General features: G+C 70.1%; 51 protein-coding genes (2 of these 51 running past the window's edge). 25 read left to right on the top strand and 26 right to left on the bottom strand.

Annotated elements, in window-relative coordinates; genetic code table 11:
* The 4 genes from AB0J88_RS29720 to AB0J88_RS29705 all read left to right on the top strand — a co-directional run.
* Positions 1-704 carry the 3' portion of an S-adenosylmethionine:tRNA ribosyltransferase-isomerase gene (locus AB0J88_RS29720; protein ID WP_364349688.1) on the top strand. The gene continues 295 nt to the left of window position 1, outside the view, so only the last 704 of its 999 coding nucleotides appear in the window; its start codon lies beyond the left edge, outside the window; it ends in the stop codon at positions 702-704.
* A 36-nt stretch (positions 705-740) separates the two neighbouring features.
* Positions 741-1,910 carry a hypothetical protein gene (locus AB0J88_RS29715; RefSeq protein WP_364349691.1) on the top strand — a complete coding sequence of 390 codons (1,170 nt, stop codon included), beginning with the start codon at positions 741-743 and terminating at the stop codon, positions 1,908-1,910.
* Positions 1,907-3,058: a VOC family protein gene (locus AB0J88_RS29710; protein WP_364349694.1), complete on the top strand. Its 1,152-nt coding sequence runs from the start codon at positions 1,907-1,909 to the stop codon at positions 3,056-3,058. Before AB0J88_RS29715 ends, AB0J88_RS29710 begins: the two co-directional genes overlap by 4 nt.
* Positions 3,059-3,163: 105 nt before the next feature.
* Positions 3,164-3,688 carry a hypothetical protein gene (locus tag AB0J88_RS29705; RefSeq protein ID WP_364349697.1) on the top strand — a complete coding sequence of 175 codons (525 nt, stop codon included), beginning with the start codon at positions 3,164-3,166 and terminating at the stop codon, positions 3,686-3,688.
* A 43-nt stretch (positions 3,689-3,731) separates the two neighbouring features.
* Here AB0J88_RS29705 and AB0J88_RS29700 read toward each other — a convergent pair whose 3' ends face one another.
* The gene (locus AB0J88_RS29700) at positions 3,732-5,657 is read right to left on the bottom strand and encodes a DVUA0089 family protein (protein ID WP_364349700.1); all 1,926 of its coding nucleotides are present in this window, start codon (positions 5,655-5,657) and stop codon (positions 3,732-3,734) included.
* A 524-nt stretch (positions 5,658-6,181) separates the two neighbouring features.
* On the opposite strand from AB0J88_RS29700, the gene AB0J88_RS29695 reads away from it, so the two are divergent.
* Genes AB0J88_RS29695 through AB0J88_RS29685 form a run of 3 tightly spaced genes read left to right on the top strand, consistent with a single transcriptional unit; the run spans position 6,182 to position 9,895 of the window.
* On the top strand, positions 6,182-8,026 hold the full coding sequence (locus tag AB0J88_RS29695) for an SCO2524 family protein (RefSeq protein WP_364349703.1): 1,845 nt from the start codon (positions 6,182-6,184) through the stop codon (positions 8,024-8,026).
* Between the two features lie 4 nt (positions 8,027-8,030).
* Positions 8,031-8,948 carry an SCO2523 family variant P-loop protein gene (locus tag AB0J88_RS29690; protein ID WP_364349706.1) on the top strand — a complete coding sequence of 306 codons (918 nt, stop codon included), beginning with the start codon at positions 8,031-8,033 and terminating at the stop codon, positions 8,946-8,948.
* Complete coding sequence (locus tag AB0J88_RS29685; RefSeq protein WP_364349709.1) at positions 8,945-9,895, top strand: SCO2522 family protein; 951 nt, start codon at positions 8,945-8,947, stop codon at positions 9,893-9,895. Before AB0J88_RS29690 ends, AB0J88_RS29685 begins: the two co-directional genes overlap by 4 nt.
* A 30-nt stretch (positions 9,896-9,925) precedes the next feature.
* Here AB0J88_RS29685 and AB0J88_RS29680 read toward each other — a convergent pair whose 3' ends face one another.
* Positions 9,926-14,263: a HEAT repeat domain-containing protein gene (locus tag AB0J88_RS29680; protein ID WP_364349712.1), complete on the bottom strand. Its 4,338-nt coding sequence runs from the start codon at positions 14,261-14,263 to the stop codon at positions 9,926-9,928.
* 184 nt (positions 14,264-14,447) lie between these two features.
* Here AB0J88_RS29680 and AB0J88_RS29675 point away from each other — a divergent pair, with 184 nt between their 5' ends.
* Positions 14,448-15,380 (top strand): SCO2521 family protein, encoded by a 933-nt coding sequence (locus AB0J88_RS29675; RefSeq protein ID WP_364349715.1) that lies wholly within the window; start codon positions 14,448-14,450, stop codon positions 15,378-15,380.
* On the opposite strand, the gene AB0J88_RS29670 is transcribed toward AB0J88_RS29675, so the two are convergent.
* From AB0J88_RS29670 to AB0J88_RS29660, 3 genes are read right to left on the bottom strand one after another with little or no spacing between them, the layout of a single operon-like run.
* The gene (locus AB0J88_RS29670) at positions 15,381-15,611 is read right to left on the bottom strand and encodes a hypothetical protein (RefSeq protein WP_364349718.1); all 231 of its coding nucleotides are present in this window, start codon (positions 15,609-15,611) and stop codon (positions 15,381-15,383) included.
* 28 nt (positions 15,612-15,639) lie between these two features.
* The gene (mscL, locus tag AB0J88_RS29665) at positions 15,640-16,095 is read right to left on the bottom strand and encodes a large conductance mechanosensitive channel protein MscL (protein WP_364349721.1); all 456 of its coding nucleotides are present in this window, start codon (positions 16,093-16,095) and stop codon (positions 15,640-15,642) included.
* 8 nt (positions 16,096-16,103) lie between these two features.
* A complete protein-coding gene (locus AB0J88_RS29660; RefSeq protein ID WP_364349724.1) occupies positions 16,104-16,772 on the bottom strand; it encodes a FadR/GntR family transcriptional regulator in 669 nt (222 codons plus the stop codon).
* 89 nt (positions 16,773-16,861) lie between these two features.
* Here AB0J88_RS29660 and AB0J88_RS29655 point away from each other — a divergent pair, with 89 nt between their 5' ends.
* Positions 16,862-18,124: an MFS transporter gene (locus AB0J88_RS29655; RefSeq protein WP_364350966.1), complete on the top strand. Its 1,263-nt coding sequence runs from the start codon at positions 16,862-16,864 to the stop codon at positions 18,122-18,124.
* Here the strand turns inward: AB0J88_RS29655 and AB0J88_RS29650 are convergent.
* Together AB0J88_RS29650 and AB0J88_RS29645 are read right to left on the bottom strand one after the other, a co-directional pair.
* Positions 18,121-18,480: an STAS domain-containing protein gene (locus tag AB0J88_RS29650; RefSeq protein WP_364349727.1), complete on the bottom strand. Its 360-nt coding sequence runs from the start codon at positions 18,478-18,480 to the stop codon at positions 18,121-18,123. The genes AB0J88_RS29655 and AB0J88_RS29650 overlap by 4 nt on opposite strands.
* Before the next feature lie 170 nt (positions 18,481-18,650).
* A complete protein-coding gene (locus AB0J88_RS29645; RefSeq protein ID WP_364349729.1) occupies positions 18,651-19,217 on the bottom strand; it encodes an NAD(P)H-dependent oxidoreductase in 567 nt (188 codons plus the stop codon).
* Positions 19,218-19,318: 101 nt separating this feature from the next.
* On the opposite strand from AB0J88_RS29645, the gene AB0J88_RS29640 reads away from it, so the two are divergent.
* The 3 genes from AB0J88_RS29640 to AB0J88_RS29630 are packed head-to-tail and all read left to right on the top strand — an operon-like array spanning position 19,319 to position 20,927.
* Complete coding sequence (locus AB0J88_RS29640) at positions 19,319-19,804, top strand: MarR family transcriptional regulator (RefSeq protein WP_364349732.1); 486 nt, start codon at positions 19,319-19,321, stop codon at positions 19,802-19,804.
* Positions 19,805-19,808: 4 nt separating this feature from the next.
* The gene (locus tag AB0J88_RS29635) at positions 19,809-20,540 is read left to right on the top strand and encodes a dienelactone hydrolase family protein (RefSeq protein WP_364349735.1); all 732 of its coding nucleotides are present in this window, start codon (positions 19,809-19,811) and stop codon (positions 20,538-20,540) included.
* 30 nt (positions 20,541-20,570) lie between these two features.
* Positions 20,571-20,927 carry a VOC family protein gene (locus tag AB0J88_RS29630; RefSeq protein WP_090786554.1) on the top strand — a complete coding sequence of 119 codons (357 nt, stop codon included), beginning with the start codon at positions 20,571-20,573 and terminating at the stop codon, positions 20,925-20,927.
* Positions 20,928-20,936: 9 nt separating this feature from the next.
* Here the strand turns inward: AB0J88_RS29630 and AB0J88_RS29625 are convergent, their stop codons facing one another.
* Positions 20,937-21,866 carry a sigma-70 family RNA polymerase sigma factor gene (locus tag AB0J88_RS29625; RefSeq protein WP_364349738.1) on the bottom strand — a complete coding sequence of 310 codons (930 nt, stop codon included), beginning with the start codon at positions 21,864-21,866 and terminating at the stop codon, positions 20,937-20,939.
* Positions 21,863-23,245, bottom strand: coding sequence for an MFS transporter (locus tag AB0J88_RS29620; RefSeq protein ID WP_364738076.1), 1,383 nt, complete (start codon positions 23,243-23,245; stop codon positions 21,863-21,865). The genes AB0J88_RS29625 and AB0J88_RS29620 overlap by 4 nt, the downstream gene beginning before the upstream one ends.
* 117 nt (positions 23,246-23,362) lie before the next feature.
* Here AB0J88_RS29620 and AB0J88_RS29615 point away from each other — a divergent pair, with 117 nt between their 5' ends.
* A complete protein-coding gene (locus AB0J88_RS29615; RefSeq protein WP_364738065.1) occupies positions 23,363-24,427 on the top strand; it encodes a S66 peptidase family protein in 1,065 nt (354 codons plus the stop codon).
* Between the two features lie 10 nt (positions 24,428-24,437).
* Here the strand turns inward: AB0J88_RS29615 and AB0J88_RS29610 are convergent, their stop codons facing one another.
* From AB0J88_RS29610 to AB0J88_RS29600, 3 genes are all read right to left on the bottom strand, one after another.
* The gene (locus AB0J88_RS29610) at positions 24,438-25,958 is read right to left on the bottom strand and encodes a hypothetical protein (RefSeq protein ID WP_364349747.1); all 1,521 of its coding nucleotides are present in this window, start codon (positions 25,956-25,958) and stop codon (positions 24,438-24,440) included.
* A gap of 1 nt (position 25,959) precedes the next feature.
* The gene (locus tag AB0J88_RS29605) at positions 25,960-27,978 is read right to left on the bottom strand and encodes a hypothetical protein (protein WP_364349750.1); all 2,019 of its coding nucleotides are present in this window, start codon (positions 27,976-27,978) and stop codon (positions 25,960-25,962) included.
* Between the two features lie 64 nt (positions 27,979-28,042).
* On the bottom strand, positions 28,043-29,143 hold the full coding sequence (locus tag AB0J88_RS29600; RefSeq protein ID WP_364349753.1) for an FAD-dependent oxidoreductase: 1,101 nt from the start codon (positions 29,141-29,143) through the stop codon (positions 28,043-28,045).
* A 75-nt stretch (positions 29,144-29,218) separates the two neighbouring features.
* Here AB0J88_RS29600 and AB0J88_RS29595 point away from each other — a divergent pair, with 75 nt between their 5' ends.
* On the top strand, positions 29,219-29,827 hold the full coding sequence (locus AB0J88_RS29595) for a TetR family transcriptional regulator (protein ID WP_364349756.1): 609 nt from the start codon (positions 29,219-29,221) through the stop codon (positions 29,825-29,827).
* Here AB0J88_RS29595 and AB0J88_RS29590 read toward each other — a convergent pair whose 3' ends face one another.
* Together AB0J88_RS29590 and AB0J88_RS29585 are read right to left on the bottom strand one after the other, a co-directional pair.
* On the bottom strand, positions 29,828-31,258 hold the full coding sequence (locus AB0J88_RS29590) for a DEAD/DEAH box helicase (protein WP_364349759.1): 1,431 nt from the start codon (positions 31,256-31,258) through the stop codon (positions 29,828-29,830). It abuts the gene before it with no gap.
* 169 nt (positions 31,259-31,427) lie between these two features.
* Complete coding sequence (locus AB0J88_RS29585; RefSeq protein ID WP_364349762.1) at positions 31,428-32,207, bottom strand: SAM-dependent methyltransferase; 780 nt, start codon at positions 32,205-32,207, stop codon at positions 31,428-31,430.
* Positions 32,208-32,564: 357 nt separating this feature from the next.
* On the opposite strand from AB0J88_RS29585, the gene AB0J88_RS29580 reads away from it, so the two are divergent.
* Both AB0J88_RS29580 and AB0J88_RS29575 read left to right on the top strand, forming a co-directional pair.
* Positions 32,565-33,566, top strand: a complete 1,002-nt coding sequence (locus tag AB0J88_RS29580) for an SEC-C domain-containing protein (RefSeq protein ID WP_364349765.1) — start codon at positions 32,565-32,567, stop codon at positions 33,564-33,566.
* A gap of 132 nt (positions 33,567-33,698) precedes the next feature.
* Entirely contained in the window at positions 33,699-34,496 is a 798-nt protein-coding gene (locus AB0J88_RS29575; protein WP_364349768.1) for a phosphotransferase, read from the top strand.
* On the opposite strand, the gene AB0J88_RS29570 is transcribed toward AB0J88_RS29575, so the two are convergent.
* The 8 genes from AB0J88_RS29570 to AB0J88_RS29535 form a co-directional block, all read right to left on the bottom strand.
* On the bottom strand, positions 34,456-35,271 hold the full coding sequence (locus tag AB0J88_RS29570; RefSeq protein ID WP_364349771.1) for a class I SAM-dependent methyltransferase: 816 nt from the start codon (positions 35,269-35,271) through the stop codon (positions 34,456-34,458). The two genes, AB0J88_RS29575 and AB0J88_RS29570, sit on opposite strands and share 41 nt — an antisense overlap.
* 41 nt (positions 35,272-35,312) lie before the next feature.
* Positions 35,313-37,403 (bottom strand): diguanylate cyclase, encoded by a 2,091-nt coding sequence (locus AB0J88_RS29565; RefSeq protein WP_364349774.1) that lies wholly within the window; start codon positions 37,401-37,403, stop codon positions 35,313-35,315.
* Positions 37,404-37,564: 161 nt separating this feature from the next.
* A complete protein-coding gene (locus AB0J88_RS29560; protein WP_364349777.1) occupies positions 37,565-38,014 on the bottom strand; it encodes a DUF1203 domain-containing protein in 450 nt (149 codons plus the stop codon).
* A 138-nt stretch (positions 38,015-38,152) separates the two neighbouring features.
* A complete protein-coding gene (locus AB0J88_RS29555; protein WP_364349779.1) occupies positions 38,153-39,016 on the bottom strand; it encodes an alpha/beta hydrolase in 864 nt (287 codons plus the stop codon).
* A gap of 3 nt (positions 39,017-39,019) precedes the next feature.
* Positions 39,020-42,637, bottom strand: coding sequence for a methionine synthase (gene metH, locus AB0J88_RS29550; protein WP_364349781.1), 3,618 nt, complete (start codon positions 42,635-42,637; stop codon positions 39,020-39,022).
* Between the two features lie 123 nt (positions 42,638-42,760).
* The gene (locus AB0J88_RS29545; RefSeq protein WP_364349784.1) at positions 42,761-43,582 is read right to left on the bottom strand and encodes an ABC transporter permease; all 822 of its coding nucleotides are present in this window, start codon (positions 43,580-43,582) and stop codon (positions 42,761-42,763) included.
* On the bottom strand, positions 43,542-44,348 hold the full coding sequence (locus tag AB0J88_RS29540) for an ATP-binding cassette domain-containing protein (protein ID WP_364349787.1): 807 nt from the start codon (positions 44,346-44,348) through the stop codon (positions 43,542-43,544). The genes AB0J88_RS29545 and AB0J88_RS29540 overlap by 41 nt, the downstream gene beginning before the upstream one ends.
* On the bottom strand, positions 44,345-44,824 hold the full coding sequence (locus tag AB0J88_RS29535; RefSeq protein ID WP_364349790.1) for a MarR family winged helix-turn-helix transcriptional regulator: 480 nt from the start codon (positions 44,822-44,824) through the stop codon (positions 44,345-44,347). Before AB0J88_RS29535 ends, AB0J88_RS29540 begins: the two co-directional genes overlap by 4 nt.
* 120 nt (positions 44,825-44,944) lie before the next feature.
* Between AB0J88_RS29535 and AB0J88_RS29530 the strand changes: the two genes are divergently transcribed.
* From AB0J88_RS29530 to AB0J88_RS29515, 4 genes are all read left to right on the top strand, one after another.
* Positions 44,945-45,301: an STAS domain-containing protein gene (locus tag AB0J88_RS29530; protein ID WP_364349793.1), complete on the top strand. Its 357-nt coding sequence runs from the start codon at positions 44,945-44,947 to the stop codon at positions 45,299-45,301.
* Between the two features lie 422 nt (positions 45,302-45,723).
* Complete coding sequence (locus AB0J88_RS29525; RefSeq protein ID WP_364349796.1) at positions 45,724-46,020, top strand: lipopolysaccharide assembly protein LapA domain-containing protein; 297 nt, start codon at positions 45,724-45,726, stop codon at positions 46,018-46,020.
* 21 nt (positions 46,021-46,041) lie between these two features.
* The gene (locus tag AB0J88_RS29520) at positions 46,042-46,479 is read left to right on the top strand and encodes an organic hydroperoxide resistance protein (RefSeq protein WP_364349799.1); all 438 of its coding nucleotides are present in this window, start codon (positions 46,042-46,044) and stop codon (positions 46,477-46,479) included.
* Positions 46,480-46,566: 87 nt separating this feature from the next.
* Positions 46,567-47,061, top strand: coding sequence for a carbonic anhydrase (locus tag AB0J88_RS29515; protein ID WP_364349801.1), 495 nt, complete (start codon positions 46,567-46,569; stop codon positions 47,059-47,061).
* A gap of 13 nt (positions 47,062-47,074) precedes the next feature.
* Here the strand turns inward: AB0J88_RS29515 and AB0J88_RS29510 are convergent, their stop codons facing one another.
* Together AB0J88_RS29510 and AB0J88_RS29505 are read right to left on the bottom strand one after the other, a co-directional pair.
* Positions 47,075-47,908, bottom strand: a complete 834-nt coding sequence (locus AB0J88_RS29510) for an LLM class flavin-dependent oxidoreductase (RefSeq protein WP_364349804.1) — start codon at positions 47,906-47,908, stop codon at positions 47,075-47,077.
* Between the two features lie 17 nt (positions 47,909-47,925).
* On the bottom strand, positions 47,926-48,417 hold the full coding sequence (locus AB0J88_RS29505; RefSeq protein ID WP_364349807.1) for a GNAT family N-acetyltransferase: 492 nt from the start codon (positions 48,415-48,417) through the stop codon (positions 47,926-47,928).
* 22 nt (positions 48,418-48,439) lie between these two features.
* Here AB0J88_RS29505 and AB0J88_RS29500 point away from each other — a divergent pair, with 22 nt between their 5' ends.
* From AB0J88_RS29500 to AB0J88_RS29485, 4 genes are all read left to right on the top strand, one after another.
* Entirely contained in the window at positions 48,440-49,549 is a 1,110-nt protein-coding gene (locus tag AB0J88_RS29500; RefSeq protein WP_364349810.1) for a helix-turn-helix transcriptional regulator, read from the top strand.
* Complete coding sequence (locus AB0J88_RS29495) at positions 49,537-50,682, top strand: hypothetical protein (RefSeq protein ID WP_364349813.1); 1,146 nt, start codon at positions 49,537-49,539, stop codon at positions 50,680-50,682. Before AB0J88_RS29500 ends, AB0J88_RS29495 begins: the two co-directional genes overlap by 13 nt.
* 35 nt (positions 50,683-50,717) lie before the next feature.
* Positions 50,718-51,509 (top strand): PIG-L family deacetylase, encoded by a 792-nt coding sequence (locus AB0J88_RS29490; RefSeq protein ID WP_364349816.1) that lies wholly within the window; start codon positions 50,718-50,720, stop codon positions 51,507-51,509.
* A 94-nt stretch (positions 51,510-51,603) separates the two neighbouring features.
* Positions 51,604-53,364, top strand: a complete 1,761-nt coding sequence (locus AB0J88_RS29485) for an adenylyl cyclase (protein WP_364349819.1) — start codon at positions 51,604-51,606, stop codon at positions 53,362-53,364.
* Between the two features lie 280 nt (positions 53,365-53,644).
* Here the strand turns inward: AB0J88_RS29485 and AB0J88_RS29480 are convergent, their stop codons facing one another.
* Positions 53,645-55,111: an MFS transporter gene (locus tag AB0J88_RS29480; protein WP_364349822.1), complete on the bottom strand. Its 1,467-nt coding sequence runs from the start codon at positions 55,109-55,111 to the stop codon at positions 53,645-53,647.
* 111 nt (positions 55,112-55,222) lie between these two features.
* Between AB0J88_RS29480 and AB0J88_RS29475 the strand changes: the two genes are divergently transcribed.
* Positions 55,223-55,840, top strand: a complete 618-nt coding sequence (locus AB0J88_RS29475) for a helix-turn-helix domain-containing protein (RefSeq protein WP_364349825.1) — start codon at positions 55,223-55,225, stop codon at positions 55,838-55,840.
* Between the two features lie 497 nt (positions 55,841-56,337).
* Here the strand turns inward: AB0J88_RS29475 and AB0J88_RS29470 are convergent, their stop codons facing one another.
* Positions 56,338-56,709, bottom strand: partial view of a low temperature requirement protein A gene (locus AB0J88_RS29470; protein WP_364349828.1) — the final stretch only. Its footprint extends 774 nt past the window's final position; only the last 372 of its 1,146 coding nucleotides appear in the window; its start codon lies off the right edge, out of view — the gene reads right to left on this strand; it ends in the stop codon at positions 56,338-56,340.

Raw genomic sequence — 56,709 nt, 5'->3', positions numbered from 1 at the left:
TGGCCTCGACCGCTGCCGCCGGGCAACGGATCGACCTGCGTGGCGGAGGGTCGGTGACGCTGCTGTCGCCGTACTCCCGTGGCCGGCTCTGGGTTGCCGCTCCGTCCTTCGCCGACGTCCAGGCTTACCTGACTTCGTACGGTTCGCCGATCCGGTACGACTACGTGCCGAAGTCCTGGCCCTTGTCGGCTTATCAGACGGTGTTCGCCACCCAGCCCGGCAGCGCGGAGATGCCCAGTGCCGGCCGCCCTTTCACCGACCGGGTGGTCACCCGGCTGGTCGCCGCCGGCGTGCAGGTGGTGCCGATCGTGTTGCACACCGGAGTGGCGTCGGCGGAGGCGCACGAGCGGCCGTACCCGGAATGGTTCTCGGTGCCCGCCACCACCGCGCGGGTGCTCGCGGGCGCCCGACGGGTAATCGCGGTCGGCACGACGGTGGTCCGAGCGCTGGAGAGCACGGGAGGCGCGGCCGGATCGGGTTGGACCGACCTGGTGGTGACGCCGGAGCGGGGCGTGCGGGTCGTGGACGGCTTGCTGACGGGGTTCCACGAACCGCGCGCCTCGCATCTCGACCTGCTCGCCGCCGTCGCGGGTCCGGACCTGGTCGCCCGGTCCTACCAGGAGGCGCTGGCGGCCGGCTACCGCTGGCACGAGTTCGGTGACGTCAACTTGCTGCTGTCGGAGCGGGCTTCCGCAGCGGTATAGTCCCGCCGATCGAGCGCGTGCGGTGGAGGATGACGGATGTCCCAAGGTCAGCAGCTATATGACACGCCGACGTTCGACACGTCGATGCGCGGCTACGAGAAGAAACAGGTCGACCGGCATATCGCCGACCTCGCCGAGCGGGTCTCCCAGCTCAGCGCGGAGCGCGACCAGGCGCACAACCACATCCGGGGCCTGAGCTCCAACCTGGAGCAGATGCATGGCGAGCTGACCGAGCTCCGGGACCGGCCGCCACGGCTCGACCGGGCGTCGTTCCGCCACCTGGGTTCGATGGTCGACGAGATCCTGGCCCTGTCGGAGAAGCAGGGCCAGGCCATCGTCGAGGCGGCGGGCCAGCACGCCGCCGAGATCCAGGCGGCGGCCGAAAAGGTGGTCGAGGCGGCGCACCAGGAGGCCGAGCGCCTGCGGGCGGCGGGTCAGGAAGCGCGCGAGGCGTCCGAGCAGGAGGCGAAGCGCCTGCACGAGGCCAGCGAGGCAGCGATCGAGCGCGCCGAGGGCGAGGCCCGGGCGCGCATCGAGTCGGCCCACGAGCAGACCAAGCAGGAACTGGCCCGGTGGCGCGCGGACGTCGAGCGCGAGATCAACGAACACCGGACGGCCGCGCAGGAGGCCGACGAGGCCCGGGCGGCCGAGGCCGAGCAGCAGATGCAGGCCTACCACCAGCAGCTCACGATGGTGCAGAAGGAGATCGAGGCGCGCCAGCAGGCGCTGGCCCAGCTCCGCAACGCGCAGGAACAGGCCCAGCAGCAGCTCAGCCAGCTCCGCCAGGACGGCGCGGCGGTCGAGAACGACCTGGCTCAGGTGACTCACCGACTCCAGGGCACGCGCCAGGAGCTGAGCGCGGAGCTGTCCCGCCTCGACACCGCTAGGCGCAGCGCGGAGCAGGTGGAGCAGCAGACGCTCGAGGCCCGGGTACGGATGCAGCGCGAGGCCAAGCGGATGGCCGACCGGGCAGCGGCGGCGGTCATGGCCGCGGCGGCGATCAGCGAGCAGACGGGCGAGTTCAAGATGGTGGTCGCGGCGCGACCGGACCAGGAACAGCCCGCCCTGCCTGCCGCGCCCGCTCACGAGGAGAACGGCGTGGTGCTCGAGCACCAGCCGGAGCCGGAGCCCGTCGCCGCCGAGGCGCCGGTCGAGGAATCACGCTCCCTCTTCGAGCCGCGGCAGCACGTCGACAGCGGGGCATGACCGAGATCGGCACGGACTGGCGCGTCGTCGACGGGGTCGCGACGGCATGGTTCGACGCGCCTTCGCTGATCGAGGGGGCCGCGCTGGCCGGCCGCGTCGTGGGGCTGTCGGCCGAGATCGTGGTCGACCTGCGCCCGACGGGCGTGCGGGTGTGCCTCGACTCACACGAACACGCCGATGCGGTGTCGGCGACCGCGCGGGATCTCGGGCTGACCCCGAACCCTGCCGTCCCGCAGCGGCTGAGCGTCGTGTTCGAGTCGGCGAACCCGGCCGCGGTGAGCGGGTTCTGGCAGCGCGTGCTCGACTACGCGCCCGGGGAAGACGGCGGTTTGGCGGATCCGTTGCGGCGCGACCCCGCGATCCGGATCCACCGGTCGGCCGACTCCCGGCCGTTGCGAAACCGCGTCCACCTCGACGTGGTGCGCCCGGCCGCGGCGGTCGAGCAGGCCGGGCTCGGTGCGGGATCGGGACCCTACGGTGTCTGCCATTCCGACCCCGACGGCAACGAGGTCGATCTGGTGCCGGGCGACGCGCTGACAGCCGACTGGCAGGCGGTGTTCAGCGCGATGGCGTGCTACCGGGTCACCTCGCCGAAGCAGCAGCGTGACCTGGCCACCGCGACGGCGGCGCTGGCGCGCGAGGCGGGCTTCCCGTTGCTGGTCGACCTGCGTCCCGGGCTCGTGATCATCGACAGCGGCAAGGACCAGCACGAGGCTCACGGCCTGGACCTCGACTTCACCGACCTCGCCGAGAGCATTCAGACCGCCGCGCGCGAACTCGGGGCAACCGCTGATCCGGGGCTACCGCGTTTTGCTCAGCTCTTCCTCGACGTCGCCGACGTCGCCGCCGTCCGGGCGTTCTGGGTGGCCGCGCTCGGCTACGTCCACGACCGCCGAGCCGACGTGAGCGACATCCACGATCCGCGGCGGCTGAACCCGGTGCTGGTTTTCCAGGAGCTCGACGCCACGGAGACGGACCGGCGCAGCCAGCGCAACCGCATCCACTTCGAGCTCGCGGTGCCGTCAGACATCGCGCGGTCGCGCGTCGACACGACCCTGTCAGCCGGCGGCCGGATCCTCGACGAGTCCGAAGGTCGCTGGCGGATCGCCGACCCCGAAGGCAACGAGCTGGTCGTCACCGCCGGGTGACGTGCTGACAGATAAGGCGATGCTCTTCGTGGCCACCGCCAACGCGATGTTCCTCTGACACCAAACCCGCGCGCGGGCCGTGGCGCCGCTGTTAGCGTCGGTCTGATGGCGATCTCCGAGAGCCGCTACCAGGCCGACCGCTACCGCATCCCCGTCGAGGCGTCGTTCGAGGACTTCCGGCGGCGGTACGAGACGGCCGTGCCGGCGCTCGACTACGCCGCGCTCAACGAGCTCATCGCCCGCGAGGCGGACTGGTCCGAGGTCACCGCCCAGGTCGACGCCGCGGCGCCGTGGGGCTTTCTGCGCTACTGGTCCAGCGACGACGGCCCGCTGATGCGGCTCGCGCACGACCCGGGTCAGTGCGTGGTCTATCTGATGGGCAACCACGTGTTCGCCGAGCGGATGTACCGCTACGACCAGGCCGCGATGTTGTACGCGCCGCTGCGTTTGATGATCGCCAGCCGGGCCGGCGAGACGCACTTCGTCATCGAGCGGCCCAGCGCGACCTTCTCGTCGTTCGGTGCCGTGGGTGCCGACGACATCGCCGAGGTCGGCATCGAGCTCGACCACAAGCTGGCCGCGCTGCTGGAGCACCTGGACGCGCCCGTACCCCCGGCTTTGCGGCATTGAGCGACGGAGGGAGCCGGCGAACCGGCTCCCTCCGCGCGGTGGGTCAGCGGGTCAGGACCGTCGCGAGCCGGCCCTGGGTGTCCTCGGTGCCGGTGAAGCCTTCGCTCGGGTTGAACTCGTCCTCACCGAAGTCGACGTCCGGGTCGTCGGCGGTGCCGCCGATGCCGTCGGGGCCGACGCCGTAGAGCAGCGGGAAGTTGCCGCCCTGGTCCATCAGGTTGAGGGTGTCGTTGAACTGGTCGACGTGCCAGTTGCCGAAGAAGTGACCGGCCTCGTGGGACACCACGTTGCCGACCGCCTGGGCGATGAACGCGCGCTTGTCGCTCGCCGGCGTGAGGTAGAAGTTGAGCGACGCGTCGTCGTCGGCCGGGCCACTCAGCACGTCGAGCAGGATGAGCGCCGACTCCTGCGTGTCGAAGTTGCCGGGGTCGATCGACTGCGCGATGCCGATCGTGTTGACCCCGGACTCGGCGATGGTGCCGCCGACGATCAGCCGGCTGACGTTGACCTCGCCGAACGGGTCGGCGTCGTCACGGCTGTTGAGGATCTTGAGGCGGAACTTGTCGTTGAGCCCGCTCGCGACGAGGTCCCGCTTGAGGTTCTCGGTCACCTCGGCCACGATCCCGTTGATCAGTGCGTTCTCGTCGGCGGTGGTCAGGCCCCACCGGCCGAGGAAGGCACGGAACGGGCTGAGCGTCACGACGCCAGGGCCGCCGAAGATCGCGGTGTTGAGCCGCTGGCCGTTGAAGTCGATGAAGATCGTCTGGGTGATCTTGTCGCCTTCGAGGTTCGGCCGGTACGCCTCGACGGTGATGTCGTAGTTCCCGCTGCCGTCGCTGACCGACACGTAGTGCAGACCGTCCTCGTCGGCGACGTGCTCGCTGACCGCGTTGCCGCCGCCGGGCAGCGGGCTGTTCGGCGGGTAGATGAAGGTGGCGTCCTGGTCGGAGCCGTGCACCTCGCGCCCGGCCGTGTCCCACACGGTGATCCGGGCGGCCGAACCGGTGACCGACGTGCCCAGCACGTCGCCCTTGCGCAACTGCACCGCGTAGAAGTCGACGTCGGCCGCAGCCACGTCGAGCAGCAGGTTGTACGCGCCCTCGCTGCCTGCGCCGTCGCCGCTGGCCGGGTCGAACGGGTCGGCGGGCAGGACGTTGTAGCCGGTCACGGCGAGGAAGTAGTCGCCGGCCTCGGTGAAGGTGTAGCGCAGCAGGCTGTCGAGGCCGCCGGAGTCGTCGTTGAACGCGATTTCCTCGCCGGCGGCGTCGTAGAGCGCCAGCATGGGGTCGAGCAGGCCGACAGGCGTGTCCATGTCGGCGGTCATCGTCTCGCCGACCTGGGTGATGGTCAGCTTGTAGAAGTCGAAGTCGCCGGTGTCACCCGCCGCCGAGCCGTGCGGGCCGTCGCCGATCGTGCCACTCGTGGTGATGCCGTTGCGAACGCCCTGGATGCCGGTGTCGCGGGCCAGCGGGATCGCGCCGTCGTCCTCGGTGTTGGGGGTCAGGGCGGTGCGGGAGACCGTCTCGTTGTCGAGCGAGCCGAGGATGCGGGCTCGCGGATTCTGCTTGCCCTTGGTCCCGAAGCCCGGCACAGGCTGGGCGATGGCCGGCGAGTCGTTGCCGCCCTGGGTGCCGTCAGGCTCGTCCTCGTCGACCAGCACCGGCGAGGCGGCCACGGCCTGGCGCAGCGCGCGCTTCTGCTCGCGAGCGGCGCCCTGCTTTTCGGCGACCTGCTTCCACGCGGCGTAGTCGATCGTCGTCGGATCGGGTACGAGCGCCAGATACGGATTGACGCCCGTCGGTGCCTTCCCGGCCGGCGCCTTGTCGGCGACCTGTCCACCCGCGGCGAGCAGGGCGCGGTCCGCGCCACTCGGCCCCGAGTCGTTCTTGAGTTCGGCCGTCGCGATGGATGCTGGCAGCATCGCTGCTACCAGTGCCGTCCCGGCCAACAGCGCGATGGTTCGACGCATGAAGCCCTCCCCCTTGCGGCCAGGCCTCTGTGCCCGGCCCATCGATGGCTATCGAGACGCTATCCAGGGGTCAAGGTCGTGAACAGATCGAAGTCGATGTCAGGTGCATAGACGCATCACGATAGCCATTGAAACCGGGACATTTATCACGATCAACTGATGGAACTGTCAGGCATCTGTCGAGAGGGTTGCCAAACCGTACGTTCGGCTGCCTCGACCCGGCCGTACGGCCGGTCTGCCCATTGTGGATCTTGAAGGCTCGTCCGGCCACAGTAGATGATCATGGAAGCGCGTTCCGACCAGGCATCGCGTCACCGCGCCGATCCGTCGGCGTTTACGCAGGTGAAGACCGCCAGCTCGGAACACGGGCCACGGGCCTTTCGGCGGCCTTGACCCGTGGTCCATCATTGAGTGAAGCGGACGAATGAGGTGCTGACGAGCCATCTCGTGGCACGTCCACAGTGTTCTCCCGGGTTGCTAGCTAACGTCAGTGGAGTCAGGCGGCGGATGGTGGTGCGCGACAGATGAGGATGCAGCCTCGTCAACAGCTGCTGGAGATCTGGAACGCGACAGTGCGTTCGTCCTGGTCAGAGCGGGAAAAGAAATGGAAGTTCGGCGGGCGCGACGCCCCCAACTCGATCGGTGACGCCGAGCAGCTGCTCTGCATCCTGACCCCGGCGACCAAGGTCGAGTCCTTCAAACTGGACCGTCCGGACGAGACAGCCGAAGACATGATCCGGGCCCTGCGCCCGCTCGGCAACGCGACCGAGATCCCCAAGACCCTGATCGGGATCCTCCGCGAATACTTCGACCGCTACAGCGACCCCGACGGCACGCCGCTGTTCTCGGGCTCGTCCTACTTCAGCTCCACCGGGCCGGCTACGCCCTCGAAAGAGCAGCTCAGGCTCGACATCGTCGACTCGTTCGCCATGTCGGTCACGCTGTCTTTGTCGGTCCTCGGTTTCCTCAAGGTCCTCCGGTCCGTCGCCAACCGCGAGGAGAACCGCAAGGAGATCGAGTCGCTGGAGCAGCAGGCCAGCACCCGGTTGAGTGCCGCCATGGTCGGGCTGCTGCGCAGCTTCACGGTCAACGTCTTCGACGTCGACTCGGCGTACGGCCAAGCGCTCACCACCATGATCAACCAGGAGAACCTGCCACAGCGCCAGGTGGTCAGCGCGGTCCGCCGCGACCTCCGGGAAACCATCGCCAGCTTCCGCGAGGTCCTGATCGGTTCCGGTCAGGTCGGCGACATCGACAGCCCGGACAGGCTGTTCGAGGTCGGTTGGTCCTGGGGGATCGTCAGTGGCGCACCGCCGATCGAGACCGACGAGCCGGTGGGCCAGCAGCCCAAGGGTGTCGCCCAGGACGCGCCCTACCTCTACTTCACCGTCATCGCCGTCGACGCCATCGAGGACCTCTTCTCCGAGCGGACCCGCGTTCTCGGTCTGCTCAACGAGGAGCAGCAGCGGCTCTCGCGTGCACTCCAGCTCCGGTGGGAACTGACCCGGTCCTACTGGTCGACGATGGCGACGTTCGGGCAGGCCCAGCGCTGGCCGGTCGAGGACATCCCGTGGCGCACCACTGACGAGGACGCGTCCGACTACTACACGCTGCTGGTCACCTCGCTCGCCGTCAAAGGCCTGGTACAGGAACGCGGCACCGACATCGAGCTCGGCCGGGTCGGCACCGTGCTGGAGGAGTTGGCCAACCGCGCGCGGATCACGCGCCGTCCGTTCGACACCGACCCCGCGCTGAGCCTGCACGCGCCGGGCGTGCTCGTGCCGCTCGTCGGCAGCGAGGACGCGGGCGAGTCCCGGTTGCTGTGGACGGTCTCCGAGTTCGCCGCCCTGCTGTTCCAGCGCACGACCGTGATCGGCGGGCTGATCAACGACGCCGAGGGCCGCAGCCGGATGCTCGACCTGGCCGACCGCACCTGGGAGCACCTCAACAAGCGCCGGCTCGACAAGGGGCCGGGCCGCAACCTGTGGGACCAGCCCACCTCGGTGTTCGGCCAGCTGACCACCCGCTACGACAAGCCGTCCTGGTACTACACCCAGCGGGTGGTGCAGGGCCTGGTGACCACGGCCAACATGCTCAACCGGCCGCCACTGCGCAGTCCGCGGCTCGGCAACTACGCGTTCGACCTGCTGACCGAGGCCGAGCACCTGTACGACATGGAACTGCTCTCGGGTGCCGGCGACGCCGGTCCGAGAATGCGAGAAACACTCAAGGTCGCGTCGATCCACCTGTCCCGGGCCCGCGAGATCTTGCCGGAGCGCCCCGGCACCGCCGCCGTCCTAGCGGCGCAGGTGCTCATCGCGCTGGACGAACTGGCCGCCGCGAGGCGTGACGTGACCGAGGCGGGCTAACCAAATGTTGATCTTCGCGACCTCCGACAAGGGCGGCACCGGTCGCTCCGTCACCAGCAGCAACATCCTCTATCGGAGTGCGTTGCAGGGCAGTGACGTCTGCTATCTCGACTTCGACTTCGGCTCCCCGACCTCCGGGGCCATCTTCAACATCCCGACGGCACTGCACGGCACCACCCAGGGCGGTCTGCACTCCTACCTGCACGGCATGGTCGCCGACCCGCAGCGGTTGGAGATCTGGCAGGAGTCCGACCGGTCCAGCCTGCGCAGCCGTCCGCCGGGCGCGGGCCGGCTGGTGCTGCTGCCCGGCGACAGCGGCGGCGGCGAGTTCCCGATCACGAAGGAGAACACCGAGCGCTGCGCCCGGCTCTTCCTGCACCTCGAGGAGGAGTTCGACCTCTGCCTGGTCGACCTCAGCGCCGGCCGTTCGTACGCGACCGAGATGGTGCTCGCGGCGACCGCCACCGAGGCGCTCCGCAACATCCGCACACGGTGGCTGGTCTTCCACCGCTGGACTCGGCAGCACGTGCTCGCCGCCTCCGGCCTGGTCTACGGCGAGCGGGGCATCCTGCACACCGGTGAGAACCACGGCCACGACCGCGACGAACTGGCCAACTCGTTGCGCTTCGTGCGCACCGCGGTGGTCAACCCGGACTCGCCGGAGCTCGAGGGGCTGCGGCCCGCCCAGATCGCCTGGTTGCGCGACGTCGACCGGGATCTGTCCGAACTGGCCAGCAGCCGCAAGGTCGGTCGCACACTGCTCCTCGGGTCGATCCCGCTCGACCCTGTCCTGCAATGGCGTGAACAGCTTATTTCGGATAACGACGTGTGGTCGCGGCGCATCGCGAACCGTGAGACGCTGGAACAGTTCGACTCGTTGGCTAAAAAGATTGTCGACGATGCGGCCTGGGAGACGCTGTGACCGGAGTGGCATTCGAAGAGGCGGTCGCTCAGCGGAGCGTCGAACGCGTTCCGCTCTCGCACCTTTCCATCGAGCTGGGCCACCTCTACATGGAAGAGTTCGCCGGCGGCATGGACTCGCTGCGCCGGCACTTTCGCCGCATCGCGCCGTGGGCACAGTCCGCCGCGCGCACCGTGGCGACCAAGCCGGGTGGCAACCGCCCGCGCGTCAGCACCTGCTTCCTCGTCGACGACTACTTCTCGCGGTTCAGCACGCCGCGTGAAGTGATCCCGATGCTGGTCGCCGCCGCCGAAGAGAGCGGCCTGGTGATCGACTACCTGGCGCGCGAGTCCGGCTGCGCGGTCGCCGACGAGGTGCCGCTGGCCAAGCTCGTCGAGCAGGCCCTGGTCACCGACCCGGTGCCGGGCAGCAACGGCATCCGGCCACCGACCACCGAGACCGGCTGGCTGTGCAACGGCCAGCGCTCGCCGAACACGGTCGCGATACCGGCGATGGCCGACAAGGGCTGGCTGCCGCCGATGCAGAACGCGGCCAACCGGCACTCGATCTTCGTCGACGTCGAGCTGTGGGACCTGGAGAACGGCACGCGACGCTGGTCGTGCCCGTTCCTCGCGGCCGTCTGGCAGCTCATCCGGCTCGGTCTGCTGCGCCACAACGGCGAGGTGGTCACCACGCCGTGGCAGGTCGAGGAGCTCCCCGACGACTGGGACAAGCTGCCCGCGGTCGTGCAGCTCAACCCGCGCGCGGCGGCGTTCAGCGCCTACCGCACGTTCTCCGTGCTGGGCTCGCGCTTCCTCCAGGTCGAGCTCGCGGTGCGCACGATCCTGGGCCAGGTCTCGATCGACCCGACTGTCCTCGACCAGGTGTTCGCCCGCATGCGCGGCGAGAACATGGAGCTGCCCAAAGAGCTGGTCGACCGCATCGACTACGTCTTCATCGGCGAGTGAAACCGCTAGTGTGAGCAGCACCAACGCCTCCTAATCGCCGATGTCGGGCAGGTGTTCGGGGTCGGCGCCGGGCAGCCAGCTCAGTGCCTGCCCCGCGAGCCGGCGGAAGTTGCGGTCGTCGTCGGTGCTGGCGAGCGTCACGAGCAGCCGCCGGATCTCGGTGTCGCTGCCGAACCGCTCGCACAGCGCCCGCACCGACGCCTCGCGGATCGACCAGTCACCGTCGCGCACCATGTCGACCAGGATCTGGCGCACCTCTTCGTGCGCGTAGAGCCGCTCGCCCAAAACCCGCAGCGCCTCGCGGCGTACCCGTAGGTCGCTGTCCCGGCGGACGGCGTCGATCAGCAGCTCGCGGATCGCCGGGTCGCCGCCGAACGACTCGCCGAGCGCCCGCAACGCCGCGGCGCGCACCGTCTCGTCGTCGCCGGTCGCCCGCAGCGCCAGCAGGTCGCGGTGCTCGTCGTCGATGCCCGCGGCGACCAGCGCGACGGCGGCCTCGGTGACCACCAGCGCGTCGGGGTCGCGGCGGACCCGGTCGAGCAGGATCTCCCGCACCTCCGGCTCGGCCGCATAGGGCTGGAGCGCGTGCGCGGCCGCCTCGCGGACCCGCGGGTTGGCGTCCGACTGGACCCGCGCCGTGATCAGTGCGCGCGTGCCGTCGTCGGCCATCTTGGCGGCCGCCGCGAAGACCTGGCCGTCGGGGTCCTCCCGGGTGCGCTCGAGCAGCAGCGCGATGACGTCGGGGTCGGCGGCGGCGTGCCGCGCCAGCGCCCGGACGGCGGCACCCCGCACCTCGGCGTGCGCGTCCTGCCGCGCCCGGTCGAGCAGCTCCCGCCGGACCTGGGTGTCGCCGCCACAGCGCTCGGCCAGGGCCTCGACGGCGGCGCGCCGTACGGTCGCGTCAGGGTCCGCGCCGACCAGCCGGGACAGCACGGAGCAGACCGTCGCGTCGAGCCCGATCTTCTTCACCAGCGCCTCGGTGGCGGCCAGCCGGACAGCGGCGTCGGTGTCCGAGTGCGCGATCTTGGCCAGGGCGATGGTCGCCGGCGCGAACCCGGGCAGCGCCGCGGTCAGCGCCCGGATGGAGACCAGCCGCACCTCGGCCGAACGGTCCCGGCGGGCGCACTCGACCAGCGCGCTGTGCACCTCGGCGTCGGCACGGAAGTGCTCCCGGAGGATCTGCACGGCGGCCCGGCGGACGATCTCGTCGGGATCGCGGCCGGTGCGCTCGATCAGGAGGCTCTTCACCGTCTCGGCCGCGTCGAAGCGCTCGACCAGCGTCTTCGCCGCACTGCTGAGCACGCCGGCGTCGCGGTCGTCGTGCAGCAGCGCGGTCAGCAGGCTCTGGACGGGCTGACCAGAGCCGAGCCGATCGGCGAGTACGCGCACCGAGGCGCGGCGGACCACCCCGTCGGGCTCGGCGCGGATCCGCTCGATCAGCACCTCGCGCAGGTGCTCGTAGCCGAGGCCCCAGTCGTTGAGCGCCCGCGCGGCGACGGCCACCACCTCGGCGTCGCGGTCGGTGCGCACCCGGTCGACCAGCGCCGAGCGGACCGTGTCGTCGTACGGCAGCCGCTCCATCATCTGCACGGCGGTGCGGCGCACACCCGCGTTGCCGTCGCGGCGGGTGCGGTCAAGTAGTAGGCGGCGGACGGCCGACTCGTCACGGAACCGCTCGCCCAGCGCCCGCACGGCGGCCAACCGGACCGCGGCGTAGCCGTCGACGGTGGCCCGCTCCAGCAGCACGTCGCGCACCCGGGCGTCGGTGCCGAACCGCTCGCCGAGCGCCTCGACGGCGGCCAGCCGCACGCCGGCGTAGGCGTCGTCACGAGCGCGGCGGATCAGCTCCTCGCCGGCCCGGGTCAGGGCCAGCTGGTAGGCGGTGCGGTTGGCCGCGGTGCCGGCCACCTGCGCGAGCTCGGCGAGGCCGGCGACGGCCGCGTACGACGCCCACCGGTCGTCGATCGCGCTGAGCACCGTGCTGAACAGGTCTTCGATGTGCTCCGACGGTGGCGCCAGGATCGCCGCGAGCTGAGCGGCGTAGGCCGACACGGAGCTCCAGATCAGCCGCACGCCGCGGCGCCTGTACCAGGTTAGGTAGATCTGGCCGCCGGGCCAGGTGGCGCCGATCGTTCGGGCCGCCGGCAGGATCTCGGTCTCGATCAGTGCCATCGTGTCGCGGTCGTCGATCGAGACGCAGTGCTCGATCAGCAGGATGATCCGGCGCAGCAGGTCCTGGGCGGGAACGGACACGGTCGTGTGCGGGTTGCGCACCTCTGCCAGGCACTGCGCGGCCAGCGCCAGGTTCCACGGCGGCTGGGCGAAGGCACCGGCCGGCCACGGGTGGTTGACGTTGGTCGCCAGCAACGAGATCAACTGCGCCGTGTGTCGCTCGTGGAGGGCGCCGGCGACCAGCCGGAGCACCTCGCGCCAGGACGGGTCGGCCCAGTGCTCGACGAACAGGTCCTTGAGCCGGCTGAACGGCCACTGCTGGTCGTGCTTGAACTTGCCGACGACCGCCTCGGCGCAGAAGAACTCGAGGAACGTGCGGTGCACGAAGCCGTAGAGGTGCGGGCCGTAGCGGCTCAGGATGAAGTTCCGCTCGCGGAACTGGTTGATCATCGAGCGGGCGATCGCGCGCGCCTCGGCCGGGTCCTTCTGGTAACGCTCGGCCAGGTATTCCTCGAAGACCTCGCTCAGGTCCTCGGCGCCGACATAGTTGGCCGCCAGACCCCGCTCACCGCTCTGCACCTTGTAAGCCAGGCGGCGCAGCAGCTCCTTCTTGTCCTCGGCGTCGATGAAGCCCGGGCTTTCGTATTGGTCCTGGAGGTGGCGGTTGATGTCCCAGTGCTCGACCAGCACGGTGGCCGCGTGGTCGAACAGCTTCCACCGCTCGCGGGGCAGCGCCTGGTGCTTGCCGATGATCGCCAGGATGGTCAGCAGCATCGGGTTGCCGGCCAGCTCGCGGATCGACGGTGAGTGCCGCATCGCCGCGAGCAGCCTGGCTCGCCGGGCCGACGAGTCGCCGGGGCGGTCGTGCATCGCCAGGTCGTACCAGCTGGCCAGGAACTCGGTGATCTGGTTGTCGTCGAGATCCTGCAGGGTGAAGTGGGCGAAGCCGAGCTCGCTCAGCACGCGCCGGGCGTACCCGATGATGCGCGAGGTGACGATCACCCGCACGTGTGGGAACTCGCCGGCGAAGGCGGCGATCTGGTTGGCCACCGCTTCCCGGCGCCGCTTGTCGAAGATCTCGTCGAGCCCGTCGAAGATGACCACGGCCGGGCCACCGCCGGTCAGGTAGCGCAGCAACGCCGCGCGTTCCAGGCCCAGACCGTCGAGGCCGGCGCGGTGGTCGAGGTAGTCGACGAAGTTGCTGCACTTGCCCTCGGCGAACAGCGCGACGTAGGAGCGCAGCTCGATGAACAGCGGCAGGTGCCCGTCGAGCGGGCCGAGCCGGTCTTCGACGGGTGTGCCGTTCTGGGACAGCGCGAGGGCGATGTAGCGGGCCGCCGTCGACTTGCCCGAGCCGGGGTCGCCGAGCAGCACGATCGCCTGGTTGTCGGGCGCGGCGACGATGTCGAACAGCCGGCGCAGCGGCTTGGCCCGGTAGGCCTTGTGCAGCAGCGCGAGCTCGTCGGGGTCGACCTCGTCGGGCACGTCCTCGGTCTCGAGGTGGCCTTCGTATTGCATGCGCTGCCACCACTCGCGCGGCAGTTCGACCGGCGGCGGGTCCTCGCGCACCGACTGCTCGATGAACACCGAGGTCAGCCGCATCTGGAGGTATTCGTCGCGCTGGGGCGGCGTCAGCGCGTCCAGGTCGAGGCCGCCGTACTGCTGATGGAGGCGGTCGTAGTAGCGCTTGAGCGTGTCGGCGCTCAGCGACTGGAGCGGGCCGGTCGGGCGGCCGATGTCGGCCAGGCAGTTGGCGACGGCGGCGGTGACCAGCGCGGCCAGGTCGCCCGGGCCGGTGAACGTGCTGCACATGTGCCGCACCACGAGCTCGCTGCGCAGGGCCTCGATCTGCTCGGCCTCGCTGCCCCGGTCGATGTGGACCCGTGGCCACGGTGCTTCCTCGTCGAGCAGGAAGATCAGGCAGGGCTTGCCCATCGCCTCGGCCTGGCGGTATTCGAGCTCGGTGATCGACCGGTCGTAGCCCGGTGGCACGAAGCCGTAGCGCCAGGCGAAGATGCCGACATAAAGGTCGCACTCGGCGACGTCTTCGAGGCAGCGCTCGACCGGACGTCGATCTTCGGCCACATAGGACTCCATGGCCACGTCTTCGACCCGCAACCTGCGGAGTGCCAGCTTGACAGCGGACCGGCACTCTTCGAGATCACGGAACGTTGCTGAGACGTAGACCTTGGTCAACGCGGCTCCTCGATTACGCGAGCGACACGCGCCGTTACCGTACCAACATCTGGCAACCTTCGGGTTCCCGGGCATCGGGACCGATCAAAGTATCGTCTGGGTGGCATTCCGCGCGGCACCCTTGCCTAGCGGGCTGACCATGGGATGTGATTCAGCCGCTATCGTTCGGCGCACGGAGATGGACATGCTCACGTTTGGCGAGGTCCACACCGGACTTCTGCAGAACTCGACCTCGCTGCCCTGGGACGCCACGGCCGAGGTGCTCAACCTGCTGGTCGGTGAGCAGGTGCGCCGCTCGGAGCGGCCGATGGCGTACGCCGTCTCACCGAACCTGTTGACCAGTGTGGACTGCCGGCTACCGGCGGGCTCGGGCAAGGTCATCCGCGGCGTCGGCACAGTGGTCTCGCGCGCGACGATCACCGGTGGGCACGTGGCGCAGGGCTCCGGTCACGCGGTCGTGGTCAAGAGCACCGCCAACCGACGGCTCTCCTGGTCGCACTACCTGACCAGGCCGGGCACGATCGAGGCGATCGGCAAGTCCCAAGGCGACGACATCGCCCGCGGCTTCGCCGGCACCGGCCAGCCCATGGGCACCCTCGACCTGGGTGCGATCAGCGGGCGGACGCTCGACGCGGTGCAGCGCTCGACCCGGCTCGACCGGCACCCGCCGTTTCGCACGCAGCGCACCCACATGCGCTGGATGGTGACACCGACCGACGAGCCCGGGGCGGAGGCGACCGGCACCTTCCGGGTCGCGACGCCGACGCTGCGGGTGCTCGAGCTCGTGGTGCCCCGCGAGCACATCGGCGCGATCGTCGACCTCTGCGAAGACCTCGCGCTGCACGACTGGCTGCTCACCACGCTGCTGGCCCTGATGGAGTCGAGCCTCACCGGGCCGGGCACCCGGGCGCAGCGGATCGCTCGGCTGCGCCCGGCGATCGACACCCTGCTGCACCTGTGGATGCCGGCGGCCCGGGTCGACGAGGCGGTGCTGCCGGTCTGGCACTCACTGGAACGCCGGCCCGGCTTCACCCGCCAATGGGAGGCCTCCGTCAGCCGGATCCGCGACCAGATGACGCTCGGCACCCTCGCCCTGCTCGAGTCAGCAACGGCCTAGCTACTCCGGTCGGCGGGCAGACAGCTCGCGCCACTCGAACGGGCCGACGAGGAGGGCGTGGACGCGGTCGTACGCGTCCTCCTCGCTGCCGAACTCGTAGAAGTGGGACACGCCTTCGGCACCGCCCGCCCGCTGCTCGACGTGCCATGTATCGCCGTCGATCCGAAGGTAGACGTCACGCCGTGCGGCGCGTCCCCACTTCCCGTTCCACCAGTGTTTTCGCTGCTCCATGGTGGGAGAGTATCGAACATACGTTCGACTATCGCGGGGTAGGGGGATTCTCTCGCCCGAGGGTCTGGTCGAGGGCCGAGCGGTACTGGCCGGGCACGCGTCCGCCGGCGACCAGGGCGTCACGGATCTCGGTGAGCAGCTTGACCTCTTCGCTGGGCGCGGAGGGCGGGGGCTCCTCACCGCGACGGCGACGCTCGGCCAGCCGGTTCATGGGGTAGATCACGAGGAAGTAGAGGGCGGCGGCGGTCAACAGGAAGGTGATGAGCACGTTGATGAACGCGCCCCACTCCATGTAGTTGTTGTGGCTGATCTTCCAATGCCCGCCGACCCGATTCGCCCCTGATCCGATGAGCTTGAGCAGGGGTTCCAGGAACGACTTGGTGAACTGGGTGACCACGCCGGTGAACGCCGCGCCGATCACCACGCCGACCGCCAGGTCGACCACGTTTCCGCGCATGATGAAGTCTTTGAAGCCCTTAAGCATGGCTCACCCTATTCCCGCGCGGGAGCCTCCAGGAACTTGCCCGCCTCGTGTGCCGCACGGTCGGCATCGCCGTCACGGATAGCAGCAACCAGTCGACCATGATCGATATGGGCGCCGGCCCGCATCGACGGTCCAACCGCGACGGCGACCGAGGCGCGCACGGCCGCACCGACCGACGCGTACAGCTCGGCCAGCATCGGGTTGTGCGCCGCGGCCACCACGGCGACGTGCAGATCGGCGTCGGCCTCGACGAAGACCTCGACGTCGCCGGTCTCCCAGGCCGCGTCGCGCGCCACCAGCGCCGCGTCGAGCCGATCAAGATCTTCGGGGGTACGCCGCAGCGCCGCCAACCGGGCCGCCTCGACCTCGAGGGCCCGCCGAACCTCGATGGTGTGGTCCGGATCGGCACCGCCGAACTTGCGGGCCACGACGCCGGTGAGCTCGTCGGTCGACCGCACGTAGGTGCCCGAGCCCTGCACGCCCTCCAACACGCCGGCGTGGGTCAACGCCTTGACCGCCTCGCGCACCGTGTTGCGCCCGACGCCGAGCATCTCCACCAGCCGCGGCTCGGTCGGGATCTTGGTGCCGACCGGCCACTCGCCGGCCCGGATCTGCTCGCTGAGGGCAGAGATCACCTGCTGCACCAGGGTCGACCGCGACAGTGTCATGCGTAACATCACCCCACCATAAATCGTCCCATGATTCTAGGCTGGTCGTCGTGAGTACCGCCGACACCACCCCAGCCGTCCAACGCCGCCAACTCGTCATGGTGCTGGTCGGCATCGTGATCGTCGCGGTCAACCTCCGCGCGGTGGTCACGTCCCTCGGCGCGCTCCTCGACGAGGTGCGCGACGGCCTGCACCTATCCGGTGCGCTGGCCGGCGTGGTGACCACGATCCCGACGCTCGCGTTCGCCGTCTTCGGCGCCACGACACCGTGGCTGGTCCGGCGGGTGGCGCCGGCGCGGCTCCTGGTCGCCGCGATGGGCGTGCTGGCCCTCGGCCAACTGCTGCGGGTGCTCAGCGACGCACCGGCCGCGTTCATCGGGTTCAGCGCACTGGCGCTGGCCGGCATCGCGGTCGCCAACGTGCTGCTGCCGATGATGGTCAAGCAGAGCTTCCCGGGCCGTCCAGGGCTGGTCACCGGCGCGTACACGGTCTCGATGTCGACCGGTGCCGCCGCCGCCTCCGCGACCGCCGTGCCGATCGCCCACGCGTTCGGCTCCTGGCGAGCCGGGCTCGGGGTGTGGGCGCTGCTCGCCGCGATCGCGATCCTCCCCTGGCTGCCGGCCGCACTGCGGCGCCGTCAGCAGGCGGTCCGGCGACCCGGCCACCACCCGGGCGCCAAGGTCCAGCCGTGGCGCACCCGGATCGGCTGGTCGATGGCGGTGTTCTTCGGCATGCAGTCGATCGCCGGGTACGCCACCATGGGCTGGCTGGCGCAGCTCTTCCGGGACTCCGGCTTCACCCCGTCGACGGCCGGCCTGCTGCTCGCCGGCGTCACCCTGTTCGCCCTGCCGGCCGCGCTGCTGATGCCGGCGCTGGCCGGTCGGGTGCGGCGGCTGGCACCCGTGCTGCTGACGCTCACCTCGCTGTCCGCGATCTCGTACATCGGCCTGGCCGTGGCTCCCCATGCCGGCGCGGTGCTCTGGGTCACCCTTCTGGGCATCGGGCAGACGGTGTTTCCCGTGAGCCTGGTGGTGATCGGTCTGCGTGCCCGCACGCCGGAGGGAACGGTCGCGCTCTCGGCGTTCGCGCAGAGCGTCGGCTACGTGCTGGCGGCGCTCGGGCCGCTGCTGGTCGGCATCCTCTACGAGGCCACCGGTGGCTGGGTCGCACCGCTCGGGGTGCTCGGGGTGGCGTTGCTGGTGCAGGCGACAGCGGGTGTGCTGATCAGCCGGCCGACGTTCGTCGAGGACGAGGCGCACGCACCCGGTGCGAACGGACCGGTCGAGGCGGTCGAGCCCACGCCCGCGGCTGTTCTGGCCGAGACCGGGCCGCTGGCGGAGCCGCTGCGCGAGGCTGCTTAGCCCGCGGCGGCTTCGGCCGCGTCGGCGGCGACGGCGTCGTCGACGGTCGGGTAGGTGTGCAGCACCTCGACCAGGCCACTGACCTCGAGAATCCGGCGCACGCCACGCTGTGGTGCGGCCAGCCGGACCACGCCGCCCGCGTCGTCGGTGCTGTTCTTCGCGCGTACGAAGACGGACAGCCCGGTGGAGTCGCAGAACGACACCTCGGTCAGGTCGAAGACCAGGCGGGCCAGGCCGCGGTCGAGCAGATCGGTGATCTGGTCCTGGAGCTGGGGCGCGGTCGCCATGTCCAGCTCGCCACCCACCGACACCACGACTACGTCGCCGCGCTGATCCGTGCCCACCGTCAGTGACATGCCCGACCTCCTGTGTCCGGGGGAACGGTACTCCACCCGGCGGGCGAAGAGCACGGTTGGTCACCGCCGCGTGTGCTTGGTGGCGCTTGGACGGCGAAAGGCCCGGAGGCCTGCCGTGGCTGTGCTGTCCGTCGGCAGGCCCCCGGGCCCAGCTGCGTGCAGGGTGCCGGTCAGGCGGCCTTGCCACGCAGCGGAGCGAGCGCCCGGCTCCACTCGACGACCTGGTCCAGGGTCGTGTGGAGCGCGTCGGCCTGGTGCTCGCCCGGCTTGAACACGCTGAAGTTCTCGAAGTCGTGGAAGAGCGACAGCATGACCTGCGAACGTACGTCGGCCAGCTTGAGCTCACCGGCGACGAGTCGCAGGTTCTCGACGGCGCGGGCGCCACCGACGGAGCCGTAGCTGACGAAGCCGACGGCCTTGTTGTTCCACTCCGCGAACAGGAAGTCGATCGCGTTCTTGAGGGCGCCGGAGGTGGAGTGGTTGTACTCGGGGGTCACCATCACGAAACCGTCGAACGAGGCGATCTTCTCGGCCCAGGCCAGCGTGTGCGGCTGCTGGTAGTTGCCCATGCTCGGCAGCCCGATCTCGTCGAGGTGCGGGAGCTTGTAGTCGAGCAGGTCGACGAGCTCGAACTCGGCGTCGCTGCGCTTGCTCGCGTGCTCGTACACCCACTTGGCGACGGCCTCGCCGTTGCGGCCCGGGCGGGTGCTGCCGAGGATGATTCCGATCTTGGTCACGATGTGCTGTCCCTGCTCAAGAGAAGGACTCTCTGGATAAGTCCTTGCTTCGTCAAGCAAACATACGAGCAGTTCCTTGCGCGAGCAAGTAAAGTGGTCGTATGCGTCCCGTCACAGCGCCCGCGATCGAGCCCCTGAGTGCCGACGAGGAGACTCTCGTGCGCTCCCTGGCGCGGGTGATGACTGTGTTGCCCAAGCTCATGGACCATGACCTGCGGCAGGACGCCGGCATCTCGCTCACCGAATACAGCACGCTCATGCACCTGTCCGAGGCGCCCGACCGGCGCCTGCGGATGAACGAGTTGGCTACGGCCTGTGACCTCTCACTCAGCGGCATGACCCGCGCGGTCGCGCGCCTGGAGTCGGAGGGCTTCGTCCGACGCATCCGCTGTGACGCCGACGGCCGGGGCTGGCACGCGGTGCTGACGCCGGAGGGGCTGGCCCGGCTCGAAGCGGCGTACCCGACGCACCTGCGCTCGACCCGGCGGCGGATCACGGACCATTTCGCCGGCTTCGACCTGGACGCGCTCAACCGGGCACTCGACAAGGTCGGCTGTCCAGGGTCCACACCCGTGGTGGCACCATGACCACATGTGTTACGGAGACGAGGCCCGCCCGCCGCAGCCACCCAACCCTGGTCCGATCGGCGCGCACGGCCCGGTGGTGCTGAGCTCTCCCGACGGCACGGAGTTCGACGGCTACTTCGCACACCCGGCTTCGCCGACGGGCCGAGGCATCGTGATCTTCCCGGACGTACGCGGCCTGCACGTCTTCTACAAAGAACTGGCGGAGAGCTTCGCGGCGGCCGGCCTGTCGGCGCTGGCGTTCGACTACTTCGGCCGCACCGCGGGCCGCGGCGACCGCGGCGAGGACTTCGGCTATCGGGAGCACGTCGACGCGCTGCAGTTCTCGAGCGTACGCACGGATGCCTCGACGGCCGCCGCCTGGCTGCGTGCCGAGGGCGCGACGACGCTGTTCACGGTGGGCTTCTGCTTCGGCGGAGCGATGTCCTGGCGCCAGGCGGCGGCGGGTGACGACCTGCGGGGCTCGATCGGCTTCTACGGAGTGCCGTCACGGGTCGCGGACGTAGCGGACGAGATCACGACGCCGCTGCAGATCCTGGCGGCGGGCCAGGACTTCACCCCGGTGGCGGAGGTGGAACAGTTCGCCGACCGAGTCCGTGCCCACGGGGTGGATGTGCGGATGACGGTCTACCCGAACGCAGGCCACAGCTTCTTCGATCGCGCCTTCGGCCAGAACCAGGAAGAGGTAGCGGACGCCTGGCGGCAGATGCTGGCCTTCATAGCAGAAAAGTCATCGTGACCGGGACAAAGCCGGACTAAGTTTAAGACCATGGCGCTGCAAACCCGCATGGTGACCTTCGACTGTGCCGACCCGGCAACGCTGGCCAGCTTCTGGGCGGCGGCCACCGGCCTGAGAGAGTCCTGGCGCCACGAGAACGACTTCCTGATCCTGGGCGAGACCCCGGGCTTGTGTCTGGGCTTCCAACGAGTCCCGGAACCCAAAACGGTGAAGAACCGGGTGCACCTGGACTGGAGCAGCGACGGCGACCCGGCCGCCGAGATCGACCGCCTCCTGGATCTGGGCGCCACGGTGGTGGACCGCCAGAAGATGCCGCAGGGCTTCGGCTGGACGGTCCTCGCCGACCCAGCGGGCAACGAGTTCTGCGTGGCGACCCCAACCACCTGACACCGGTCTCTACGGCTTCAGGTCGATCGGCAGTCCGAAGCCGGGGAACAGGTCGCCGCGGTGGAATGCCATGACCGCCGAGACGCCCGCCCTCGTCAGGGTCAGCACCTGCAGCGTGTGCGCGTGGAACGCGCCGTCCGCTCCACGCGTGTAACACGCCAGCGCTGGCTGCCCGTTGGCGGACGTCTCCACCACAAGACGCCTGCCCTTCCCAGGCAGCAGCTTTGCCGCGAGCAGGCGCACCACGGACTCCCGACCGTCGAACCAGGTCGGAATCGGAGGCATCTCCCATCGGGTGTCTTCGGTCAGCAGGCCCTTCAAAGCGACGAGGTCCGCTGTCTCGAAGGCTTTGGAGTACTGGTCCAGCAGCGCACGGCGTGCCGGTTCGTCTGGTTCGCTGAACTGGTCTTCGGCCGGGGCCAGCCTGGCGATCTCCGCACGCGCCCGCTGGAGCGAACTGTTCACCGCTACTGTCGTCGTTTCGAGCAGTTCCGCCACCTCGGACGCCTGCCACGCGAGGACGTCCCGCAGGATCAGCACCGCGCGCTGCCGCGACGGCAGGTGCTGCAGCGCGGCGACCATCGCCAGCCGCAGACTCTGCCGGGTCCCCACGACCAGGGCCGGATCCGGGAACGGCTCCAGCCAGGTCGCCTCCGGCGCGCGCGCTTCCAGGTTGGCGGGATCGGTGCCAGGTGCACCCAACGCCGACGGCACCATCCGGCGGCTGCTGTGCTGCAACGCGTTCAGGCACACCCGCGTGGCGATCCGGTAGAGCCAGGTCCGCACCGACGCGCGCTGCTCGAACTCCGCGAACCCCCGCCATGCACGGAGATAGGTCTCCTGTACCGCGTCTTCGGCGTCATGCAGCGAGCCGAGCATCCGGTAGCAGTGCGCGACCAGCTCAGCTCGGCACCGCGCGAACTCGTCCTCCAGGTTCACACCAACTCCTCGACCCGCTCCTGCGGGGTATCCCGATCCCCCGGGTCACGACGACGCCGTCCGGCGATGCCGAGTCCGGAAAGCGAACCGAGCACCGAAAGTACTCCGCAGCAGAACAGCGCGCGGGTGAATCCTGTCGTGAAGGACGCGTAACCCCCCGCGGCCGCGAACACCGCGGCCAGGACGGCGACCCCGACGACTCCACCGAGCTGCCGCATCATGGCGTAGATGCCGGAAGCGATTCCGACGGCTTCGCGGGGCAGTGCTCCGATACTGGCGCTCTGGGCCGCCGGCATCGCCATGGAGACGCCACAACCGGCCACGATCAGCGGCAGCACCAGTTCGGCGTACCGGACCGCGTCGTTGGTGACCTGGCTGATCCAGAACATGCCGACCGCCTGCAGCGCCAGCCCCGTCACGACGAGCGGGCGTTCGCCGATCCGGTCGACCAATCGGCCGGCGAGCGGCGCCACCACAAACAGCGTCGCCGTCCACGGCAGAAGCTGTAGCCCGGCCTTCAGCGGTCCCGAGCCGAAGGCGGCTTGCATGAACTGCGCGAGGAAGAACACCGCGCCGAAGAGTGCGGCGGTGAGGAAGAAACCGGCCGCATTGCCGGACGAAAAAGCCCGATTGCGGAAGTAGGACAGTGGCACCATCGGCTGCGGTGAACGCCGCTCCCAGGCCAAGAACGCCAGCAACAGCAGCGCGCCGAGCAGGAACGAGCCGATCACCTCGATGCTGCCCCAACCGGCGCCCTCGCCCCGGACGACGCCCCAGACGATGCCCAACACGGCGAGGGTGATCAGGGCAGCGCCGCGAATGTCAACGCCACGAACCGGTCCCCAGCTCTCGGGGATCTTGCGGAGTACGAGCGGGATGGCGACCGCTCCGACCGGCACGTTGATCCAGAAGATCCACTGCCAGCTCAGGCCCTCCGTCACGGCCCCGCCGATCATCGGCCCGCCCAGCACGGCAAGGCCCGTCAGACCGCTGAAGATGCCGATCGCCCAACCGCGCCGCGCCGGCGGGAAGGCGGCCCCGAGCAGGCCCATCGCGAGTGGCATCACGACGGCGGCACCGATGCCCTGAAAAGCGCGCGCGGCGATCAGCCACGGCGCCGAGCCCGCCAACGCGCACGCCACCGAAGCGACAGAGAAGAGAGCGAGGCCGCCCGCGAACGTCCGCCGCCGGCCCCATCGGTCACCGATCGCCGCCGCGGTCATCAGCAACATCGCGAAGCTGAGGCTGTACGCGTTCACTGTCCATTCGAGCTGTTCGATCGAGGCGTCGAGATCCTGCCTGATGGTGGTCAGCGCCGCCGCCACCACCAAGACGTCGAGCGCCACGATCAACGAGCCGATCGAGGTCAGGCCCAGCACCCAGCGCTGCTCGATCGTCGTCCGTTCCTTACTCACGAGGATCCTCCACGAAGTTCGCTGTCACAGGTACTGACAACGGCGGAGGTCCGAACTAATCGCGACGAGCGAGAACCCGCTGTGGGAGGGCTGGACGGTCGTGCCAGAATCCTGCGCGTGTCAGTTCGGTATCCGAATCCCCTGCGTCGCGGTGACCGCGTCGGCGTCACTTCTCCGTCGAGCGGAGTCAACGAAGATCTCCGGGGGCGCCTCGACGTCGCCGTTCAGGATGTGCGGGATCGGGGATTTGAGGTAGTTGTCGGCGACTGCATGGACGGGGCCGGTCATGTCAGCGCTCCCGCGGCCGACCGCGCCAGCGAGTTGATGTCGATGCTCACGGATCCTGACATCAAGGCGGTAGTGCCGCCTTGGGGTGGTGAGACGGCGATCGACCTGCTGCCTCTGCTCGACTGGGACCGGCTGCGCGACGCTGAGCCGACCTGGCTCGTCGGGTTCTCCGACATGTCGACCATCATCACGCCCCTCACCCTCCTGACGGGCACGGCGACCGTGCACGGCAACAACCTCATGGACACGCCCTACCGCGCGCCCGAGGGACTGCTGTCGTGGCTCGACATCGTCACCGCTCCGCACGGGCACTCGTTCACGCAGAGCCCTCCCAACCGCCACCGGAGCACCGGCTGGGACAACTACCGCACGCAGCCAGAGGTACGCGAGTACACGCTCGACGCCGCCGGCAGGTGGACCAGGCTCGACGCCGACGGGGACGTGGAGGTCGAAGGGCGCCTCATCGGAGGCTGCATCGAGACACTCTGCAACCTCACCGGCACGGGCTACCTGGACGTCGCCGCGTTCGCACGAGCCGAGGCACCGGACGGGCTCCTCGTCTACGTCGAAGCGGCCGGCGACGACGCCTTCACCATCTGCAGAAACCTGCACGGGATGCGTCTGGCCGGCTTCTTCGACAGCGCGAACGCGGTCCTCGTCGGCCGCACCTCGGCACCTGACGGCAGCTCACTCACCCAGCACCAGGCCGTCCTCGACGCGCTCGGTCCCCTGAACGTCCCGATCATCGCCGATGTCGAGTGCGGACACGTCCCGCCGTTCATGCCCATCGTCAACGGAGCACGCGGCCGAGTCGTGCACACCCCGACCCGCAGCGAACTGACCCAGACACTGACCTAGCCGGACGCGCCTACGCCGAGATGCCCGCGTAGGTGAGCCACCGCTCCCTCGGGGAAAGCCTCAGCCGCACCTGCCCGGGGCCGACCAACCGCCCGTCCGACAACTGCTCCAGCGTCCGCTCCTGCACCCGCTCCGCCACCTCGTTCAGCAGAGCCTGTGCGTCCGCGACGTCTCTCGGCGGCTCGGCCAGCAGCACCACCAGCTTCGCCCGGCCCCGCACCATGTCGCCGCGGCCGACTCGGGCCTGGGCATAGGCGACCTCCGTCTGCGAGGCGTATGCCGCCAGGTTCTGCTCCACCATCGACAGCAGCAACGGCGACCCGACCGTCCGGTTGGGCACGTCCCACCTAAGCCACAGTGGATACGGCACCCGGCCAGTCACCGACGCGCCGGTTCGGCGGCTCGACCGCGGATAAGAGCACGCCATCGGTGGGCTCAGCGCCACCTTGTAAGAAGCGGTATCACCATGATCCGCACCAACGGCGTCAAAGGTCCGGCAGCGCTCGGCGATCAGCTTCAGCCCGTCGTCCCACTCGCCCGACCATGCCGGCGCCGCCAGGTCGGCGCCCTCGGAGAGCGGTAGGACCACGTTGACGAAGCCGATCTTTCGCACCGACGAGACCGCGGCCGCCAGGACCCCTACGCCGTTCGCGCTCAGGCGGGCGATCACGTCCGCGGCCATGCCCAGGCGGGCCGGCCCCATCACACTTGCGATCACGGCGTGTTTGGGCAGGTGCATCGGTGTTTCCGGGAACAGGCGCGCCCTCACCTGGCGGTAGCGCTCCCGGTCGAACCCACGGATCGTGAACCACTCGCCCGGCACCCGGTTGAAGCGGCGGTCGTTCAGCTTCAGCCCCAGGCCGAACTCCTCCGCCAGCGCCACCAGACCCTGTTCGAACGCCAGCCGCGCCGTCGGGTCCTGGGGGTTGACCGACACCGAGACCCGTACGCACGGGCCCACCGCGTCCCGCAGCCGCTCCAGCGAGCCGTCGCCCCGAGCCGAGATCTGTTGGTCGATGAACGGTGACACCGGCGTGTGGAGGTGCACGATCGGGCCTTGCCCGACCGCGAGCGCGCACATTCGGGTCAACACCACCCCCGTGACCAGGCAGTCGCGGTAGGACGGTGACCAGTGCGTGCTGTTGAGGGTGAGCAGGGCGTCGATCCGCCGGTTCGGCTCGTTCAGGAAGCCAGGGTTCGGCACCGAGAAGCCGTCGTACGCATAGGTGTCCGGTTGGTCGGTCAGGCGGGGCGCACCGACGTCGAACGGTGCGCTGAACACCGTCGCCGCCGCCGGCCAGGAGCAGACCGACATCGACAGGCCCGCGACCGAGAACGTCCAGAAGTCGCTGGGCCACTGGGCCTGTTCGTGCAGCGGCGGGTCGAAGTCCGGGAACGGTTTGATCAGTCCTGAGAAACCCGCGCCGGACGGTCCGTGGAGCAGGCGAAGCCGCACCGAGGACGCGTCCGTCGCGGCCGCTTCGGCGGCTATTCGGGCCAGTTCCGCCGAGCGGGACGTGCGCAGCGCCATGTCACACCTCACCCCGTGCGTCGAAGACCGCGTCCGGGGCGTACGCCCGGCGGGGTCGAGGAGCCGTTGCCCTGAGCCAGCGTGGGAGCCGGTCCGACCGGGGCACGGGAATGCGACGGCGCGCCCGACGCGACAGGAACTCCAGCAGGCAGCACACCAGGATGACGCCCAGCACCGCCGCGCCCGCCTGGAAGGCGCGGGTGATCGCGTGGTCCGTGTGCACCGCACCGACCGCGATCGCCAGCCCCGTGGTCACCGCTACCGACCCGTACGCGATCGTTCGCTGGAACTGCCGCAGCTGGCCGAGCACCGAATGGGTGCTGGGCAGGTCCAACCGGGCGATCAGCAAGCCCGGCACGAGCAACAGCACCGCGACGACCGCGTCCGCCTGCGCCGGCACGGAGTTGGGCACGATCGCGCCGGAATAGAGCCACTGTGGACCGCCGGTCAGCAGGGTGCCGATGCCCAGCACGACGAACGCGAGACCGACCACCATCCGGGTGATGGCCTCGATCAGAGCTGGTGCCTCGTCCGCCAGCGACAGGTAGGCGACGGCGCGCACCGGCGCTGTCGAATGTGGGCTGAGATCGAGCGAGGGGCGCCGCCAGTGCGCGTGCGCGCCGTTCTCGCGCGGGTCGTTGTCGGTGGTGATGTCGTGTCCGAGCTGATAGTCACGGATCCCGGCGGCCAGTGCGGGCAGCGCCGAGCCGGCGAGTGGGCCACGGGCGAGATGACGCATGCTGTCCGCGGAATAGTGGGCGGCGAACGCGGCCAGGACCGGCACGGAACAGTCGCCCCGGCCCAGAGCGGCGATCACCTGGTCACTGGTCAGCGCGGCGGCACCAGGAGCGGCAGACCGGTGCCGCGCGGCGATGTAACGCCGGTAGCTGGTCAGGTCGCCCAACCGCCGCCGGCCGAGCTCCGCCAGCCGGGAGGCGATGCCCTGGAGCTCGAGCTCGAGCAGCTTCCGGTGCGGCTCTTGAGCCCCGGCCTCGGCCAGCATCTCCACGTCCTGCGTCAGCGTCTGCACGAAGTCGTCGTCGACGTCGCTGGACAGCACGAACCGCCGGACGCTGACCTCCTCGTTGACCTCGACCGTGAGGTGGTACGCCCCGACGGACCGTGGAATCGCGGTCTCGTACTCGACCACGAACTCGCGGTTGACCGGCAGCAGGCTCTGCACCAGCCGTTGCACCGGGGCGCGCGGGCGCCGGCCCGGCAGCAGCGGCGCGTCCCACGTCAGGAACCGGCGCGGGTGGGCGGCGTCGAGCAGCACGACCAGCATGTACTGGCTGCACGCCAACCGGAGCAGATGCGCGAACGGCAACCGGGCGTCGGCCGACCACACCTCGTCGAGCCCGGCCAGCGCCAGGTCACGCACGGCCCGAGCGTCCACCTCGCGTCCGGGCACGCCGGGCTCGGGCGGCAGCAGGGCATAGTCCAGCGGCGTGCGGATCCCCGTCTCCGGCAGCGAACCCGCGGTGACGAGCTCGGCGATCGCGGCCTCGATGAGCCAGCGGGACCGCTGGTGGGTGTGCCGGAGCTTGTGTACGACCGTGTCCCGCGCGGTCACGTCGCGGTGCGCGTCGATCAGCATCGACAGCAGCCGCACGAACGCGGCCGCGGTGACCCGGTTGGAGTCGCGGTGCGTGAACCTGGGCACCACCGCGCCGGTCGAGTCCTTGACCACCACCGGCGCCAGGTCACTACGGCTGTAACGCGACACGGGAATCCACAGCGACGATCCGGTGGTGATGCGGCGGCGTTGTGCACCGGCGATCGCCGCGAGGTCGACGTCGACGCTGACCGAGCGGGTCATATGGCCACGGTCGATCAGGGTCAGATGCTCGGCCACCCGCGGTACGTGCTCGAGGCGCAGCGACAGGTCCATCAGCGCGAGACCGAGGGCCGCCTCGCGCTGCGTGTACGTGGACGGCGCCGACGGCACCGGAAGCGTCTCGATCAGCGCACGCAGGTCGCGAAAGGGATCGGCCGAATCCGGTCTCCCCGCGACTCGCATGGCTGGCCTCGCCTCCGGTGCGTCTGTCGCCAACCTATGCGACGGCGACAGTGACGGCTACCGATCAAGCCGCCCGCTGTCGAAAAGCGGACACGCCGCGGGCGGCCAGGTCGCGGGTGGCGAGGCCGAGCCGGGTCCTGGGCACCAGCAGGCCGGCGGCGCGGCCGACCCGACGCTGCTTCGGCGCGACCAGCGTGCGGTGCGCCGACTCGTACGCCGCGAAGCCGTGCGCCGGGTCCGCGGCCAGCGCTGCCGCCAGCGTGAACGCACCCGCCATGGCCAGGGAGGAGCCGTCGCCGAACAGCGAGACGCACGACGCCGCGTCGCCGAGCAGCGCGACCCGGCCGCGGGACCAGGAGTCGAGCCGGACCTCGCTCACCGCGTCGAAATAGAGGTCGTCGGCCGCCACGAGCCGGTCCAGCAACTCCGGAACCCGCCAACCCGCGTCCGCGTACGCCATGGTGACGATCTTCGTGTGTTGGCTCTGGTCGCGGTGGTCGAAGCCGGGCACGGGTGCGGACCGGAAGATGAACGCGGCGAGGGCCGCACCGCGAGCCGGATGGATCGAGACGAGCCGGCCCGGAGTGTTGTGCAACAGCACGTCGGTGCCCTCGTCCGTGCCGAGGGCCAGCGTCGCGACATGGAGGCCGAGGTGGCGGACGAACGCTTGCTCGGGGCCGAAGGCCAGCCGGCGCACTGTCGAATGCAGACCGTCGGCGCCGACCACGAAGTCGAACCGGCGCGCGGCGGCGTGCTCGAAGGTGACGTCGACGCCGCCGGCGTCCTGCGTGAGTGCCGTGATGGTGTCGTCCCAGACGAACTCGGCGTCGTCGCGCGCGGCGTCGAACAGCACCGAGGCCAGGTCGCCGCGGGGCAGCTCGACCTCGTCGCCGCGGGTGGCGGGCATCGGCACGCGCGCCACGGACCGGCCGGCGGTGTCGACGAGTCGCATCGCGGTGGCCTGGGTCGCGGACGCGCGCAGCCTTGGCACGACACCCATCTCCTTGGCGACGGCCCAGCCGGGGCCGCGCACGTCGACGGGGTTGCCGCTGGACCGCGGGCCGGCGCCGCGCTCCACGACGGTGACGGTGAAGCCACGGCGAGCCAGCCAGTAGGCGAGGGTGGGTCCGGCGACACCGGCACCCGAGATCAGCACGGAGGTCATGCTCTCGACGTTAACTGCACTCAGTGCATATTTGCAATGCATGCCGATTAGCAGTTGGTGCGATAAGGTGCGTCCATGTCCCTTCGTGACCGCAAGCGCGCCCGCACCCGTCAGGCCCTGGTCGAGGCGGCCACCACCCTGTTCGAGCGCGACGGCTACGACGAGACGACGATCGCCGATATCGCGGCCGCGGCGGAGATCGGCACCCGCACGTTCTTCAGCTACTTCCCCAGCAAGGAGGAGCTGCTGTTTCCGGAGAGCGACGCACGCGTGCGGGCGGCCGTCGAGGCCATCGCCGACCGGGGGCCGCAGGAGGGGCCGGCCGACGTCCTGCTGCGGGCACTGCGCCGGGTCGGCGACGACAGCGACGACCTGTCCGGCCGGCTGGCGGCACTGCGGTTGCGCTACATACGGGAGATTCCGGCGGTACGCGGCCGCGCGCTGCAGATCCAGACCGACGCGCAGGGCGAGATCGCGCGGCACCTCGCGGCCGCGTTCCCGGACCAGCTCGACGAGGTCGGGGCGGCCGCCTTGACCGGTGCCTTCGTCGGTGCGGTCACGGCCGCCTTGCAGGTGTTGCTCGCCGACGTCGATCGGCTCGACGACCCGGCGGCGGTGCGGGCTGCGGTGCAGCGGGCGACGGACGTCGCCCTGCGCCCGTGGTCCACGGGCGCAGGGCGGTGATCAGCGGCGACCGACCCGGCTGCGGCTGGAGAAGGTGGCGGCGTTGCTCCGGGAGCCGGCGGCCGGCTGGGCCGTCCGCGCCGGCTGGCCCGTCCCCGTTCGCGCGGGCTGTGCGGTCCGGGCGGCACGTGCGGGCTGGGCGTCCCGGGCCGGCTGGGGCGACCGGCGGCCGGAGCCCCGGCCCCGCTGCCGTGGCACCGCATCCCGCTCGGGAGCCGGCGGCGGGCTGACGAACGTACGCTCGCCCGGGGCCAACTCCGCCAGGAACGGGTCACCAGGGCTCAACCGGGTCGTCTTGGGCCGGATGCCGGCTTCCCGCGTCAGGTTGCGTACGTCGTCGACCTGGCTGTCGGTCATCAGAGTGATCACCATGCCCGAGGCGCCGGCGCGCGCCGTACGACCGGAGCGGTGCAGGTACGCCTTGTGCTCCACCGGCGGGTCCGCGTGGATGACCAGCGTGACGTCGTCCACGTGGATGCCGCGGGCCGCGATGTCGGTGGCGACCAGCGTCCGCACGCTGCCCTCGGTGAAGGCGTTGAGATTCCGGGTACGCGCGCCCTGGGCGAGGTCGCCGTGCAGCTCGACGGCCGGCACGCCACCGGCGACGAGCCGGCGGGTCAGCGCCTTGGCGCCGCGCTTCGTACGCGTGAACACCAGCGTGCGGCCGGGAGCCGAGGTCAGATCCGTCAACACCGCCAGCCGCTCGTCCTGCCGGACGTGCAGCACGTGGTGCGCCATCTTCCGGACCGGGGACTTCGCCGAGTCGACGCTGTGCGTGACCGGATTGTCCAGGTATCGCCGGACCAGGCCGTCGACGGCGGCGTCCAGCGTCGCCGAGAACAGCAGGCGCTGACCGCCGCGCGGCGTCTGGTCGAGCAACCGCTTGACCACCGGCAGGAAGCCGAGGTCGGCCATGTGGTCGGCCTCGTCGAGCACGGTGATCTCGATCGCGTCGAGCCGCGCGTGCCCGTTGCGGACGTGGTCGTCGAGGCGACCCGGGCAGGCCACGACGATGTCGACACCGTTGCGCAGGGCGGTGATCTGCGGACCCGCGCCGACGCCGCCGAAGATCGTCACGGTACGCAGGGAAAGCGCCCGGGCCAGCGGCACGAGAGTCGCCTCGATCTGGGTCGCGAGCTCGCGGGTCGGAGCCAGGATCAACGCCCGCGGCCGGCCGGGGCGGCGCGGCCTGGTCTCGCGGGCGAGCCGGTTCAGCAGCGGGAGGACGAACGCGTACGTCTTGCCGGAACCTGTGCGACCGCGGCCGAGCACATCCCGGCCGGCGAGCGAGTCGGGCAGCGTGACGGCCTGGATGGGGAACGGTGCGGTGACGCCGACCCGGGCCAGCGGCGCGATGAGCGCGGCCGAGAGCCCGAGGTCGGCGAACGAGGGGGTAGAGCTTCGCAGGTCTTGCGGGCGGCTAGCCGCCATGTGGTTCTCCGAACGTCAAGGGGGCGCGCGGTTCGGCGCGGACCGTGGGCCTGCGCGCCGCTGACCGGACGCATATCACGGCCTCCGCGGCAGAGCCGTCGGGGGCCGTCTACACCCAATCTACCCGATCTTCGGCGTCGGCGTTCTGGTAGCAGGCCACGGGAGCCCCCTAGCGCTTGCGTCCCACCCCTCCGTAGTGCGGAACCTCCTCCGCCGCGGCGCCCTGGTCAGGGCGCCACTGCGAGCAGCTCACCACCCCCGGCTCGACCATTTCCAGGTCGCCGAACAGCGCGGCCACCTGCTCAGCGCTGCGCAGCACCATCTTGGCCGCGGGACCCTCGTTCCACAGCTTCAGCGCCTCGGTCATCACCGGCCCGTTGACCTCGGTCGTCGGGTGGGAGAGCGTCACGAAGCTGCCGGCCGGGAGCGGCGCGACCAGCCGCCGGACCAGGTCCGCCGCTTCGGCGTCGTCTGGCACGAAGTTGAGGATGCCGAGCATCATCACGGCGATCGGCTGGTCGAAGTCGAGCGTCCGCCTCGCGCCTTCGATGATCGCCCCGGGATCACGGAGGTCCGCGTCGAGGTAGTCCGTGGCACCCTCGGGGTGGCTGGTCAGCAGCGCGCGGGCGTGGGTCAGCACCATCGGGTCGTTGTCGACATAGACGATCCGGCTGCTCGGCGCCGTCCGCTGCGCGACCTCGTGGGTGTTGTCGGCGGTCGGGATGCCGGTGCCGACGTCCAGGAATTGGCGGATGTTCTCGGTGCCGGCCAGGTAGCGCACGGCTCGGCCGAGGAACGCCCGGTCGGCGCGGGCCGACCCGACCATCTCCGGGACCATCGCCAGGATCTGGTCGGCCACCGCCCGGTCCGCGGCGAAGTTGTCCTTGCCGCCCAGCCAGTAGTTCCAGAGCCGGGCGGAGTGCGGGATGCCGGTGTCGAGCTCGGCCACCGATTGACTGTCCGGACCGGACACCTGAGACCTCCACATTGTCGAGAGACACGCGCCTTCGCGAAGACTAGTTGGCGTGATCGGCGGAGAGCTAGTCCTCTGACAGGCGCAGCCACAACTCCATCCACGACAGGTGCGGGTCGAAGTCGGCTCTGGCGCGCGGTGGTCGATTTCGCACGCCGACGACGCCGAGCGGCTCAAGTAGGTGGTCCGCCAGCTACGCGTTGCGCCGCATCGCTCGCCGGTTGCCGGCGCGTGGCACGTGGGAGACCGCATCGGAACGTGGGTCGACTCGTGAGGCGCGCGTAACAGGTGATCCGCGGGTTTTGTGGCCCGCGACCGACGTACCGTGAAGTTGTGCTGACAAGAGACGTGCTCACGAGTGCTGACCTGGAAGAACTCCGCCGGACGGCGTTGGGGACGGCCGATCCGCTAGGCGTGGCCGCGGACCTGGCGCTGGCGGTCGAGGAAGGTCGGCTGGCGGAGCCCGAGGATGCCGGCTTCGCGCTGACCCTGGCGGCGGAGATCGCCGAGGTGCGGGCCCGGCTGGACGCGGCGTTGTCGTACGCGGACCGGGCTGTCGCGGCCTCATCTTCGTCTTCGTCTGACGCCGCCGCCGCTGGGTTCGCCACCGCGCTGCGCGCCCGCATCCTGTTCCGGGTCGGGGGCCGCGACGACGAGGCGTTGGCCGCGGTGACCGAGTTGCGCCCGCTGCTGACCGAGCAGCCGGACGCGCCGGCGTACGTCAGTGCGGCGCTGGAGGCCGGCGGTCGCACGGCGTTGGCCGAGGAGTGGCTGAGCGCGGCGGCGGAGTCGCTGATCGCCGCTCGTGGGGAGCCGTCCTCCCTCTCGTCCCCGGAAGCGCCGGGGGTGCTGTTCTTCGTGTTGCAGCAGCGACACCGGGTACGTCGTGACCTCAACATGGCGCACGACAAGCGGGACGACCTCGCGGACCGGCTGGAGGCGCAGCTGACCCGCCGGGCCGCCGAGCCGCAGTCAGCGGAGGCGGACCTGGTCTTCTTCCCGCAGTCGGAGTTCGACCGGCTGTCTCCCGAGCTGGTCGAGGTCTACGGGCCGGACTGGGACGCGCATCGGGCTCGGCTGGAGAAGCACCTGGTGCGCCAGGCGGACGCGGGTGGAGCGGGTCTTTCGGTGCTGCGGGCGTCGGCAGACGGTCTGGCCGGGTTCGCCCGACAGCACGGCGGGGAGCCGACGGACGCGGAGATCCGCAGCCGGTACGCGACGGAGCTGGCCGCCCAGCCGGGGGCGCACATCGCATGGCCGCCGGCGCGCAACGAGGCCTGCTGGTGTGGCTCGGGCCTGAAGTACAAGAAGGACTGCCTGCCCAGGTCGCGCTGACTCGCCACGTTTGGGGTGCTTGGCGCGCCCCACAACGTTGGCGATGGTCAGCATCGAAGAATGTCGTACCCCGTTGCCATCATCGCCTCATGTGGTGGACAGCTGTCTGGCCGGTCGTGGAATGAGGCGGTGATGGAACACCTCCTCAACGGGCTCGGTTACGACCCGCAGGCCTTGCGGTCGAGCACGACGCTGGCCGGATCGGCGTCCGGCGCTGTGGTCGCGCGCATCCGGTTGGGTGAGGGCGAGTTCGTGGTCAAGGCGACGACAGAGCGCGAGGCCGCTTTCTATCGTGCGGGCAAGGTCGTGCCCGTGCGCGTGCCAAGAGTGGTGGCGGCCGACGGCACCTGCCTCCTGTTCGACGCCCTCACCCCGGTGGCACCGGCGACGGCTTGGCCGGCATCCCGATGGCACGAGGTGGCCCGTCAGCTCGGCCAGCTGCACCATGCGCGTGTCAGAGCCGCGGTCGGCCACCAATCGTGGCTCAAACAACCGTCGCCGACCCGCCATCCCGACGCGACCGCCCGGGCGTTCTGGACGGACGACGAGCTCGCCACTCCCGTCGACAGCCCGCGACTACCCCCGTGCCTGATCCACGGCGACCTGCACGCCGGGAACCTCTTGATCGACCACGACCGCGAGCTCGTCTGGGCCGACTGGCAGGAGGTCGGCATCGGCAGCGGGCCTGAAGATCTCGCTCTGCTCTGGCAACGCGCCGAAGCTGACGGCGCCGACCCGCCCAGGGAAGCCATGCTGGCGACCTACGCGGCAGGCAGGGGAATCCCTTGCGACGACGATCTACGAAAGGCCGTGGCCGCCGCCGAGGTGCGGTTGCTGCTCCTCGATTGGCCGCCGTTCCTGATCAACGCTGACCCAGCCCGGGCGGCCATCATGCGGCGGCGGCTGCACCTGCTGCGACAGCGACAGTGAGTTGATGGCTGCTGGCGCCGAGCAACGTCGGCTCGGTCTCGATCTGGCGCAGCATCTCCAGCAGCAAGGCCGTCCGCTCGGGAGAGGCCAGGATGTCGTCCAACCGCGGCCCGATCATCCACAACGGACTCTCCACGGACACCATCTGACGGACGACCAGGCCGGCCTCCGCCGCCTCGGCGGCGGGCTCGTCCGGGTGATGGAAGTAAGCGCTGGTGAACCACCCGCGCTCAGGCAGAGAAGGGCGGTGCATGCCATCGGACAACGCGCCCTCGACCAGCGGGCGGAAGGCCGCGTCGCCGAAGCGGTCGTTGGCGAAGCCGTCGAAGAACGAGGCGAACCGGCTGATCGTCGCGCCCAGGACCACCCCACCCGGGCGGGTGACGCGGGCGGCCTCGCGCCACGCCGTGACCCGGTCCGCACGCGCGAGGAGGTGATAGAGCGGCCCGAACAACAGCACCGCGTCGGCGGCACCGGACGCCGCCGGCAGCGCACGCGCGTCGCCGAGCACGGCGGTGACCCCGGGGAGGGTCGCGGCATGCGCGACGTGCTCCGGCACCGGGTCGACGACCTGCACCGAATAGCCCAAGCCGGCGAGCGGCACCGCATAAACGCCGGTCGCACCGCCGACGTCGAGCACCGTCGCCGGCGCGGGCGGCAGCACCCGGGTCAGCACGTCCCACGTGCGCAGGAACTCCAACCGGCCGGCACCGGCGGTGAGTCGATGGTGCTCACCGCCGCGCTTGTAGTAGTCCAGCACCTCTGGGCGAAGCATGCCCGAAATCGTCCGCCGACACCGGCGTGCGGGGCAACCGCTTATAGCCGTGCCGGAGCGGCCAGGTCACCCACCAGGCCCTCGCTGACGAGCTCGAGGAACGCGTCGGCCACGGCCGGGTCGAACTGCGTACCGCGGCCCCGTTCGACCTCGGCGCGCGCGTCCGACACGGGCATCGCCGCCGCGTACGGGCGGTCCGCCAGCATCGCCGCCCACGCGTCGGTGACGGCCACTATCCGCGCCTCGATCGGGATCTGCTCGCCGGCCAGGCCCAGCGGGTAGCCCGTACCGTCGAAACGTTCGTGGTGTGCGGCGACGACGGCCGCGAGGTCGGGGCGTTGGCCGAGGTCCGTCAGGAGGCGGGCGCTCTCGACGGGGTGCTGGCGCAGCTGGTCCCACTCGGAAGACGTCAACGGCAGAGCCTTGCGCAGCACCGCATCGGCTACCGAGACCTTGCCGATGTCGTGCAGCCGCCCGGCCGCCGCGGCCCGGCGCAGCACAGTCATGTCCAGGCCCAGCCGTTCGGCGACCAGCAGCGACCAGCGCGATACCGCCGTGCTGTGCTCCTGCGGGCTCAGCGCCGCGTCGATCCGGTCCGCCAGCCACACCAGGCCGGTCGGCAGGTCGGGGTCGGCGTCGACCGGGTCGCTCAGCATCCCGGCCGCGACGACGCGGTTGCGTCCGTTGGCCTTCGCCTGGTACAGCGCCGCGTCCGCGTCGTGAACCAGGCCGTCCGGGTCCGTCACCGGGCGGGCGCCGCGGGTGCCGGCGGTGGCCACCCCGAGCGACACCGACAGCCGTACGCTGCGGCCCTGTCCGATGGCGACCTCGGTGCGGCCGATCGACTGGCGGATCTGCTCGGCGATCTCGATCGCGACCTCCTCGCCGACGCCGGGCAGCAGACAGCCGAACTCCTCACCGCCGTAGCGGGCCACGACATCGCTGGCCCGAACCGTCCCCCGGATGCGTTCGGCGATCCGGGCGAGCACCACGTCACCGGCGGGGTGGCCGTAGCCGTCGTTGACCTTCTTGAACTCGTCCAGGTCGAGCAGCAGAACGCTGAGCGGAGTGTCGGCCCGGTCGGCACGCTCCGCCTCGATGCGCAGCATCTCCTGGAAGAACCGCCGGTTGTAGACACCGGTGAGGCCGTCGGTGATGGCGAGGCGCTCCTGTTCGCGCAGTGCGGCGCGGAGTCGGGTGGCGAGCCGGGTGCGGTCGCGGATGATCAGCAGCTGTCGGGCCAGCAGCCCGGCGAACAGGGCCAGCAGTATCGCCAGCATGCCGCCGGTGATCGGGCCTTCGTCGAGGCGGTCGGTGAGGATCAGCACGGCAGCCGCGACCGCTGCGATGACCAGGGGCACCGCGGTCAGGTCGCGGGACCGCCGGCGTTCCCGCACCTCAGGCTCGGGACGGCGGATCGCCGCGATCGCGCCGAGCGAGAACAGGACCGCCTCGACCTGCCACCCGACGTTGATCCAGTTGCTGTCGATGTTCTGAGCGGCGATCGAGTACGCGTAGACCGCGTCGGTCACCCCGGCCACCGCGAAGCCGGCGCCGATCAGCACAGCCCAGGCCGGCAGGCGATGTCGCCCGGGCAGCCCGACGGCGGCCAGCAGGGTGACGATGGCCACACCGAAGAGTGGGTAGGCGAACGCCACGAAGTCCGCCAGCCGCGGCGCCTGGGGCAGCGACGGACCGATCGCCGACTGCCAGCCGATCGTGCCGAGCCCGAGGGCCAGCAGACCGGCGTCGAGCAGCCCGCGGATGTGGCGCAGGTGGCCGGTGCTGCCGAGGCCGACCAGGATCGCCGGGATCGCGAACACGTACGAGGACAGGTAGAAGAAGTCGGCGCTGGACACCGCGGGTGGCCCGCGCTGCACGACGTAGGTGTAGTAGACCCAGATCACCTCGCCGACCAGCCACAGCGTGTTGGAGACGGCGAGCAACGCCCAGGCGCTGCGGGTGCGACCGGTCGTGACGACGGCGGCGAAGATCGACAGGCCGACGGCCACCACGATCGGCACGAGGTAGGGCAGGTCGACCAGAGCGGTCGACGGATGCACCTGGGCGATCACCAGCAGGATGACGAACGCTAGCAACCACCCGGCGCCTACGACCGCGGCCCATCGCATCGCCCGGTCACCCCGGACGAATGAGACAAGTGACGCGGACTCCGACACCTATTGTCCCCCAACAATTACCTGGCGTTACGGACGACTGCCCAGTTAACGCCTCACGCAGGGTGGCTTCAAGAGATGCGGACAGTGAACCGGGACACCGCGCCGGCGGGGCGTCAGCGAGTGACCGCGAACATATAGCAGCCGTACGCGATGTTGCGGCTGTGCACCTGGACGACCGAGGGATCGGCGAAGATCTCGGCGATGGCCGCCTCCGGATCGGTGCCGTCGTGCACCCGGGTGGCCGGATGGATCCAACCCCGCGCGTCGTACGCCCGCAGCACCTGCCGGCGTCCCCGCCAGTCCGCCGGATAGCCGGCCGCCGGCCCGGTGGAACAAACAGCGGCATGTGCGAACACCGGACCGATCTCGCGGTACGGGCTGGCCGGCAGCACCGGCTCGTACCCGAAGAGGATCAGGCTCTCGCCCACCGAGGCGTCTCGAAGGCAGCACCGCAACGGCTCGCCGCCGGTCGCGACGACGGGCTCGACGGGGTGGCCGGAAACGTCGCGCCCGCTGGTGCGTACGCCGGAGAGGGTCTGCTCGGAGATCGCGTGGATTCGCATGGCCCAAGTCTTCGGCCCGTTGGGCCGCAAAGCTGGCGGCTTCCGGACGCGGCGCTGAGCCTGAGGCTCGCCAGCCGTGCGACACGCCGACAGAGGCACGGCTGGCGAGCGACGATCACGCTACGCCGTCAACGACCGTCACTGCCCGTCCGTGTGGGCGATGATCGCCGGCAACACGGTCGGCCACACCTGCCGGGGCGGGTACTCGTGGCCGACGCCCGGCATCGGCACCAGCCGAGCGCCCGGGATCTCCCGCGCCAGCGCCTCGCCGTGCGGGAACGGGAAGAACGGGTCCTCGGTGCCGTGCAACACGAGGGTCGGCACGGCGATGTCCGCCAAGGCGTGCGGATCCGGCGGTCCCTGCTCGAGGATCCAGTGGTTGGTCTGGCTGGCCGCGAAGTCGGTCGTGCGGTCGTAGGCGGTCGCCACCACCTCCCGCGCCTCCTCCGGGCTCACCGTCACCGAGCCGCCGAACGTCGCGAGATCGGCCACGACGCGCTCGATCGCGGCCGTCCGGTCGGTCCAGTCGGGGGCCGGCTGGCCGGCCGAGAACAGTTCCTGGATCCGTGCCTCGGGCGGCGGCAGCGGCGCGGCGTCCGCGGGTCGGGCCAGCGCGGCGCCGGTCGCGATCACCGTGATCGAGGCCACCCGGTCCGGCCGGGTGACCGCCAGCTCCTGGGCGACGCCACCGCCCATCGAGACGCCGACCAGGTGCGCTCGGGCGATGCCGAGCGCGTCGAGCACCCCTAGGGCGTCAGAGGTGAGGTCCATGCCGGTGTAGCCGGGCTTTCCGACGGGGTAGTTCGTCGACCGGCCGGTGTCACGGTTGTCGTAGCGGATGACGAAGCGGCCCGCGGCCGCCAACCCGGCGCAGAAGTCAACCGCCCAGAAGTCCATCGACGATGCCGCCCCGCCGAGGAGCAGGACGGCGGGGTCGCGGGCGTCGCCGAACGTCTCCGCACACAGCGTCGCATCGCCCACCGGCAGCATCTGCTCGGGCATCGCTCAGCGCTCCTTCGGCTCGTACCCCAGGTTCGGACGCAGCAGTCGTTCGGCCTCCGCGACCGGCACACCCAGCCGCTCCGCGTAGTCGCGAACCTGGTCCTCGCCGATCCGGCCGACCGCGAAGTAGCGGGCGCCCGGGTGAGCGAACAGCAGCGCGCTGACGCTTGAGGCTGGGATCATCGCGAAGTTCTCGGTCAGCTTCATGCCCGCGGTGCCGGCCTCCAGCAGGTCGAACTCCGCCTGCTTGAGGCTGTGGTCGGGGCTGGCCGGGTAGCCGAACGCCGGCCGGATGCCCCGGAACCGCTCGTGGTGCAGGTCGTCGAGGTCGGGTTCGACGCCGGGCTCGTACCACGCTCGCCGCGCCTCGAGGTGCACCCACTCGGCGAACGCCTCGGCCAGGCGGTCGGCCAGCGACTTGGCCATGATCGCGTGGTAGTCGTCGCCCTGCGCCTCGTAGGACGCCGCGAGCTCCTCGGCGCCGTGGATGGCCACCGCGAACGCGCCCAGGTGGTCGCCGGAAGGTGCCACGTAGTCGGCCAGGCAGCGCGCCGGCTTCGAGTCCTGCCGCTGCTGGCGCAGCATCGGGAAGCGGACGCCATGGTCGAGGACCACGTCGTCGCCCTCGCTGTGTGCCGGCCAGAAGCCGTAGACACCGCGGGCCTGGAGCAGCTCTTCGGCCTCGATGCGGTCGAGCAGGGCCTGGGCCTCGTCGAAGAGCTCGCGGGCCACCGGCTCGTCGAGAATCGCCGGGTACGTGCCTTTGAGCTCCCAGGCGATGAAGAAGAACCGCCAGTCGATCATCGCGCGGAGCGTCCGGATGTCCGGCGCCACCTGACGCAGCCCCGTGAACTCCGGGGTCGGCAGGTCGTCGAACGAGACCACCTCGCGGTTGGCCCGTGCGGTCGCGATCGGCACCAGCGGCCGCTTCTCGCGCTCGGCGTGCTGGTCGCGCAGCCGCTGCTGCTCGACCCGGTTGGCGGTGTCGAACTCCTCGACCCGCTCCGGATCGAGCAGGCCGGTCAGCACGCCGGCGACCCGGGAGGCGTCCTGCACGTGGACGGTCGAGCCGGTGTAGGCGGGCGCGACGCGTACCGCCGTGTGTTGGCGTGAAGTGGTCGCCCCACCGACCAGCAGCGGCAGCTTCATGCCGCGGCGCTCCATCTCGGCGGCCACCGAGACCATCTCGTCGAGCGAAGGGGTGATCAGACCGGACAGGCCGATCACGTCGGCTCCGACCGCCTCGGCGGTGTCGAGGATCGTGGCCGCCGGGACCATCACGCCGAGGTCGACGACGTCGTAGTTGTTGCAGCCGAGCACCACGCCCACGATGTTCTTGCCGATGTCGTGGACGTCGCCCTTGACGGTGGCCATCACGACGGTGCCGCGGCCCTTGCCAGCACCGTCGGAATCGGGCTCGACCGTGGCGACCTTCTCGGCCTGCAGATAGGGCTCCAGGTAGGCGACCGCGCGCTTCATCGCCCGCGCGCTCTTGACCACCTGCGGCAGGAACATCTTGCCGGCGCCGAACAGGTCGCCGACCACCTTCATGCCGCCCATCAGCGGGCCTTCGATCACGTCGAGGGAGCGGGCCGCGTCGCGCCGGGCCTCCTCGGTGTCGACCTCGATGAAGTCGACGATGCCGTGCACGAGGGCGTGCGCGAGCCGTTCGGCCACCGGCGCCTCGCGCCACGAGAGGTCGACGACCCGCTTGGTGCCCGAGCCGGTGACCGTCGCGGCGAACGTGACCAACCGGTCCGTGGCGTCCGCGCGGCGGTTGAAGATGACGTCCTCGACGAGCTCCAGCAGGTCGGCGGGGATGTCCTGGTAGACCGCGAGCTGACCGGCGTTGACGATGCCCATGTCGAGCCCGGCGCGCACGGCGTGGAACAGGAACGCCGAGTGCATCGCCTCGCGGACCACGTCGTTGCCGCGGAACGAGAACGACAGGTTGGAGATGCCACCGCTGGTGTGCGCGCCCGGGCAGCGCTCCTTGATCCGGGGCAGCGCCTCGATGAAGGCCTTGGCGTAGTCGTTGTGCTCCTCGATGCCCGTGGCCACGGCCAGCACGTTCGGGTCGAAGACGATGTCCTCGGCCGGGAAGCCGACCTGCTGGGTCAACAGGTCGTACGCGCGGCCGCAGATCTCGACCTTGCGGTCGGCGGTGTCGGCCTGGCCCTGCTCGTCGAACGCCATCACGACGACGCCGGCGCCGTAGTCGCGGATGCGGCGGGCGTGCGCCAGGAACTCGGCCTCGCCCTCCTTGAGGCTGATCGAGTTGACGACGCCCTTGCCCTGCACGCACTTGAGGCCGGCTTCGAGGACCTCCCAGCGCGAGCTGTCGACCATGATCGGGATCCGGGCTACCTCGGGCTCCGTGGCGATCAGGTTGAGGAACGTGGTCATCGCCTTGACGCCGTCGAGCAGGTCGGCGTCCATGTTGACGTCGAGGATGTTGGCGCCGCCGCGCACCTGGTCGAGCGCGACGTCGACGGCGCCCTGGTGGTCGCCACCCTCGATCAACCGGCGGAACTTGGCCGACCCGGTGACGTTGGTGCGCTCCCCGATGATCACGAAGCCGGTGTCGGGCGCGATCTCGAAGGGCTCGAGGCCGCTGAACCGGGTACGCGCCGGCGGGGTGGGCACGTCACGGTGCGCGATCCCCCGCACAGCCGCGGCGACCTGCTCGATGTGCGGCGGCGTGGTGCCGCAGCAGCCCCCGACGATGTTGACGAGGCCGGCCTGGGCGAACTCGCCGAGCGCGGCGGCGATCTCCTCGGGCGTCTGGTCGTAGCCACCGAACGCGTTGGGCAGCCCGGCGTTGGGGTGGCTGCTCACGTAGGTGCCGGCGACCCGGGCCAGCTCGGCCACGTAGGGGCGCACCTCGTGGGCGCCGAGCGCGCAGTTGACTCCGACGATCATCGGGTTGGCGTGCGCGATCGCGTTCCAGAACGCCTCGACCGTCTGGCCGGACAGCGTGCGTCCACTCTGGTCGACGATCGTCACCGAAATCCACAGTGGAACATCGGGTGCCACCTCGCGGGCCGCGGCGATGGCCGCCTTGGCGTTGAGCGTGTCGAAGATCGTCTCGATCAGGAACAGGTCGACGCCGCCCTCGGCCAGCGCCGCGAGCTGCTCGGCGTAGGCGGCCTTGACCTGGTCGAAGAGCACCGCGCGGTACGACGGGTCCTCCACCTTCGGCGACAGCGAGAGCGTCACGTTGAGCGGGCCGACCGAACCGGCGACGAACTTGCCACCGGCTTCGTCGGCGGCCTGCCGGGCCAGCCGTGCGCCGGCCAGGTTCATCTCGCGGACGTACGCCTCGAGGCCGTAGTCGGCCTGACCGATGCTGGTCGCGGTGAAGGTGTTGGTGGTCGTGATGTCAGCGCCGGCCGCCAGGTAGCGCCGGTGCACGTCGAGGATGAGGTCCGGCCGGGTCAGGTTGAGCAGGTCCGGGTCGCCCGTGACGTCGTGCGTGTGGTCGGTGAACCGGTCGCCGCGGTAGTCCTCCGGGGTCAGCTTCTCGCCCTGGAGCACCGTGCCCCACGCGCCGTCGAGCACCATGATCCGGCTGTCCAGCGCTTCTCGAAGGGCCGCCGCCCGGCTCCGCACATCGACCATCGCCGCATTCCCTCCGGTTGCCGACCCGCCCGCCGCTCGGGGAAATCCCGACCGCTGGAGCGACCGTCGAGAATACCCGGATCCGATGACGCCTTTCGGCCGGTGGACCGGAGTGTGAGCGGACTATCGCGCCAAACGCGCCAGAAGTCCGGAGGCCGCCACGATGCCCACCGCGGTCGCGAGGATCAGCACCGCGAAGTCCAACGGCAGGCGGGCCGACGTGCCGATCAGCAGGCCACGCAACGCTTCGACCTGGTAGCTCAAGGGGTTGACGTGGTTGACCACCTGCAGCCAACCGGGCATCAGCGACACCGGATACAGCGCGTTGGAAGCGAAGAACAACGGCATCATGATCGCTTGGCCGATTCCCATCATCCGGTCACGCGACAGCACCAGGCCGGCGATGGTGACCGACAGGCAGCAGAAGAACGCGGCACCGAGGAGCACGACGACGACCACACCGAGCAGCTTGAGCGGGTTGACGGTGAAGCGCACGCCGAGGAGCTCGGCTATCGCGTACACGACGACCGCCTGAGCCAACGCGCGGACACCGGCCGCGAACGCCTTGCCGGTGACCAGCGCGGCGCGCGGCGTCGGGGTGACCATGAGTTTGGCCAGCACACCGGCGTCGCGTTCCCAGATGATCTGGATGCCGTAGAAGATCGACACGAACAGCGCCGACTGGGCCAGCACGCCGGGCGCGAGGAAGTCGAGGTAAGGCACCCCGCCGGTCGGGATCGCGTGCAGCTTGGTGAACGTGACGCCGAAGATGACGAGCCAGAGCGCCGGTTGTACCGCCCGGGTGATCAGCTCGCTGCGGTCGTGGGAGAGCTTCTGGAGCTCGACGACGCAGAGCGCCACGACCCGCGACAGGACCAGCCGAGGCCCCATCCGGCGGTCGATGTCAACCGAGCCGGCCAGCGGTGCGGCGAGTGGCACGGACATCGCGCAGTCCTTTCTGTTCCTCTTCCAGCGAGCCACCGGAATACGCCCGGAAGACGTCCTCGAGCGTCCCGTCCTCGGCCCCTAGCTCTTCGATCAACTCGCGCGGGGTGCCGAGCTTGCCGAGCTTCCCGTGGTGCATCAGGCCGACGCGGTCGCAGGACTGTTCCGCTTCCTCCATGTAGTGCGTGGTCAACAGCACCGTCATGCCGGTCTCTTCGCGGACGGCGGCGATCCGCTCCCAGACGCTGCCGCGGGCGATCGGGTCGAGGCCGATGGTCGGCTCGTCGAGGATCAGCAGCTGGGGCGAGCTGACCAGGGCCTGGGCCAGCTCCAGCCGGCGGATCATGCCGCCCGAGTAGGTCTTCGCCAACCTGGCGGCGGCGTCGGTCAGCCCCATCATCTCCAGTGCCTCGGCGACCTTGTCCTTGCGCTGCCGACGCGGCACGTCGAACAGCCGGGCAAACAACGAGACGTTCTCGACGCCGGACAGGGACCCGTCCGCGGAGAGCTGCTGCGGCACGTAGCCGATCAGCCTGCGTACGGCCATGCGCCGCTTGGCGACATCAAGACCGAAAACCGAGATCACATCAGCGGGTACGGGCAACAGCGCCGTGATCGCCCGAATGGTGGTCGTCTTCCCGGCGCCGTTGGGGCCGAGCAACCCGAAGATCTCGCCCCGGAACACGGTCAGGTCGACGCCGTCGACGGCCTTGGTCTCGCCGAACTGATAGTGCAGACCCCGCACCGAAACCGCGGCCTCGCTCATACGTCCCTCCCCGGGTCGGTGACGTCGGCGCGGACCTGGTCGAGGAGCCGGCGCAACGCCGGCAGGGCCGCGGCGATGGCCGCCTGGTCTTCGGGGGCCGCGCGGTCCAGGGCCTGGCCGATCAGCGCCGCCCTCGCGGCGCGCCAGGCCGCGATCCGCTCCCGCGCCTTGTCCGTCAGCGTCAGCCGGGCCGCGCGCCGGTCGGCCGGGTCGGGCTCGCGGTGCAGCAGGCCTGCCTCGACGAGCTGGTTGACCAGGGTGCTGACCGAGTTGCCGGCCAGGTCGAGCGCCGACGCGGCGGCGGCGATGCCGATGCCCGGCTGGTTGGCGACCACGAACAGCAGCTCGCGTTGGGCTTCGGGCAGCGGCGACACCGCGACCGCGTCGGCCGTGCGGCGACGGGAGAGCCGGCGTAGGCCGGCGGTGATGGACATCAACTCGCCGACTACCTCCACGCTCTGCCTGCTGTCGGTCATCCTCACAAAGTACCTCGGTCACAGAGGTATTTCGCGGCGGCCCGGCCACCCGCACTTGTTGTCCGTTGTATGACCTAGAGCGAAGTTACGGTTTGCCGGAAGACGAGAATGGGGGTTCTCGTGCGCATTTCAATAGCCGAGGCACCAGCCGGCGGCGTGACGGTGGTGAAGCTCGCCGGCGAGCTCGGCGTGGACACCGCGGCGGAGCTGGCGACGGCGATCGAGGAACTACTCGATCGCCCGACCACCCGCATCGTCATCGACCTCGCGCTGCTCGGCTTCTGCGACTCGATCGGCCTGTCCACCTTCGTCGACGCCCATCGGCGCTGCGCGGCGGAGGGCGGCTACCTCGCGCTCGCGGCACCGTCGCCGTTCATGCACAAACTGCTCGGTGTGGTCGGCCTGACCCGCCAGGTCCCGACCTACGCGACGGTGGCGTCAGCCTGCGCGGACGGCGAAGAGGGCCGCCTGCGCTGACGCTAGGGACAGAGCAGCCTGCTCGGCCGCGCCCTCCAACGGCCGGTGAGGGAATGAAGTCCGATCGCGCTGAAGCCACTGGCGGACCGGCCCGTTTGGCCTGCGCCACCAACGGCTGCGGGGCGGGTAAGGCCGCTTGCGCTCACGTCAGGGCAGACCGGCCTGTCCGGCCCGCGCCACCGACGGCTGCAGCGCGAACAACGCCGACCGCGCTGGCCCGCTGGCAGACCAGCCCGTTCGCCATGCGCCCCAACCGCCCAAAGCACATACGGCGCCGCCGCGACCGCGACTGCGGCCAGGCCGGGAGTGCACCGATGCGGCGCTTTGACCCCACCGGCACCAGGCGGCAGGCATGACTTCTGTGCGGATTTTTCGGATTCAGGGGCTAATGTTAGGTGTAGCTATGGGATGAGGTGGGTCGGATGACTCGGTCCGTTTCAAGCAGGGGCACCTTGCCCAACGAGATGCGCCGCACCAAGATTGGCCTGTCGTGGGTCATGCTGATCGTCGGCCTGATTCTGCTGGCCTTCCTGTTGGTCTTCGTGCTGCAGAACCTCGACAGCGTGCGCATCCACTTCCTGACCGTCGACTTCACGATGCCGCTCGGTGTGGCCCTGTTGCTCGCCGCCATCGGTGGCGCACTGATCGCGTCGATCCCGTTCGCGGCCCGGATCTTGCAGCTCCGCCGAGCGACGCGCAAGGAACGCCACTGGCGTTGAGCGCCGCGCTAACTTGGCTGCATGACGAAGGTTCTTTACACCGCCGAAGCCCGCGTGTCCGGCGGCCGCTCGCACGGTCATGGCCGCACCTCCGACGGCGCGCTGGACGTCGATCTCCATACCCCTGTCGAGCTGGGTGGCGAGGGCGGCGGCACCAACCCCGAACAGCTCTTCGCGGTCGGCTACGCGGCCTGCTTCGAGTCGGCCCTGGCCGGCGTCGCCCGTCGCGCACACGTCGAGGCCGGCGACGCGACCATCGACGCCAAGGTCAGCTTGTCGCCCACCGGCACCGGCGCGTTCCAGTTGGCCGTCGAGCTCGACGTCACGGTCCCCTCGATCACGGACCAGGACCAGGCAGTCGAGCTGGTGCGCCTCGCCCACACCGTCTGCCCGTACTCGAACGCCACCCGAGGCAACATCGAGGTCACCCTGACCGCCAACGGCAAGCCGGTCGACTAGGCCAAACCCCCGGCCCGGTCGTGACATGAGCGGCAAACCGCGGGAAGTTGTCGCCGGCCGGGCCGCGGGTCTGTTGTACTCCACGTTGTGTCCGCCATTGACCACCTCCTGCACGCCAACGAGTCCTACGCCGAGACGTTCCCGGGGCCTCGCCCCCAACGGCCGAAGCTCCGGCTGGCCGTCGTCGCCTGCATGGACTCCCGGCTGGACCTGTTCGGCGCCCTCGGTCTGGAGATCGGTGACGCTCACCTGATCCGCAACGCCGGCGGCCTGCCGACCGAGGACGTGCTCCGGTCGCTGGCGGTCAGCCAGCGGTCCCTCGGCACCCGCGAAGTCGTGATCATCCATCACACCGAGTGCGGGATGGAGGGCTTCGACGACGACGCGTTCCGCGAGCGCCTCACGAAGGAAACCGGCGTCGAGCCCCACTGGAACGTGCCGGGTTTCAGCGACATCCGGCAAACCGCCCGAAAGTCGATCGCGACGGTACGCGGCTGCACCTGGTTGCCGCACCGCGACGACGTACGCGGCTTCGTGTTCGACATCGCCACCGCACGCCTCGAAGAGGTCGCGGCCGACTAGGGCGAGACACGCCCTAACGCAGCTTCGGCAGCACCTCGGTCGCGATCCGCTCGACCATCGCCGGGTCGTCGCTCCAGACCGGGTCGCCCGGCCGCGGGTGGTGGAAGACCAGGTCGGTGAACCCGAGCTCCTGGTAGCGCCCGACCAGGTCGACGAACGCGTCGACGCTGGCCAGCGGCCTGTCGGCGCCGTTGTCGGACAGCAGGATCCGATCGATCTGCCGACCCGACTCGTCGAGCCGCGCGGCATTGGCCCGGATCTTCTCGGGGTCGCCCTCGGTGATCCACGCGTCGGCGTACGCGATGACGGTCTTCATGGTCCTCGGCCCACCGGCGGCGACAGCCAACGGCAGGCGCGGCCGCTGCACGCAGCCTGGAATCATCCGGGCCTCGTCGACCGTGTAGTAGTCGCCGCGGCGTGAGGTCGCGGGCTCGCGAAGCAACTGGTCGACGGTGCCGACGAACTCGTCGAGGCGGGCCGCCCGCTCCCCCGGCGTGAGCACCTCCCCACCGAGCACGGTCGCGTCGAACCCGATCCCACCAGCGCCGATGCCGAGCGTGAGTCGGCCGTCACTGATGTGATCGAGGGTCATGGCCTCCTTGGCCAGCGTGACGGGATGCCGGAAGTTGGGCGAGGACACCATGGTCCCGAGCCCAATCCGCTCGGTCTTCGCGGCGATCCCGGTCAACCACGGCATGGCGGCGTGCCAGGTGTGCTCGCGATAGCGACGCCAGGAGAGATGGTCGTACGTCCAGAGATGGTCATAGCCCATCTCCTCGATCCGCCGAGCCAACGCGACGCTTTCGGGCCAGGGATCGGCCGGCAGCAGAAGAACCCCGATTCGCACCCGCCGACCCTACCCAGTCAGGATGAATCGAGGTCCTTGACGAAGATCCGGCACAGGTCGGGCACCGTTCCTACCGTGCCGTCCGGTGCGTACTCCTCCCGAACGGTTTCGGCGATCCCGTGCTCCCATTCGCGGTAGCCGAGGCGGGTCCACCAACCGGCCACCTGGTCCTCGTCGAGGTCGACGCCCGCGGCCAGCCGGCCGGCCATCCGCACCTCGTCGAGCTCCTCGGCCTCCCGGACCAGCGCCTTGCCCCGGCCTCGATTGCGCAGCCCGGGCACCACGTGCAGGCGATGCACGAACGGAACGCCGGGCAGATGGAGCCGGACCAGGTCTTCGTCGGCCGGTTCCCAGGTGACGTAGACGGCTCCCGTGGGCTCTTCGCCCTCCCAGGAGGTGAGGATGACGCCCTGACGTTTCAGGCGGTGGCGGTAGAAGGCCGTCCGCTCCGGGCCGAGGACACGCTCCAGGTAGAGCATGTCCTCAGCGGACGCCGGTCGGATCTCCACATGGACATCGTGCCGGTCGAAGGTGAAGTCGTGTCAGGTCCGCTTATGCGCGAACCGCCACGACGGCCATCACGACCGCGACGCCGACCACCCCGGGCAGACGCTCGCAGCACGCCTGCGCGCGCTCCGGGCCAGCGAGTGGCCGGAGCCGGTGAAGCAGCACCAGGTGGCCCGTGCGCTCGGCGTGAGTGTCCCACTGGTGTCGTCCTGGGAGCGCGCCGAGGCCGTGCCGCCGACTGAACGAATCGCCGCCTACGCACACTTCTTCGCGACCCCGCGGTCTCTCGAGGACGGTCGAGTGGCCTTGCGGGACGACCTGTCGGCGGAGGAGCAGGCTCGGCGGCAGGAACTCGAGGACGAGCTGACGGCACTGCGCGCCGCGGCAACCGGTGGCGCCCCGGTCTCACCGGCGTTGCACAACTATCCGCCCGCGGCCGGGCCGTGGCATTTCGCGGACGGGGCGCCCGTCACGATCGTCTGCGGCGAGCTCCCGCCCGACCAGCGGGCGGACGCGACCTACACGGATCCCGACAGCCCTGACTACATGGACCTCTACCGGTACGCCGACGTGGACTCGCTGGTCGAGCTCCAGGGACACGTTCGTGCGGCCAACCCGCGCAGCGAAGTCTCGTTCACGCTCACGTCGTTGTTAAGACCGGACCACCTCACCACCCACCTGGTGCTTCTCGGTGGCATCGACTTCAACAAGGTGACCCTCGCCGTGCTGGACTCGCTGGGCACTCCCGTCCGGCAACAGACGCGGCCGACCGACAAGGACGAAGGCGCGTTCGAGGTGCGCACCACTGGAGCCGAGCATCGGCCGGTCATCGAGAAGGACGGGCCGCGACGCGTCCTGGTCGAGGACGTGGCCCATTTCTGCCGTGGCCGGAACCCGTACAACGCTCTGCGGACCGTGACCGTGTGCAACGGCATGTTCGGGCGAGGGGTGTACGGCGCGGTCCGCGCGTTGACCGACGCCCGCTTCCGAGACCGCAACGCGGCTTACGTGGAAAGCAACTTCGCCGAAGCGCGCACATACAGCATCCTGGCCCGGGTCAAGGTGGTGGGCGGCAAAGTGGTGACGCCGGACTGGACCATCTCCGACAACATCCTCCACGAGTGGTCGGAGTGACCGCGCGGCTCGCTCGGCGACCGGAGATCGCGGCCAAGCCGCGCCATCACCTGTCACATGCCAGCCTGCTCCATCGCGTCGACAAGCCGACACAACTCGCGGATCTTGACGCGATCATCGTGCCCACCGCACGACCGACCGCTTATCTCGGCTACGCGCTCAGTGTCGCCAAGGACCTCGGCTGCCCGGTCGTCGCGCTGTGCAGCCTGCGGGCCAACGCGGACGAGGCGTACCAGGCGGCCCGGCGGTTGGGTGTACGCCTCATCGCGACCGACGTGCACGGAGGCGCGGTGCTGCCGCGGTTCCGGACGTCGGCTCTGCTCTCCCGCAGCCGATTCCGCCGGCGGGGCGACCTGAGCCTCAAGCGGAACGTCGGACTGGCGCTGTCGAAGATGCTGGGCTGGAACCGCATCGCATTTCTGGACGACGACATCAGGTCGGTGCGTCCCGACGACATGCGCGCCGCCGCAGGTCTGCTCGATCGGTTCAACATGGTCGGCTTGCGCAACGCCGGCTTCCCCGACAACTCGGTGGTCTGCCACGCGTTGCGCGCCGTGGGTGTCAAGCAGGGCATGTTCGTCGGCGGTGGGGCGATGGCGGTGCCGGCCGGCCGGACCACGACCTTCTTTCCCGACATCTACAACGAAGATTGGTTCTTCCTGCTGAGCGAAGACGGCCTGAGCCGCATCGCCGTCACCGGCCGGATGGTGCAGGAGGCGTACGAGCCGTTCCGCACCGCCGACCGCGCCCGGGAGGAGGAGCTCGGCGACTGTCTCGCCGAGGGCATCTACGGGCTCCTCGACGACGGCGGCAAGGTCGGCGACGCCGACCACGACTTCTGGGCCGCGTTCCTCGCGGACCGGCAGGCCATGGTCGACCGGATCATCGCGGCTCTACCCGGCCGTTCGAACCTCACCGACGAGGAGAAGCGGCGGATCGCCGAGGCGATGCGGGCTTCCCACGGCCGGCGCCTGTTCGTCACTCCCGAGTTGTGCGTGTCCTACCTTCGCGCGCTGGAGGCGGACCGGGCGATCTGGCGCGACCACGTCGACCGGTTGCCGACGGACCTCAAACCGCGCTCGGCGCTGCAGCACCTAGGGCTGACGTCCAGTCATGTCCACCGACCACGCTGAGGACACGTCGCCGCAGGTCGGTCTAGGGTTTGCTGGTGACTGACGTTCTGCTGCCGGCGCTGCCGGAGGACTGGGACCGGGCCATGGCTGTGGCCGCGCACCCGGACGACATCGAATACGGCACCGCCTCCGCCATCGCGCGTTGGACGGCGCAGGGCAAAACGGTGACCTACCTGCTCGCCACCCGTGGCGAGGCCGGCATCGACTCGATGTCGCCGAAGGAAGCCGCGCCGTTGCGTGAGCAGGAGGAGCGGGCCGGGGCGGCCGAGGTCGGCGTCGACGTCGTCGAGTTCCTCGACCACCGCGACGGCGTCGTCGAATACAGCACGGCGCTGCGGCGCGACATCACCCGGTCGATCCGGCGGCACAAGCCTGAGGTGATCCTCTCCGGGGCCTTCTCGGTCCGGATGATCGGTGGCATGACCAACCAGGCTGACCACCGGGCCGTCGGCCTGGCCGCACTCGACGCGGCCCGCGACGCGGGCAACCGGTGGATCTTCCCGGAGCTCGAGGACGAGGGCCTGGAGCCGTGGAACGGCGTGCGGTTCGTCTGCTTCGCGGGCGCCGAACGCCCCAGCCACGGCGTCGACATCACCGGTGAGCCGCTCCAGCGCGGGATCCTCTCGCTCGCCGCGCACGACGCGTACACCAAGGGGCTTGGCGCTTCGGGTCCCGAGCCGGGACCGTTCCTGACCTGGATGGCGGGCATGGCCGGGCCGGCGCTCGGGGTGCAGCACGCGGTGCTCTTCGACGTGCACGCGCTGCGCTTCGAAGGCCCGCCGCCGTGGGCGCAGGGCACGCAACCGCCGGTTGTCACCGAGATCTGACCACTCGACACCTAGCGCGACACCCTCGTCACCGTGTAGAAACGGGTCGATGTGAGAGAGCGCTCTCACGTCCCGTCCCCGTTAAGGCAGGTCGATGAGAAACGTCCGTTTCATCGCAGCCGCCGCTACAGCGGTCACGTTGACTGCTGCTGGCGTACTCGCCGTACCCGGCAGCGCCGCCGCACATCGCGGTGGGCCCGACTTCGGTCCCAACGTCTTCGTCTATGACCCGAGCACGCCGGCCGCCGAGATCCAGGCCAAGTTCGACGAGCTGTTCGCACAGCAAGAGAAGAACGAGATGGGCACCAACAGGTACGCGGTGCTCTTCAAGCCCGGCCACTACGACGTCAATGCCCGGCTCGGCTACTACACCACCGTCTCCGGGCTCGGGCGCAACCCGGCCGATGTCGACATCACCGGGGCCGTGCGGGTGGTCGGCCAGGTCAACCCCAACGTGCCCGGTGGCGTCTCGGCCCTGACCAACTTCTGGCGGTCGGCCGAGAACTTCACGGTGACCCCGACCGACTGGTCCAACCAGTGGGCGGTGTCGCAGGCGTCGCCGATGCGACGCGTACACGTCAAGGGGATCCTCTGGTTGGAACCTGGCAACGGGGGCTACTCCAGCGGCGGGTTCATCGCCAACTCCAAAGTGGATGGCATCACCATCAACGGGTCGCAGCAGCAGTGGCTGACCCGCGACAGTGAACTCGGCGACGCCTGGACCAACGGTGTGTGGAACCAGGTGTTCTCGGGTGTCACGGGCGCGCCGCCGACCGGCTTCCCGAACCCGCCCTACACGACCCTCGCCAGCAGTCCGGTCAGTCGCGAGAAGCCCTACCTGTTCGTCGACGAGCGCGGCAAGTACCGGGTGTTCGTACCCTCGTTGCAGCACGACACGGCCGGCACCACCTGGTCCGACGGCAGCGAGCCGGGGTCGTCCATCTCGATCGACGACTTCTTCGTCGCCAAGCCGACCGACAGCGCGGCGCGGATCAACCTGGCCCTCGCGCTGGGCAAGAACCTGCTCCTCACGCCCGGCGTCTACCACCTCGACCGGCCGCTGCGCGTGCTGCACAAGAACACCGTGGTGCTCGGGCTCGGCATGCCCAGCCTGGCTCCGGACACCGGCGAGGCGGCGCTGAAGATCGCTGACGTCGACGGGGTCAAGGTGGCGGGGGTGCTGGTCGACGCCGGCGCGCGCGAGTCCGACACGCTGATCGAGGTCGGATCCCGGTTCTCGCGCGCCGACCACTCGCGGAACCCGACCTCGCTGCAGGACGTGTTCATCCGGATCGGCGGGCCGTGGGTCGGCCGGGCGCGCACGAGCATGGTGGTCAACAGCGACGACACGATCCTGGAGAACATCTGGGCGTGGCGTGGCGACCACGGCAACGGCATCGGCTGGACCCAGAACACCGCCGACGTGGGCGTGGTGGTCAACGGCGACGACGTCACCGCGTACGGCCTCTTCGTCGAGCACTACCAGAAGTGGCAGACGATCTGGAACGGTGAACGCGGCCGGACGATCTTCTACCAGAGCGAGATGCCGTACGACCCGCCGAGCCAGGCCGCGTGGACCAGTCCGACGGGTCCCGGCTGGGCGTCGTACAAGGTCACGCCTTCGGTCCGCAACCACGAGGCGTGGGGGCTGGGCGTGTACTCGTACTTCAACCAAGGTGTCGACATCCGTGCCGCGCGCGGCATCGAGGTGCCTTCGCGGTCGGGGGTGCGGTTCCACAACATGATCACCGTCTTCCTGGACGGCAGTGGTGGCATCGAACGCACGATCAATGACGCGGGTACGCCCTGCGTGGGCTCGTTCAGCACGAGCGCACTGACGGAGTACCCGGGCTGACGGGCACGAGGGCTCGCGCGGACCGGGCGCGAGCCCTCGGGCCTTCAGGAGCACGAACGCCGCGTCGTACGGGCTTGGCCTGACAGGCCTCGAAGGCTCCAGCCGAACGGGCACGGCCCTGCCCGGCCGGCCCCGGACGCGCGAAGGCCCGCGCCGAACCGGCGCGCGCCTGCAGACCGCCGAACGCGCGAAGGCCCGCGCCGAACCGGCGCGGGCCTGCAGACCGCCGAACGCGCGAAGGCCCGCGCCGAACCGGCGCGGGCCTTCGTCGTTCCCCCGATCAGACCGTGACCACTGTCCGGTCCTCGGCCTCGTCCTCCTCGTCGATCGCTACCGGCTGCTTCTTGAGGCCCGGCAGCAGCCAGGCGGTGAGCAGCGCGCCCAGCGCGGCCAGCCCCGCGCCGGCCAGCAGGGCCAGCTTGAAGCCGTCCGTGGCCGCGATCGATGGATCGTTCCCGCTGGTCAGCGACGACGTCGTAGCCGCCGTGGCCACGGCGACCGTGATCGCCAGGCCGATCGAACCGCCGACCTGCTGGGTGGTGTTGATCAGGCCGGAGGCCAGACCCGACTCGTCCCGCCGGGCACCGGCCGTAGCGGCCAGCGTCACCGGGATGAACATCAACGCACCACCGACGCCGGCCAGCAGCGAAGGCCCGAGCAGCTCGGTCCAGTAGCTGCCCTGTGCCGTCAGCAGCGACAGCCAGACCAGCGAACCCGCGGTGATCACCATGCCGATCAGCAGCGGCGTCTTGAACCCGAGCTTGGTGACCCAGCGCGAGGTAAGCCCGGCGAACGCGATCAGCGCGATCGCGAACGGAAGCTGGCCGAAACCGGCCTTGATCGGGCTGTAGCCCCAGACCTGCTGCATGAACAGCGTCAACACGAAGAACATCGGGAACACCGAGCCGGTCACCAACAGCGCGATCAGGTTGGCGCTGCGCAGCGTCTTCTGGCGGAAGACGTGCATCGGCACCAGCGGGTGCTTGGCCCGCGACTCGATCACCACGAACGCGACGAGCAGCGCGATCGCGACGGCCGCGGAGGTGATGGTCTGCGCCGACAGCCAGCCGGCGTTGTTGCCGTCGACCAGCGCGTACACGCCGAGTGCGAGACCACCGGTGACCGTGATCGCGCCCATCACGTCGAAACCGCTCGCGGTGACGCGGTCCCGTGCGGCTGGGAGCAGCCGCGGTGCGAGAGCCAGCGCGGCGATGCCGATCGGCACGTTGACCCAGAGGACGGCTTCCCAACCGATCCATTCGGTGAGTACGCCGCCCAGGATCGAGCCCGCCGCGGCGCCACCGCCGGCGACCGCGCCCCAGACGCCGAGCGCGCGGTTGCGCTCAGCACCGGCCGGGAAGATGGTCATGAGCAGCGACAATGCTGCCGGTGCCACCAGGGCGGCGCCGATGCCCTGCGCCGCGCGGGCGGTCACCAGCATGCCCGGGTTCTGCGCGAGCCCGCCGACGACCGACGCCGCGACGAAGAGCCCGAGGCCGGCCATGAACATCCGGCGTCTGCCGAGGATGTCGCTGACCCGCCCGCCCAGCAGCAGGAAGCCGCCGAAGGTCAGCGTGTAGGCGTTGGTCACCCAGGACAGCGAGTCCTGGGAGAAGTTCAGTTCGCGGCCGATCGACGGAAGCGCGACGTTGACGATCGACGCGTCGAGGACCAGGACGAATTGGGTAACCGCGAGCAAGGCCAGGGCCCAGGTCTTGTGCGGCGTGGCACTTTCCGCGCGACTCATCAGCGCGATCCCCCCGAATGGTTGAAGTGGAAGTCGAATTCCGCTTCCGGTATGTTCGAACCTACGGAATCGAGATTCCGGTTGTCAATCGGATTCGGTAGGATCGACGTGATGACCACCACAGCCCAGCCCGGCCAGCCCTCGGCGGCGAGAAGTCTTCGCCCCGTGCTGGCCGGCGCACCTCGGCCGATGCGCGGCGACGCTGCCCGCAACCGCGCCCGGGTGCTCGACGCCGCCCGCGCCGCCTTCGCCGAAGACGGCGCCGAGGTGCAGATGGAGCAGATCGCCAGACGCGCCGGGGTCGGCGTGGGCACGCTCTACCGCAACTTCCCCACGAAGCAGGCGTTGATCAACGAGCTGGCGCAGCGCTGGATGGACGAACGGGTCGAAATCGCCGACGAGGCACTCTCGATGCCGGACCCGGCGGAGGCGTTCGGCTGGTTCGTCCGCCGCACAGCCGAGGACATGGCCGGCGACGCGGGCCTGTGCCACATGTTCGGCGAGGTCTCCGGCGGCAACTGCGACCTGCCGGACCTGCTGGCGGAGCGCACGGACATCCTGCTCGAGCGCGCCCGCGAGGTGGGAGCGGTCCGCGCCGACGTGAGCGTCAGCGACTTCCAGGCAATCCTCGGCGGCCTGTCCGCGGCGATCGCCCAGACGGAGAAGTGGGAGCTCTTCGCCGAAATGCTGATCACCGGCCTACGCGCCCCGGCTGCCCCCTGCCCGTAGGACGGGTTCGTGGCGAGCTTGACCTCGCGCGGGTTGACCGTCGCGACTCCGACGACGTGAGGGTCGGAGTCGCGCTGAAGGCAAATCGGCCCCATCAGAGCCCCGCCCGTTGCGTTGTTGCGGCGACCTCGTCAGCCGCTCGCGGTCCCGGCATGCGCCAGCACCACCGCGCCGCGGTTCGCACTGCCGAACCTTTGGAAAGGGGCGGCAAGAGGCCGCGGACCGGCGGCCCTTGGAAGGGCAGAATGGCAAAGAGGCCGAGACCGGCGGGGTGAGTAAGCGCTCACTCTTCCGACCGACAGACCCCGACAACGCCGCGAGTTGCCCGGTTCGTGCGGCACTCCGCCGCAAGCACCCGCGAAGTTGGTAAGCGCTCACCCCCTCAAGGGTCAGCCAGCGCTCACCCTTTTAGTGAGTACCGAGTCCACTACCTCGATGGGGTAGCGAGTGCACTGCCCCGCCCGCTCGTGCGGTGCCCGGCCGCGCGGCCGGAAGCGTCAGCGTCCGAAAGAGTGCAGGTTTGTGCTTCGCGAGCGGATCAGTTCCGGCAGGTCTTCGATGATCAGGCTTACCGCCATGATGGCCAGGATCGCTCCCGCCTGGGCCGTGGCGTCGATCCGGCCGATGAACACCGTGAGCAGCGCCAGCGCCGCCGCGACCAAGCGGTGCGGTACCCCGTTGCGGAGGCCCATCACCAGCAGGAACAGCGCATGCCCGGCCAGGAACAGCGCCGCGCCGGCTGCCAGGGCCGCAGCCCCGCTCCATTCCAGCGGTTCGAACGCCGCCGGGATGGCTTCCTTGATGCCCGCCGAGAACAGCACGATGCCGATGATCATGGGGAAGTGGGCGTGGCCGAAGGCCCAGATCGC

The organism is Asanoa sp. NPDC049475 (genome assembly GCF_040676915.1).
Classification (GTDB): domain Bacteria; phylum Actinomycetota; class Actinomycetes; order Mycobacteriales; family Micromonosporaceae; genus Asanoa.
This window is presented reverse-complemented; position numbering and strand designations above follow the sequence as displayed.

Excerpts from the sequence above, each read along its gene's own strand:
- AB0J88_RS29575 (WP_364349768.1), top strand. The coding sequence starts at position 33,699 with ATGGAACACCTCCTCAACGGGCTCGGTTACGACCCGCAGGCCTTGCGG.
- AB0J88_RS29520 (WP_364349799.1), top strand. The coding sequence starts at position 46,042 with ATGACGAAGGTTCTTTACACCGCCGAAGCCCGCGTGTCCGGCGGCCGC.
- metH (WP_364349781.1), bottom strand. The coding sequence starts at position 42,637 with ATGGTCGATGTGCGGAGCCGGGCGGCGGCCCTTCGAGAAGCGCTGGAC.
- AB0J88_RS29480 (WP_364349822.1), bottom strand. The coding sequence starts at position 55,111 with ATGAGTCGCGCGGAAAGTGCCACGCCGCACAAGACCTGGGCCCTGGCC.
- AB0J88_RS29595 (WP_364349756.1), top strand. The coding sequence starts at position 29,219 with ATGTCCCTTCGTGACCGCAAGCGCGCCCGCACCCGTCAGGCCCTGGTC.
- AB0J88_RS29705 (WP_364349697.1), top strand. The coding sequence starts at position 3,164 with ATGGCGATCTCCGAGAGCCGCTACCAGGCCGACCGCTACCGCATCCCC.
- AB0J88_RS29670 (WP_364349718.1), bottom strand. The coding sequence starts at position 15,611 with ATGGAGCAGCGAAAACACTGGTGGAACGGGAAGTGGGGACGCGCCGCA.
- AB0J88_RS29690 (WP_364349706.1), top strand. The coding sequence starts at position 8,031 with ATGTTGATCTTCGCGACCTCCGACAAGGGCGGCACCGGTCGCTCCGTC.
- AB0J88_RS29610 (WP_364349747.1), bottom strand. The coding sequence starts at position 25,958 with ATGGCGCTGCGCACGTCCCGCTCGGCGGAACTGGCCCGAATAGCCGCC.
- AB0J88_RS29485 (WP_364349819.1), top strand. The coding sequence starts at position 51,604 with ATGAGAAACGTCCGTTTCATCGCAGCCGCCGCTACAGCGGTCACGTTG.
- AB0J88_RS29570 (WP_364349771.1), bottom strand. The coding sequence starts at position 35,271 with ATGCTTCGCCCAGAGGTGCTGGACTACTACAAGCGCGGCGGTGAGCAC.
- mscL (WP_364349721.1), bottom strand. The coding sequence starts at position 16,095 with ATGCTTAAGGGCTTCAAAGACTTCATCATGCGCGGAAACGTGGTCGAC.
- AB0J88_RS29545 (WP_364349784.1), bottom strand. The coding sequence starts at position 43,582 with ATGTCCGTGCCACTCGCCGCACCGCTGGCCGGCTCGGTTGACATCGAC.
- AB0J88_RS29660 (WP_364349724.1), bottom strand. The coding sequence starts at position 16,772 with ATGTTACGCATGACACTGTCGCGGTCGACCCTGGTGCAGCAGGTGATC.
- AB0J88_RS29650 (WP_364349727.1), bottom strand. The coding sequence starts at position 18,480 with ATGTCACTGACGGTGGGCACGGATCAGCGCGGCGACGTAGTCGTGGTG.
- AB0J88_RS29555 (WP_364349779.1), bottom strand. The coding sequence starts at position 39,016 with ATGCCCGAGCAGATGCTGCCGGTGGGCGATGCGACGCTGTGTGCGGAG.
- AB0J88_RS29565 (WP_364349774.1), bottom strand. The coding sequence starts at position 37,403 with ATGCGATGGGCCGCGGTCGTAGGCGCCGGGTGGTTGCTAGCGTTCGTC.
- AB0J88_RS29640 (WP_364349732.1), top strand. The coding sequence starts at position 19,319 with ATGCGTCCCGTCACAGCGCCCGCGATCGAGCCCCTGAGTGCCGACGAG.
- AB0J88_RS29535 (WP_364349790.1), bottom strand. The coding sequence starts at position 44,824 with ATGACCGACAGCAGGCAGAGCGTGGAGGTAGTCGGCGAGTTGATGTCC.
- AB0J88_RS29540 (WP_364349787.1), bottom strand. The coding sequence starts at position 44,348 with ATGAGCGAGGCCGCGGTTTCGGTGCGGGGTCTGCACTATCAGTTCGGC.
- AB0J88_RS29590 (WP_364349759.1), bottom strand. The coding sequence starts at position 31,258 with ATGGCGGCTAGCCGCCCGCAAGACCTGCGAAGCTCTACCCCCTCGTTC.
- AB0J88_RS29695 (WP_364349703.1), top strand. The coding sequence starts at position 6,182 with ATGAGGATGCAGCCTCGTCAACAGCTGCTGGAGATCTGGAACGCGACA.
- AB0J88_RS29635 (WP_364349735.1), top strand. The coding sequence starts at position 19,809 with ATGTGTTACGGAGACGAGGCCCGCCCGCCGCAGCCACCCAACCCTGGT.
- AB0J88_RS29560 (WP_364349777.1), bottom strand. The coding sequence starts at position 38,014 with ATGCGAATCCACGCGATCTCCGAGCAGACCCTCTCCGGCGTACGCACC.
- AB0J88_RS29605 (WP_364349750.1), bottom strand. The coding sequence starts at position 27,978 with ATGCGAGTCGCGGGGAGACCGGATTCGGCCGATCCCTTTCGCGACCTG.
- AB0J88_RS29600 (WP_364349753.1), bottom strand. The coding sequence starts at position 29,143 with ATGACCTCCGTGCTGATCTCGGGTGCCGGTGTCGCCGGACCCACCCTC.
- AB0J88_RS29525 (WP_364349796.1), top strand. The coding sequence starts at position 45,724 with ATGACTCGGTCCGTTTCAAGCAGGGGCACCTTGCCCAACGAGATGCGC.
- AB0J88_RS29700 (WP_364349700.1), bottom strand. The coding sequence starts at position 5,657 with ATGCGTCGAACCATCGCGCTGTTGGCCGGGACGGCACTGGTAGCAGCG.
- AB0J88_RS29655 (WP_364350966.1), top strand. The coding sequence starts at position 16,862 with ATGGTGCTGGTCGGCATCGTGATCGTCGCGGTCAACCTCCGCGCGGTG.
- AB0J88_RS29630 (WP_090786554.1), top strand. The coding sequence starts at position 20,571 with ATGGCGCTGCAAACCCGCATGGTGACCTTCGACTGTGCCGACCCGGCA.
- AB0J88_RS29675 (WP_364349715.1), top strand. The coding sequence starts at position 14,448 with ATGCTCACGTTTGGCGAGGTCCACACCGGACTTCTGCAGAACTCGACC.
- AB0J88_RS29710 (WP_364349694.1), top strand. The coding sequence starts at position 1,907 with ATGACCGAGATCGGCACGGACTGGCGCGTCGTCGACGGGGTCGCGACG.
- AB0J88_RS29715 (WP_364349691.1), top strand. The coding sequence starts at position 741 with ATGTCCCAAGGTCAGCAGCTATATGACACGCCGACGTTCGACACGTCG.
- AB0J88_RS29475 (WP_364349825.1), top strand. The coding sequence starts at position 55,223 with ATGACCACCACAGCCCAGCCCGGCCAGCCCTCGGCGGCGAGAAGTCTT.